Origin of the sequence: Corynebacterium sp. H130 (assembly GCF_037572395.1) — a bacterium.
GTDB lineage: Bacteria > Actinomycetota > Actinomycetes > Mycobacteriales > Mycobacteriaceae > Corynebacterium.
The window spans coordinates 171444-229114 of the sequence record NZ_JBBHLA010000002.1 but is presented as its reverse complement, the minus strand read 5'-3'; the positions used below and the strand labels follow the sequence as shown (position 1 = coordinate 229114).

General features: G+C 58.9%; 54 protein-coding genes (2 of these 54 cut by a window edge). 36 read left to right on the top strand and 18 right to left on the bottom strand.

The window, feature by feature from the left end; all coding sequences use genetic code 11:
- A protein-coding gene (locus WG939_RS04640) for a hypothetical protein (protein ID WP_339983171.1) crosses the window boundary here: on the top strand, positions 1–147 show its 3' portion. 1278 nt of this gene lie to the left of the window's left edge; only the last 147 of its 1425 coding nucleotides appear in the window; its start codon lies off the left edge, out of view; the stop codon is at positions 145–147.
- Complete coding sequence (locus tag WG939_RS04635) at positions 141–377, top strand: hypothetical protein (protein WP_339983169.1); 237 nt, start codon at positions 141–143, stop codon at positions 375–377. The genes WG939_RS04640 and WG939_RS04635 overlap by 7 nt, the downstream gene beginning before the upstream one ends.
- Here WG939_RS04635 and WG939_RS04630 read toward each other — a convergent pair.
- On the bottom strand, positions 374–1213 hold the full coding sequence (locus WG939_RS04630; protein ID WP_339983167.1) for a dienelactone hydrolase family protein: 840 nt from the start codon (positions 1211–1213) through the stop codon (positions 374–376). The genes WG939_RS04635 and WG939_RS04630 overlap by 4 nt on opposite strands.
- A gap of 121 nt (positions 1214–1334) precedes the next feature.
- On the opposite strand from WG939_RS04630, the gene glmS reads away from it, so the two are divergent.
- The 10 genes from glmS (at position 1335) to groL (ending at position 11005) form a co-directional block, all read left to right on the top strand.
- Positions 1335–3200, top strand: a complete 1866-nt coding sequence (glmS, locus tag WG939_RS04625) for a glutamine--fructose-6-phosphate transaminase (isomerizing) (protein WP_339983164.1) — start codon at positions 1335–1337, stop codon at positions 3198–3200.
- A gap of 117 nt (positions 3201–3317) precedes the next feature.
- Entirely contained in the window at positions 3318–4679 is a 1362-nt protein-coding gene (locus WG939_RS04620) for an NAD(P)H-hydrate epimerase (RefSeq protein ID WP_339983161.1), read from the top strand.
- Positions 4654–5730, top strand: a complete 1077-nt coding sequence (gene alr / locus WG939_RS04615) for an alanine racemase (protein WP_339983158.1) — start codon at positions 4654–4656, stop codon at positions 5728–5730. The genes WG939_RS04620 and alr overlap by 26 nt, the downstream gene beginning before the upstream one ends.
- On the top strand, positions 5730–6221 hold the full coding sequence (gene tsaE / locus WG939_RS04610) for a tRNA (adenosine(37)-N6)-threonylcarbamoyltransferase complex ATPase subunit type 1 TsaE (RefSeq protein ID WP_339983155.1): 492 nt from the start codon (positions 5730–5732) through the stop codon (positions 6219–6221). The genes alr and tsaE overlap by 1 nt, the downstream gene beginning before the upstream one ends.
- Before the next feature lie 31 nt (positions 6222–6252).
- The gene (gene tsaB, locus WG939_RS04605; RefSeq protein WP_339983152.1) at positions 6253–6885 is read left to right on the top strand and encodes a tRNA (adenosine(37)-N6)-threonylcarbamoyltransferase complex dimerization subunit type 1 TsaB; all 633 of its coding nucleotides are present in this window, start codon (positions 6253–6255) and stop codon (positions 6883–6885) included.
- On the top strand, positions 6882–7334 hold the full coding sequence (gene rimI, locus WG939_RS04600; protein WP_339983150.1) for a ribosomal protein S18-alanine N-acetyltransferase: 453 nt from the start codon (positions 6882–6884) through the stop codon (positions 7332–7334). Before tsaB ends, rimI begins: the two co-directional genes overlap by 4 nt.
- Complete coding sequence (gene tsaD, locus WG939_RS04595; RefSeq protein WP_339983147.1) at positions 7331–8344, top strand: tRNA (adenosine(37)-N6)-threonylcarbamoyltransferase complex transferase subunit TsaD; 1014 nt, start codon at positions 7331–7333, stop codon at positions 8342–8344. The genes rimI and tsaD overlap by 4 nt, the downstream gene beginning before the upstream one ends.
- A 93-nt stretch (positions 8345–8437) precedes the next feature.
- Entirely contained in the window at positions 8438–8857 is a 420-nt protein-coding gene (locus WG939_RS04590; protein WP_339983144.1) for a hypothetical protein, read from the top strand.
- Between the two features lie 227 nt (positions 8858–9084).
- Positions 9085–9381: a co-chaperone GroES gene (gene groES / locus WG939_RS04585; RefSeq protein WP_339983744.1), complete on the top strand. Its 297-nt coding sequence runs from the start codon at positions 9085–9087 to the stop codon at positions 9379–9381.
- Between the two features lie 7 nt (positions 9382–9388).
- Entirely contained in the window at positions 9389–11005 is a 1617-nt protein-coding gene (gene groL / locus WG939_RS04580) for a chaperonin GroEL (RefSeq protein WP_339983141.1), read from the top strand.
- A gap of 63 nt (positions 11006–11068) precedes the next feature.
- Here groL and WG939_RS04575 read toward each other — a convergent pair whose 3' ends face one another.
- Complete coding sequence (locus WG939_RS04575) at positions 11069–11506, bottom strand: hypothetical protein (RefSeq protein ID WP_339983139.1); 438 nt, start codon at positions 11504–11506, stop codon at positions 11069–11071.
- Positions 11507–11868: 362 nt separating this feature from the next.
- On the bottom strand, positions 11869–12168 hold the full coding sequence (locus WG939_RS04570) for a WhiB family transcriptional regulator (RefSeq protein WP_156193158.1): 300 nt from the start codon (positions 12166–12168) through the stop codon (positions 11869–11871).
- Between the two features lie 290 nt (positions 12169–12458).
- Between WG939_RS04570 and WG939_RS04565 the strand changes: the two genes are divergently transcribed.
- Entirely contained in the window at positions 12459–13022 is a 564-nt protein-coding gene (locus WG939_RS04565; protein ID WP_339983132.1) for a sigma-70 family RNA polymerase sigma factor, read from the top strand.
- Positions 13023–13829, top strand: coding sequence for a hypothetical protein (locus WG939_RS04560; protein WP_339983129.1), 807 nt, complete (start codon positions 13023–13025; stop codon positions 13827–13829).
- 58 nt (positions 13830–13887) lie between these two features.
- On the opposite strand, the gene WG939_RS04555 is transcribed toward WG939_RS04560, so the two are convergent.
- Positions 13888–14256: a DUF5319 domain-containing protein gene (locus WG939_RS04555; RefSeq protein ID WP_339983126.1), complete on the bottom strand. Its 369-nt coding sequence runs from the start codon at positions 14254–14256 to the stop codon at positions 13888–13890.
- A gap of 83 nt (positions 14257–14339) precedes the next feature.
- On the opposite strand from WG939_RS04555, the gene guaB reads away from it, so the two are divergent.
- From guaB to WG939_RS04520, 7 genes are all read left to right on the top strand, one after another.
- Positions 14340–15866 (top strand): IMP dehydrogenase, encoded by a 1527-nt coding sequence (gene guaB, locus WG939_RS04550; RefSeq protein ID WP_339983123.1) that lies wholly within the window; start codon positions 14340–14342, stop codon positions 15864–15866.
- Between the two features lie 11 nt (positions 15867–15877).
- A complete protein-coding gene (locus WG939_RS04545; RefSeq protein WP_339983121.1) occupies positions 15878–17020 on the top strand; it encodes a GuaB3 family IMP dehydrogenase-related protein in 1143 nt (380 codons plus the stop codon).
- A 135-nt stretch (positions 17021–17155) separates the two neighbouring features.
- On the top strand, positions 17156–18301 hold the full coding sequence (locus WG939_RS04540) for a hypothetical protein (protein WP_339983118.1): 1146 nt from the start codon (positions 17156–17158) through the stop codon (positions 18299–18301).
- A 106-nt stretch (positions 18302–18407) separates the two neighbouring features.
- Positions 18408–20204 carry an amino acid transporter gene (locus WG939_RS04535; RefSeq protein WP_339983742.1) on the top strand — a complete coding sequence of 599 codons (1797 nt, stop codon included), beginning with the start codon at positions 18408–18410 and terminating at the stop codon, positions 20202–20204.
- A 9-nt stretch (positions 20205–20213) separates the two neighbouring features.
- Positions 20214–21761: a glutamine-hydrolyzing GMP synthase gene (guaA, locus tag WG939_RS04530; RefSeq protein ID WP_339983115.1), complete on the top strand. Its 1548-nt coding sequence runs from the start codon at positions 20214–20216 to the stop codon at positions 21759–21761.
- 99 nt (positions 21762–21860) lie between these two features.
- On the top strand, positions 21861–22931 hold the full coding sequence (locus tag WG939_RS04525) for a hypothetical protein (protein WP_339983112.1): 1071 nt from the start codon (positions 21861–21863) through the stop codon (positions 22929–22931).
- A gap of 89 nt (positions 22932–23020) precedes the next feature.
- A complete protein-coding gene (locus WG939_RS04520) occupies positions 23021–23815 on the top strand; it encodes an oxidoreductase (protein WP_339983109.1) in 795 nt (264 codons plus the stop codon).
- Here WG939_RS04520 and WG939_RS04515 read toward each other — a convergent pair.
- Positions 23812–24789 carry a PspC domain-containing protein gene (locus WG939_RS04515; protein ID WP_339983106.1) on the bottom strand — a complete coding sequence of 326 codons (978 nt, stop codon included), beginning with the start codon at positions 24787–24789 and terminating at the stop codon, positions 23812–23814. The genes WG939_RS04520 and WG939_RS04515 overlap by 4 nt on opposite strands.
- An 85-nt stretch (positions 24790–24874) precedes the next feature.
- Between WG939_RS04515 and WG939_RS04510 the strand changes: the two genes are divergently transcribed.
- From WG939_RS04510 to WG939_RS04495, 4 genes are read left to right on the top strand one after another with little or no spacing between them, the layout of a single operon-like run.
- On the top strand, positions 24875–26035 hold the full coding sequence (locus WG939_RS04510) for a PspC domain-containing protein (protein ID WP_339983103.1): 1161 nt from the start codon (positions 24875–24877) through the stop codon (positions 26033–26035).
- The gene (locus WG939_RS04505; RefSeq protein WP_339983740.1) at positions 26035–26685 is read left to right on the top strand and encodes a response regulator transcription factor; all 651 of its coding nucleotides are present in this window, start codon (positions 26035–26037) and stop codon (positions 26683–26685) included. Before WG939_RS04510 ends, WG939_RS04505 begins: the two co-directional genes overlap by 1 nt.
- A 47-nt stretch (positions 26686–26732) precedes the next feature.
- Complete coding sequence (locus WG939_RS04500) at positions 26733–27404, top strand: hypothetical protein (RefSeq protein WP_339983101.1); 672 nt, start codon at positions 26733–26735, stop codon at positions 27402–27404.
- A gap of 9 nt (positions 27405–27413) precedes the next feature.
- On the top strand, positions 27414–28910 hold the full coding sequence (locus WG939_RS04495; protein WP_339983099.1) for a Y-family DNA polymerase: 1497 nt from the start codon (positions 27414–27416) through the stop codon (positions 28908–28910).
- Here WG939_RS04495 and WG939_RS04490 read toward each other — a convergent pair.
- Positions 28907–29512 (bottom strand): AMIN-like domain-containing (lipo)protein, encoded by a 606-nt coding sequence (locus WG939_RS04490; protein ID WP_339983097.1) that lies wholly within the window; start codon positions 29510–29512, stop codon positions 28907–28909. The genes WG939_RS04495 and WG939_RS04490 overlap by 4 nt on opposite strands.
- A gap of 125 nt (positions 29513–29637) precedes the next feature.
- On the opposite strand from WG939_RS04490, the gene WG939_RS04485 reads away from it, so the two are divergent.
- Positions 29638–30537 (top strand): sucrase ferredoxin, encoded by a 900-nt coding sequence (locus tag WG939_RS04485; RefSeq protein ID WP_339983095.1) that lies wholly within the window; start codon positions 29638–29640, stop codon positions 30535–30537.
- On the opposite strand, the gene WG939_RS04480 is transcribed toward WG939_RS04485, so the two are convergent.
- Complete coding sequence (locus WG939_RS04480; RefSeq protein WP_339983092.1) at positions 30476–31456, bottom strand: alpha/beta hydrolase; 981 nt, start codon at positions 31454–31456, stop codon at positions 30476–30478. The two genes, WG939_RS04485 and WG939_RS04480, sit on opposite strands and share 62 nt — an antisense overlap.
- Before the next feature lie 115 nt (positions 31457–31571).
- On the opposite strand from WG939_RS04480, the gene WG939_RS04475 reads away from it, so the two are divergent.
- Together WG939_RS04475 and WG939_RS04470 are read left to right on the top strand one after the other, a co-directional pair.
- Positions 31572–33065, top strand: coding sequence for an ATP-binding protein (locus WG939_RS04475; protein WP_339983089.1), 1494 nt, complete (start codon positions 31572–31574; stop codon positions 33063–33065).
- A 99-nt stretch (positions 33066–33164) separates the two neighbouring features.
- On the top strand, positions 33165–33371 hold the full coding sequence (locus WG939_RS04470) for a hypothetical protein (protein WP_339983087.1): 207 nt from the start codon (positions 33165–33167) through the stop codon (positions 33369–33371).
- On the opposite strand, the gene WG939_RS04465 is transcribed toward WG939_RS04470, so the two are convergent.
- Genes WG939_RS04465 through WG939_RS04450 form a run of 4 tightly spaced genes read right to left on the bottom strand, consistent with a single transcriptional unit; the run spans position 33358 to position 36925 of the window.
- Entirely contained in the window at positions 33358–35118 is a 1761-nt protein-coding gene (locus WG939_RS04465; RefSeq protein WP_339983085.1) for a radical SAM protein, read from the bottom strand. The genes WG939_RS04470 and WG939_RS04465 overlap by 14 nt on opposite strands.
- Complete coding sequence (locus WG939_RS04460; protein WP_339983083.1) at positions 35111–35335, bottom strand: hypothetical protein; 225 nt, start codon at positions 35333–35335, stop codon at positions 35111–35113. The genes WG939_RS04465 and WG939_RS04460 overlap by 8 nt, the downstream gene beginning before the upstream one ends.
- A gap of 27 nt (positions 35336–35362) precedes the next feature.
- Positions 35363–36148, bottom strand: a complete 786-nt coding sequence (locus tag WG939_RS04455) for a hypothetical protein (RefSeq protein ID WP_339983080.1) — start codon at positions 36146–36148, stop codon at positions 35363–35365.
- A gap of 6 nt (positions 36149–36154) precedes the next feature.
- Positions 36155–36925 carry a hypothetical protein gene (locus WG939_RS04450; RefSeq protein ID WP_339983079.1) on the bottom strand — a complete coding sequence of 257 codons (771 nt, stop codon included), beginning with the start codon at positions 36923–36925 and terminating at the stop codon, positions 36155–36157.
- A 36-nt stretch (positions 36926–36961) separates the two neighbouring features.
- Between WG939_RS04450 and WG939_RS04445 the strand changes: the two genes are divergently transcribed.
- The gene (locus WG939_RS04445; protein WP_339983076.1) at positions 36962–38119 is read left to right on the top strand and encodes a protein adenylyltransferase SelO family protein; all 1158 of its coding nucleotides are present in this window, start codon (positions 36962–36964) and stop codon (positions 38117–38119) included.
- 9 nt (positions 38120–38128) lie between these two features.
- On the opposite strand, the gene WG939_RS04440 is transcribed toward WG939_RS04445, so the two are convergent.
- From WG939_RS04440 to WG939_RS04420, 5 genes are all read right to left on the bottom strand, one after another.
- A complete protein-coding gene (locus tag WG939_RS04440) occupies positions 38129–38806 on the bottom strand; it encodes a methionine ABC transporter permease (protein WP_339983073.1) in 678 nt (225 codons plus the stop codon).
- Positions 38803–39840 (bottom strand): methionine ABC transporter ATP-binding protein, encoded by a 1038-nt coding sequence (locus tag WG939_RS04435; RefSeq protein ID WP_339983071.1) that lies wholly within the window; start codon positions 39838–39840, stop codon positions 38803–38805. Before WG939_RS04435 ends, WG939_RS04440 begins: the two co-directional genes overlap by 4 nt.
- Positions 39841–39853: 13 nt before the next feature.
- Complete coding sequence (locus tag WG939_RS04430; protein WP_339983068.1) at positions 39854–40717, bottom strand: MetQ/NlpA family ABC transporter substrate-binding protein; 864 nt, start codon at positions 40715–40717, stop codon at positions 39854–39856.
- Positions 40718–41343: 626 nt separating this feature from the next.
- A complete protein-coding gene (locus WG939_RS04425) occupies positions 41344–43968 on the bottom strand; it encodes a S8 family peptidase (protein WP_339983066.1) in 2625 nt (874 codons plus the stop codon).
- Positions 43969–44022: 54 nt separating this feature from the next.
- Positions 44023–46587, bottom strand: coding sequence for a S8 family serine peptidase (locus WG939_RS04420; protein ID WP_339983064.1), 2565 nt, complete (start codon positions 46585–46587; stop codon positions 44023–44025).
- A gap of 318 nt (positions 46588–46905) precedes the next feature.
- Between WG939_RS04420 and WG939_RS04415 the strand changes: the two genes are divergently transcribed.
- Positions 46906–50049, top strand: a complete 3144-nt coding sequence (locus WG939_RS04415) for an error-prone DNA polymerase (RefSeq protein WP_445227878.1) — start codon at positions 46906–46908, stop codon at positions 50047–50049.
- A 60-nt stretch (positions 50050–50109) separates the two neighbouring features.
- Here the strand turns inward: WG939_RS04415 and WG939_RS04410 are convergent, their stop codons facing one another.
- Both WG939_RS04410 and WG939_RS04405 read right to left on the bottom strand, forming a co-directional pair.
- On the bottom strand, positions 50110–51180 hold the full coding sequence (locus WG939_RS04410; protein WP_339983060.1) for an MFS transporter: 1071 nt from the start codon (positions 51178–51180) through the stop codon (positions 50110–50112).
- Between the two features lie 53 nt (positions 51181–51233).
- Complete coding sequence (locus tag WG939_RS04405) at positions 51234–51854, bottom strand: trimeric intracellular cation channel family protein (RefSeq protein ID WP_339983058.1); 621 nt, start codon at positions 51852–51854, stop codon at positions 51234–51236.
- Positions 51855–52085: 231 nt separating this feature from the next.
- Between WG939_RS04405 and WG939_RS04400 the strand changes: the two genes are divergently transcribed.
- From WG939_RS04400 to WG939_RS04375, 6 genes are all read left to right on the top strand, one after another.
- Positions 52086–53468: an anaerobic C4-dicarboxylate transporter gene (locus WG939_RS04400; RefSeq protein ID WP_339983738.1), complete on the top strand. Its 1383-nt coding sequence runs from the start codon at positions 52086–52088 to the stop codon at positions 53466–53468.
- Between the two features lie 79 nt (positions 53469–53547).
- Positions 53548–53997, top strand: a complete 450-nt coding sequence (locus tag WG939_RS04395; RefSeq protein WP_339983055.1) for a PH domain-containing protein — start codon at positions 53548–53550, stop codon at positions 53995–53997.
- Entirely contained in the window at positions 53994–55298 is a 1305-nt protein-coding gene (locus WG939_RS04390) for a PH domain-containing protein (protein ID WP_339983052.1), read from the top strand. The genes WG939_RS04395 and WG939_RS04390 overlap by 4 nt, the downstream gene beginning before the upstream one ends.
- A 91-nt stretch (positions 55299–55389) precedes the next feature.
- A complete protein-coding gene (locus tag WG939_RS04385) occupies positions 55390–56490 on the top strand; it encodes a metal ABC transporter substrate-binding protein (protein ID WP_339983050.1) in 1101 nt (366 codons plus the stop codon).
- Entirely contained in the window at positions 56487–57170 is a 684-nt protein-coding gene (locus WG939_RS04380) for a metal ABC transporter ATP-binding protein (RefSeq protein ID WP_339983048.1), read from the top strand. Before WG939_RS04385 ends, WG939_RS04380 begins: the two co-directional genes overlap by 4 nt.
- A protein-coding gene (locus tag WG939_RS04375; protein WP_339983045.1) for a metal ABC transporter permease crosses the window boundary here: on the top strand, positions 57158–57671 show its 5' portion. 314 nt of this gene lie beyond the right edge of the window; 514 of the gene's 828 nt are visible here — the first part of the coding sequence; its start codon is at positions 57158–57160; the stop codon falls past the right edge of the window. Before WG939_RS04380 ends, WG939_RS04375 begins: the two co-directional genes overlap by 13 nt.

The window sequence follows — 57671 nt, the reverse complement described above, 5'->3', positions numbered from 1 at the left end:
AAGCAAGGAATTGCTGCAGCCGCGCCAGTGGAAGCACCTGTGGCTCAACCGGTGGTAGACACTGCGCCTGTTGAAGAAGCTCCTTTGGAGGAGCCCCCTGCGGAACCAGTGGGTAGTGGCGTCGCTCGAAAGGCCGGAGCATGGTGAACGGCATGGTGAAACCCGACTTTGACACCGTGATGCAGCGCTTCCGGCAGCGCGCCCGGGAACGCATGGAGGCTTTTGAAGCCGAACTGGAACGGGCAAACAACGTGGCTAAGGAGGTGCGGGAAGTGACGTCGACAAGCGTGCCAAACCGAAAAGAACCGCAACGTTTGCGACCGAGAAGAAGTCGGAAAGCTGCGGTTCGGGGCGTGCTGAGAGATCAGCGGGCTTAAAGCGCCTTGAGGCTGGTTTCGTCGAGGCGGAGACGGACACCGGTGGCGTTGTAACTGGTGACCTTCTTCGCCGTGGCGGTAGCGTCAGAGAATGCTGCGTACTTGTTCTCGCCGGCCACGCGGTGCAGGAGGAAACCGGTCAGCAGACCACGGGTGAGTTCCTGGACTGCAGTTTGTGGGCGACCGATGCCCGCAGCGACGCGCGCGAGGGAGAATTCAGTGAAACCAGACTGCTTTGCGCCGTCGATTTCGCGGTAGGTGCAAGCGCCAGCCCAGTTTGCTGCGACCTTCACTGGGTGTCCGGAATTAACAAAATCGCGCTCGGTTTCGCCGATCACTAGGCCAGGTGCCTGAACAGACCGCGCAGCATCTTCGCATGATGGCGAGGTTGCAGAAGGGTAGAGGGCTGCCACAGCCTTCACATGCTCGCGGCCAGCAGCAGCAAGGATGGCGCAGCCAGCGCCCATGCCGTGCCCCACGAGGCCGATCTTTCCTGGCGCCACCGTCACGTTACCTGCGCCGAGCTTGACGCCGGTGAGGATCTGCAAGGAGGTCTCCAGATCGGCGGCGAAGCCACGGTGATTCGGAACGAATCCGGTGACAGTGTTCGGTGCTGCGACAACGATGCCCCAAGAGGCAAGGTGACGGAGGGTAGCGTGGTAGCGCTTGATGTCCGTCATCCAGTCATGACCAAAAGCGACAGCAGGAAGGCCTTTTCCTTCGGCAGGTGTGTACACCTTGCCTGAAATGCCGGCGTATTCGAGGTCGCCGACGAGGACCCGGTGCGGGCCGCGCTTGGACAGTTTGCTCAGTTGTTTCGTTAGGTTCTCAGCCACAATTCACCAGGATAGTGGAAAGCGCAACCGGCGCGCCGAATCTGTCTGTTTTGCCAAAAGTTTGGGAATTTTCTGGCAGTCGATAGTAATCATCTTCAGATTTGCAATTAGAATTGCTGCCATGTGTGGAATCGTAGGATACGTAGGTAAGCAGCAAGGCCTAAATGTTGCAGTTGAGGCGCTGCGGCGCATGGAATACCGAGGATACGATTCCTCTGGTGTTGCCGTGGCTGACGGCGCGGGCGTGATCAGTGTGGTCAAGCGAGCAGGCAAGCTCGCGAACCTGGAGGATCGCATCACTGAAGTTGGCGCCGAGAACCTCTCCGGCACCACTGCAATCGGTCACACCCGTTGGGCAACCCACGGCCGTCCAACCGATCAGAACGCACACCCTCACGTCTCTTTCGACGGCAAGGTAGCTATCGTTCACAACGGCATCATCGAAAACTTCGCGCCACTGCGCGCCGAGCTGGAAGCACAGGGCATCGAGCTCAAGTCCGAGACCGACTCTGAGGTTGCTACCCACCTGCTTGCACTGGCATACAACGAGGGCGAGACCGCAGGTGACTTCAAGGCATCGGCAATGAAGGTTCTCAACCGCCTCGAGGGCGCTTTCACCCTGCTGTTCACTCACGCCGATCACGCAGGAACCGTGATCGCTGCACGTCGCTCCACCCCGCTGATCGTCGGCGTGGGCGAGGGCGAAATGTTCCTCGGTTCCGACGTTGCTGCCTTCATCGAGCACACCAAGAACGCTATCGAGCTCGGCCAGGACAGCGTTGTGATCATCACCGCTGATTCTCACGAGATCATGAACTTTGATGGCACCCCTGCTGAGGGCAAGGCCTTTACCATCGACTGGGACCTCGCAGCAGCTGAAAAGGGCGGCTACGACTCCTTCATGATGAAGGAAATCTTCGAGCAGCCTGACGCTGTCCGCGACACCCTCGTTGGCCACTTCGTGGACGGCCGCATCGTGCTGGACGAGGACAACATCTCCGAGCAGGAACTCAAGGCCATCAACAAGGTCTTCGTTGTTGCTTGTGGTTCTGCCTACCACTCCGGTCTGCTGGCTAAGTACGCCATCGAGCACTGGGTACGTATTCCAGTCGAGATCGAGGTTGCTTCCGAGTTCCGCTACCGCGACCCAGTTCTGGACTCCAACACCCTCGTGGTTGCCGTCTCCCAGTCCGGCGAGACCGCCGACACCCTTGAGGCTGTTCGTCACGCAAAGACCCAGGGCGCAAAGGTCCTGGCAGTGTGCAACACCAACGGCTCCCAGATCCCTCGCGAATCCGACGCCGTGCTGTACACCCACGCTGGCCCTGAGATCGGTGTTGCTTCCACCAAGGCATTCCTGGCGCAGGTTGCTGCAAACTACATCGTTGGCCTCGCCCTGGCTCAGGCTAAGGGCACCAAGTACCCGGATGAGATCAAGGAGATCTGGGACGCGCTGGAGGAGATCCCAGCCAAGATCGCTGAGGTACTGGAGTCCGGCGAGCAGGTCACTGAGATCGCACGCGTTCTTGGTGCCATCAAGACCATGCTGTTCCTCGGCCGAGGTGTTGGCTTCCCAGTCGCCCTGGAAGGCGCACTGAAGCTCAAGGAGCTGGCCTACATCCACGCTGAGGGCTTCGCCGCCGGCGAGCTCAAGCACGGCCCAATCGCCCTCATCGAGGACGATCTGCCTGTCGTCGTGGTTGTTCCTTCCCCTCGTGGCGTGAAGGTGCTGCACTCCAAGATCGTTTCCAACATCCAGGAGATCCGCGCTCGTGGCGCCAAGACCATCGTCATCGCGGAAGAAGGCGACGATGCAGTGGAGCCATTCGCAAACTGGCTGATCCGTATCCCGCAGTCCTCCACGATCATGCAGCCACTGCTGGCCACCGTGCCACTGCAGTTCCTGGCGGCTGAGATCGCCCGCCAGTGTGGCAACGAGGACATCGACAAGCCACGTAACCTGGCCAAGTCCGTCACCGTGGAGTAAACCCACCCCGCGAATTGCGCCCCCTTGTGGGGCGCTTTTTGCTTTTCGACGCCCACCTGCAGCGCCGCCATTTGGACTACGGCCCCCGCAGCTTGCTTGAACAATTAGATTGGGGTCATGCACAACCCGATCTACACCCCGGATCAGATCCGCGAGGCCGAGCAGCCCCTCATCCAAAAGCTAGGGGAGGGGCTAATGCGTCGCGCCGCATTCGCCGTGGCCGTAGAGGCGTGGCAGCTGCTCCCACCTGGGCACCGCCGGGTCTTGGTGTTGGCAGGTTCCGGTAACAACGGTGGGGACGCACTCTATGCGGCTGCTGAGCTGGAAAAGCGTGGCGCAGTTATCGAGGTGTGGCAGCTTGGTGAACGGATTCACCCGGCGATCACTGCGATCAAATATCCCCGCATGGTGACTGGGGTGAACGACCCCGACCTGATCATCGACGGCATCGTGGGGATCGGGGCGCGGGGACCACTCACGGGAGCTGCCAAAGAAGCTGCTGAGCAGTCTCATGGGCACGCCGTTGTGTCGGTCGACATTCCTAGCGGGGTGGATCCGCTGACGGGGATGGCGGAAGGGGCGTCGATAAGCGCGGACGTCACGGTGACTTTCGGCGGTTTGAAGCCCGCGCACATCCTGGGGTGGGAGCGTTGCGGTCGGGTCGTGCTCAAGGACATCGGCATCACGATGGGGAAGGCCTGGGGGTATGCGGCGGGGATCGGGTCGTGGCCGGAGCCTGGGCCGAATGACCACAAATACACCCACGGTGTGGTGGGGATTCATGCTGGTAGTAGCCAGTATCCGGGAGCTGCCGTGCTGTGCGTGCAGGCAGCAGTGCGCGCAACCTCCTCGATGGTGCGGTACATCGGTCCGTGCGTCCAGCAGGTGCTGGCTGCGCAGCCGGAGGTGGTCGCCGCGCCGGGGCGCTGCGATGCTTGGGTGATCGGCCCGGGTGTGGGCGAAACAGACATGCTCGGGCAGCTCATTGACCAAGACATTCCGCTGGTGATTGATGCGGATTCTCTTACGCAATTGGCCAACCAGCCAGGGCTGAAAGACAAGATTAGGCAGCGCAAGGCACTTACGGTTCTCACGCCTCATGACGGCGAATTTGAACGGTTGACCGGGCGCAAGCCCTTTGATCGGGTCCGTGACGCCCAAGCGCTCGCCGAAGACCTGGGCTGCGTGGTGCTGCTGAAAGGCCGCGTCACCGTGATCACCGACGGGACGGAGATTTACCTGGTGGAGGCGGGCTCGTCGTGGGCGGCAACGCCCGGTTCGGGGGACGTGTTGGCCGGAATCATCGGCAAGGCGGTGGCGTGGGAGGCGTCGATAAGCGCGGTGGCGTCGGCAGCGCGACTGCACGCGCTGGCGGCAGGTTGGGGGAACACCCCGAAAATTGCGGGGGACATTGTCCGTGCGATCCCCAAGGTGAGGACTACGATGTTTACCCATGGACTTGCTCACCACCACAATTGATCTTGACGCCATCGCACACAACATCCGTTTGATTAAGGATCGTGTGGCGCCCGCGCAGCTCATGGCGGTGGTGAAGGCCGACGCGTACAACCACGGCGCAGCTGAGGTCGCGCGCGTGATGGCTGACAACGGCGCTGACCGCTTCGGCGTGGCAACCCTGGCTGAGGCGCACAAGCTTCGCGACGCCGGCATCAGCACGCCAATCCTGGCGTGGATTTGGTCCCTGTCCCAGGACTACCAAGCAGCGATTGACCGTGACATTTCCCTTGGTGTGCACAGCCTCGCGGAGGCGCGCGTCCTGGCAGGCATCGACTGCGAGGTCGCGATCATGGTGGACTCAGGTCTGCGTCGCTCCGGCGTGCCGGAATGCGATTGGGAAGAGGTCTTTGAACTTTTTGCACATGGCAAGGCGCGAGTAAGTGGCGTGTTCAGTCACCTGGCCTGCGCAGATGTGGTGGATGATCCGACGACGAACTGGCAGTCCGTGAACTTCGAGCAGGCCGTCGCGCTCGCGAAGCGCCACGGGCTTGAGGTGCCGCTGAATCACCTCGCGAATTCCCCGGCCGTTCTCACTCGGCCAGATCTGCACTGGGAGGTCGTGCGTCCCGGTCTCATTTGCTACGGCCTGGAGCCGATTCCTGGCCAGGACAATGGGCTAAAGCCCGCCATGACTTGGTCAGGCCGCGTCACGGTAGTGAAGCGGATTGCGCAGGGAGAGGGCACGTCGTACAACCACACTTGGCGCGCTCCGGAGGACGGCAATTACGCCATCGTCCCCGTTGGCTACGCCGATGGTCTGCCGCGCCTGGTGCAGGGGCACCTGGATGTAACCATCAACGGCAAGCGTTACCCGCAGGTCGGGCGTGTGTGCATGGACCAGATCGTGGTGTGGCTGGGCCAGGATACTGTCCAGCCGGGCGACAACGCGATCATCTTTGGTGAGGGCGGAATGTCCGCGACCGAACTGGCTGCGGCCGTGGGAACCATCAACTATGAGGTTGTTTGCTGGCCGAAGGGTCGCACGGTGCGCACCTTCGTGGGAGGAAACTAATGAAGCCCGATTTTCCACGCTCTGGAACGCTGCGCTGCGAAACACCAGCGGAAACCCAGGAATGGGGACTGGCCCTGGGGAAGAGCCTAGAAGCCGGCGATGTCGTCATCTTGGACGGCCCACTCGGTGCCGGCAAAACCACCCTCACGCAGGGCATCGCCCGCGGCATGAACGTGAAGGGGCGCGTCACCTCCCCAACCTTCGTGATCGCGCGTGAGCACCGCCCGCTTGCCGACGGCCCAGCCCTCGTCCACGTGGACGCCTACCGGCTCCTCGATTCCGGAGTCGACCCCTCCGGAGCATTGGACTCCCTCGACCTGGACACCGATCTGCTCGATGCCGTGGTCATCGCCGAGTGGGGCGGGGGACTGGTAGAGCAGATCGCTGACCGCTACCTGTTCATTTCCCTCGACCGCACCACCGCGTTCGAGGAAGACCCGGATTCTGAGGCGCGCATTATTTCCTGGGAGATCAAGGGAGAGCAATTCTGATCGTCAAGCGCGCCGGGCTACCATGGAGCCCGTGTTAGTGCTTGCGATTGATACCTCCACCTCCACCGTTGTCACGGGCGTCGTTGAAGACGGCCACAGTGTCGGCGAAACCATTCTGCTCCAGTGCCGCGACCATAATGAGCAGCTCGTTGTGGCAACGCAGCGCGCCCTGCAACAGGCGGGAAAGACCTTCCAAGACCTGGACGCGGTTGTGGTTGGTGCAGGCCCGGGGCCTTTCACCGGCTTGCGTGTTGGCATGGCCACCGGTGCAGCGTTTGCCGATGCGCTCGGGATTCCGGTGTACGGAGTGTGTTCGCTCGATGCCATGGCCACGCAGCTGCCCGGCAAGGCGCTGGTGACCAGCGATGCGCGTCGTCGCGAGGTGTACTGGGCAACCTATGAGGATGGAAAGCGGACGTCGGGACCGGAAGTGAACGCCTACGCAGACGTGCCAACAGATGGTTTCGATTCTGTCAACGTGCCGAGCAACTTAAGCGCTCATCTCAGCGGCACTCATGACGTGTACCCCACGCCAGAGTCCCTGGTATCGCTGGTGGATTTCAGCAGCCCGGAAAAGCTCACTCCGCTTTATCTGCGCCGTCCTGATGCAAAGGAGCCTGCAGCTAAGCCGAAAAGTTCAGCTATCCCGGATGTTCAGCTGTGATCCGCAAGCTAGAACCAAAGGACGCCGCTCGCTGCGCGGAGCTTGAACAATTGCTTTTTCCCGGTGATGATCCGTGGTCTGAGCAGGCCTTTCTGACGGAGTTCGCGCAACCAGCCAATCACTACATCGGATTTGAGGAAGCAGGAACTTTGGTCGGCTACGCCGGGCTCGCACTGCTCGGTTCGCTGCACGATCCGGAATTCGAAATTCACACGATCGGCGTGGATCCGTCATTTCAAGGCCGAGGCATCGCCTCGCAGCTCATGGACCAGCTCACGGCCATTGCCGATGATTACAACGGGCCAATTTTCCTCGAGGTTCGCACTGACAATATTCCGGCCATCAAGATGTATGAAAAGTACGGCTTCGAGCAGCTAGGGATCCGAAAGAACTACTATCAGCCATCAGGGGCAGACGCCTACACCATGAAACGGGAGCCACGGAAATGATTGTTCTTGGAATTGAGTCCTCCTGCGACGAAACCGGCGTGGGCATCATCAAGCTGGAAGACGGCAAGATGGAAATCCTTGCCGACCAGGTCGCTTCCTCCATGGAGCAGCACGCCCGCTTTGGTGGCGTCGTTCCCGAGATCGCGTCCCGTGCTCACCTGGAGGCGATGCAGCCGGTGATGCGCGCAGCGCTTGCGGAAGCTGGCGTCGAGAAGCCAGATGTGGTGGCCGCGACGGTTGGCCCTGGTCTGGCAGGTGCGCTGCTCGTCGGTGCGAGCGCGGCTAAGGCGTACGCGGCGGCCTGGGACGTGCCGTTTTATGGCGTGAACCACCTGGGTGGGCACGTGGCCGTAGCGAACCTGGAGGGTGAGCCGCTGCCGCACGCGATCGCGCTGTTGGTCTCCGGCGGGCACACCCAAATCCTGGAGGTTTCCAGCGTCGGGGCGCCGATGAAGGAGCTTGGGGCCACGCTTGACGACGCCGCTGGTGAAGCCTACGACAAGGTGGCTCGTCTCCTGGGGCTCGGATACCCAGGCGGTCCGGTCATTGATCGCTTGGCAGCGAAGGGAACGCCTTCCATCAAGTTCCCGCGCGCCATCCCGAATTCTCTGGACTTTTCTTTCTCCGGCCTCAAGACCGCTGTCGCGCGCTATGTGGAGGCTGCGGAAAAGGCAGGGGAGCAGATCGTGGTGGAGGACGTGTGCGCGTCTTTCCAGGAAGCGGTCTGTGACTCGTTGACTAAGAAGGCGGTGCAGGCCTGCAAGGACACCGGAGCTTCGGTTCTGCTGCTTGGTGGAGGTGTGGCTGCAAACTCGCGGCTTCGTTCCCTGGCAGAGCGACGATGCGCATCTGCCGGTATCGAACTGCGGGTGCCACGATTCAAGCTGTGCACGGACAACGGCGTCATGATCGCAGCTTTGGCATGCTCCCTCATTTCGGAAGGAGCGGAGCCATCATCACTTATTGTGGGCTGTGATCCTTCGCTGGAAGTTGAAGTGCCACAGGTGTAGATGAAATGTTGATTAACCAGGGGAAAACATTGAATTAACCCATGTATCATTAAAGATCGTAAATACTTCCCCCCTAGTTTCTGGGAGCTTTTCATGACCATCGGTTACCTGGTTAATCCTGACCTGACGAGCCGCAAGATCGAATTTGAACTCGACCATGCAGCTCAATTCCTGGGCCGCCTTGACAGTGATCGAGTCTCGGTCGCCTTCCAGGAAGACGGCACCACCCTGGCCGCCCTGTACTCACAGGACGCCCGCGCTGAGGGCGCGGAGCCTAACCCAGTTGCTTCCATGGCCAAGAACGAGGCTGCAACCGGCAACTCCGCCTTCTACACCGACCCAACCTCCGCCATCTGTGGCCCAGTGATCTTCGTCGGCGCTGACGGCACCGATGTCACCGACGCTGACATTGAGCGCGTCGAAGATGGTATCCGGGCAGCCCGCAACTACCGTGAGGACGGTCCTGAGGACTTCAAGCTCTGGCGCGACGCGGTGATTAACCTGCATAAGTAGGATTTCACCAAACCCCAGGTCGGTGGGAAATCTTTCCCGCCAATGGTTTCGGCCACCTGGGGTTTTGTTATTTTCCCGGTCCAAAGACGGGAAACTTTTCCCCTTGTTGAGAGCTGGCACTCGGAAGGGTAGAGTGCCAGTAGGTTGTTTGGAACACAGTTGTTCACCCGCGACGACGGCTGTGCAGGCATCGCAACCGGCACATCTAACACTCACAAGGAGCTTTAATCGTGGTAAACATCAAGCCGTTGGAAGACAAGATCCTCGTCCAGATCAACGAGGCTGAGACCACCACCGCATCCGGCCTGGTCATCCCTGACTCCGCTAAGGAGAAGCCACAGGAGGCAACCGTTATCGCCGTGGGCGCTGGCCGCTTCGACGAAGATGGCGACCGCATCCCTATGGATGTCAAGGAAGGCGACATCGTGATCTTCTCCAAGTACGGCGGAACTGAGATCAAGTACCAGGGCCAGGAGTACCTCATCCTGTCCCAGCGCGACGTGCTCGCTGTCATCGAAAAGTAGGCCTTGAATGCCAAAACTTATTGCATTTGACGAGGAAGCACGCAAGGGCATCCAGGCTGGTGTCGACGCGCTTGCCGACGCTGTCAAGGTCACCCTCGGCCCACGTGGTCGCAACGTGGTTCTGGACAAGCCTTTCGGTGGCCCAACCGTCACCAACGACGGCGTAACCATCGCCCGCGAAATCGACCTTGATCAGCCGTTCGAGAACCTTGGCGCACAGCTGGTTAAGTCCGTGGCAGTCAAGACTAACGACATCGCTGGCGACGGCACCACCACCGCAACCCTGCTGGCTCAGGCAATGATCCAGGAAGGCCTGCGCAACGTTGCCGCTGGCGCTAACCCAATCGAGCTCAACCGTGGCATCGCTGCGGGCGCCGAGAAGGTTGTTGAGCTGCTGCAGCAGCGCGCCACCGAGGTCTCCTCCGCAGCTGAAATCGCCAACGTAGCTACCGTTTCCTCCCGTGACACCGAGATCGGTGACATGGTCGCTGGCGCAATGGAAAAGGTGGGCAAGGACGGCGTTGTCACCGTGGAAGAGTCCCAGTCTGTTGAGACTGTCCTGGACGTCACCGAAGGCGTGTCCTTTGAAAAGGGCTTCCTGTCTCCGTACTTCATCACCGATGTTGATGCGCAGCAGGCAGTGCTCGACGACGCCCTGGTTCTTCTCGTTCGCAACAAGATCTCCTCTCTCCCTGACTTCCTGCCAGTGCTGGAGAAGATCGTTGAGTCCGGCAAGCAGGTCCTGATTATCGCCGAGGACATCGAGGGTGAGCCACTTCAGATGTTGGTGGTCAACTCCATCCGCAAGACCCTCAAGGTCGTTGCAGTGAAGTCCCCTTACTTCGGTGATCGCCGCAAGGCGTTCATGGATGACCTTGCAGTTGTCACCAAGGCAACCGTCATTGACCCTGAGGTTGGCATCAATCTGAGCGATGCGGATCTGTCCATGTTCGGTGCTGCCCGTCGCATCACCGTCACCAAGGATCAGACCATCATCGTTGACGGCGCCGGCACTGCTGAGGCTGTCGAGGCTCGTCGCGAGCAGATCCGACGCGAAATCGAAACCACCGATTCCACCTGGGATAAGGAAAAGGCTGAAGAGCGCCTTGCCAAGCTGTCCGGTGGTATCGCCGTCATCAAGGTTGGCGCAGCCACCGAGACTGAGGTCAACGAGCGCAAGCTGCGCGTCGAGGACGCCATCAACGCAGCTCGTGCAGCTGCTCAGGAAGGCGTTATCGCAGGCGGTGGCTCTGCCCTCGTGCAGATCGCTTCCGAGCTCAAGGAATACGCCGAGCAGTTCGAAGGCGACGCCAAGGTCGGTGTTCTCGCACTGTCCCGAGCACTGGTGAAGCCTGCCTACTGGATCGCAACCAACGCTGGTATCGACGGCTCTGTGGTCGTCGCAAAGACCGCAGAACTGCCTAATGGCCAGGGATTCAATGCCGCTACCCTCGAGTACGGCAACCTGCTAGAAATGGGCATCATCGACCCAGTGAAGGTCACCCACTCCGCAGTGGTGAACGCTACCTCCGTAGCGCGCATGGTCTTGACGACGGAAGCCTCTGTCGTCGAAAAGCCTGCAGAGGAGCAGCCAGAAGCTGCTCACCACCACCATCATCACTAGGTTGGTGTTCTAAACAGGTAAGGCCTGCTGGCGAGTTGAGATCGCGAGCAGGCCTTATCTTCGTTAAAACCAACCTTTCTTGAACGTCTCGTGGCACTTTTTGAATTCCTCGTAATTGGAAATCTCGTGTTTTCCAATTATCAATTCGTCGTCTTTCAGGCCTAGGATTTCATCCCGCGTGGCATAAACTCCAAAACTTCTCGTGTCTTCCCCTCGAGCTACGGTGAAAATGTTTATCTCACCAAGATCCCGAGTAAATATTTCGAGACTTTCAGGGGAATTAGGGTCGAGTGAAAAGGTCAATTCGAATTCCTCGGACTTGGGAGATTCGAATCGGATGCCTTTTCCGAACTTTTCGCTCGGCCGAGGTGTTGGCGGTTCAGGGATGACATTGTCATTGAACACGTCAGTCATTGGCGCGCCACATGGATTGACCATCACTTTTATAGTAGTGTCGTCTACCTTTTCTATTGCGGTTTGTCCAATAAACTTGGTGTCCATAGCGTTCCCACATCCCGCGACGGACAAAGGTATCGTGAACAAAAGCAATGCGGTGGAAATGCGCCTGATCAATTATCCACCCACAATTCCGAAATAATTCTTATGATGCCTTGCCACGACGCCACCCCAATAAGTCCTCGCGACGTCGCGACATTGTGGCGCTGCCCATCGAGAAGTAAACGCTCCACGGGTAGCCTACGACATTTAGGACTGCTTGTCTCGATTATTGACAATGATTTTTGGCCACGGGTGCTTCGGGAATTGTGCCTGGTTTAGCCGTGTATCGACTTGGCTTTGGGATTGCGTCGACTGTATCGGATTGCCGCAGTGCTTCCAGGACAGGAAAAGTTGCTATGGGAGTGTTAGACGACCATGCGGCGGTTGTTGCGACGAGGGCGCAGGAGAAGATCACGCTCGGATTCGGAGAGGCCACCCCAAATGCCGTATGGCTCGGCTACCTCAAGGGCGTGGCGACGGCACTGGGTGAGTACTGGGCACTCGCGACAGATAGCCTTAGCGCGGTTTTCGCGCTGGGTGCGAGCGCGACCACGCTCTCCGTCTGGATGGAAGAAAACTGCTGAGTCTTCGCCTCGGCAAGCGCCGTGAAGCTGCCAATCCCAAAAGTCTGCATTTGGGCCCGGGAGCTGGCTAGGCTGCGGCATGTGAGTTCCTCCTGTTTATGGATTGATAACTACGCCAGAGATCTTTAAGCCTCTTGGTAAACAAATGGTGTCCTGATAAATGAATTCGAGTTGACCTAGGTCTCGTTTGGGTTACATAACCTGCCGTTACCTGGGGAAATGTGGCAAGATTAACTGTTGGTGAACTTTTTGCGCAGGTGTGGTTTATTACAATTTGGTCTAATGCCGGTCATAGAATTCAATATTTTTCGTGCCATGGGTAAGAATGGGTTGTTGGCCCAATTGCCAAAAATGCCGGGAAGGTAGACAACGTGAACGAGTTTGAAGCGGAACTAGCGGAACTTGTGCCGCTAGCCGCTGAGGGAGATCGCAAGGCGCTCCAGCGCATCATTGCGATCATTCACCCACCCGTTTTGCGTTATGCCCGCGCCCGCATTGGTGGCGGCAAACACCCAACTGCCGACGATGTCACCCAGGAAATTCTGCTCGCTGTGGCAACCTCGGTCAGCAACTACGTTGATCGCGGACGTCCATTCATGGCATTCGTGTACGGCATCGCATCCAACAAGGTTGCCGATGCCCATCGCGCCTTTGCCAAAGATTTATCTAACCCGACAGATGAAGTGCCAGATTCTGCGGTAGAACACGAATCACCCGAGTCATATGCGCTGGTCAGCGACGCAAGTAACAGAGTTCGTGATCTTCTCGATTCATTAAATGAGAAGGCACGCGAAATCGTGACATTGCGCGTTTTTGTGGGTCTTTCAGCGGAGGAAACCGCTGAGATTGTTGGTAGCACCCCTGGCGCTGTTCGAGTTGCTCAACACCGAGCACTCGCTAGCCTAAGGAAGCAATTGGATGGACAGGATTTTTAAATGACCGATCGTCGTGAAGGGAAAGGCGGGTTCGAGCAGTTCGATGAACTGTTCGCTACCGACGCATTTCTTGATGACCTTTCGCGCGGCGTAGACCCGTCAAACGGCGCTGACCCGTTGGCGGAGCTGATGCTTTCGCTGCATCACGAGGTCAATGCACCAATTCCTGCGCCGCCATCCGTCGATGAGCTGCTGCCAGAGGTTGCGTCCTTGGATGAGCGTCGTGAACGCCGTCGCCGTGGCATCTCGCCATTTATGTCTGGCCTCGTTGGCGCAGCTGCAGCCACCCTGCTGATCGCAGGCACCGGCGGAGCCGTGTACAACGCAAACCCAGAGTCCCCACTGTGGGGCGCAAAGGTTGCGATGTTCGGCGAGCATGCCGCTGTCGTGGACCTGGCAAGCGCACTGGATGAAGTGGACAAGCGCCACGCCCAGGGTGACGTTGAAGGCGCGATGCAGGTGCTCGAGCGCGCCCGCGTGCTTGCCGACGCAGTCAACGCCAAGGACCGCGAGTCCACCCAGCGTGCGATCGAAGAGCTGGAAGCACGCATCGTCGAGGTGCCTACCACCGTGACGCAGTCCGTCTCCACCACTGCTACTTCCGTGGAGACCTCGGTAGCCACGACGACGTCTCGCGAGCCAGCCGAGCCACAGACTCCAATCATCCTGACCGAGGTGGAGACCGTAACGGTGACCGTCGTTAAGCCAACCACCGTGGTGGCGGTACCATCGCAGACCGCAGCGCCTACCTCGTCGGCAGTAACCGAAACTCCGTCGCAGTCGGCTGACCCAACTCCTTCCTCTTAACAGCCTCCTGGAAACCAAAAATCTCGGCCCCTAGCAAAATGGGGGCCGAGATTTTTGGTTAGCGGTGGTTCATGCCATCGAGGTAACCCAGGCAGTAGTCCCACGGCACATACGCGTTGATATCCGGGTTGATGCTCGGCTCATGCACAGGACCCTGCTGGCCTCCAAGTAGGGACCGCATGTTGTCCTTCATGATCTCCCAGTTGTAATAGTGCGGTTCCTCGCAGTCCTCACAAAAGAAGAAGATGCCCTGGATTCCGCGCGGTTCCAGTACGGCTTGGAACTTTTCCAACAGGGTGAGGTCTTCCAGGATATGAGCGCGCTCGTCGATAGTCAGCGGTGGGAACTCGTCGTCGGGCTCAAGAAAGGACGCGGGATCGTTGGGATCGTCCGCGAAGGGGTCAAGAGGCATGCCGTCAAAATTCACAGTCCAAACCTTACCTTGATTTAACCTAAATGCTGGGAAAGCACTAGTCTAGGTATCAATTGACTGCTTGCAAGGAGGACTAGATGACTGACAACCGCGTGGCAACTGGTGGGGACGATCCAAACAAGGTCGCTTTGGTAGGCCTGACCTTCGATGATGTCCTGCTCATTCCGGACGAGTCCAACGTTATCCCGTCCGACGTTGACACCTCCAGCCAGCTTACCCGCGAAATTCGCTTGAAGACCCCAATCGTGTCCGCAGCCATGGACACCGTCACCGAGGCACGCATGGCCATCGCCATGGCCCGCCAGGGTGGCATGGGCGTCCTGCACCGCAACCTGTCCACCGAGGACCAGGCTGAGCAGGTCGAGATCGTCAAGCGTTCCGAATCCGGCATGGTGACCAACCCGATCACCTGCTCCCCAGACATGAGCATCGGCGAGGTTGACGCACTGTGCGCCCGCTACCGCATCTCTGGCCTCCCAGTGGTTGACGGCGAAGGCAAGCTCGTCGGTATCTGCACCAACCGCGACATGCGCTTCGAACAGGACATGACCCGCAAGGTCGCTGAAGTCATGACCCCAATGCCACTCGTTGTCGCAGAAGAGGGCGTTTCCAAGGAAGAAGCCCTCTCGTTGCTTTCCTCCAACAAGGTGGAGAAGCTCCCGATCGTCGATAAGCAGGGCAAGCTCGTTGGCCTGATCACCGTCAAGGACTTCGTCAAGACGGAAATGTACCCAGATTCCTCCAAGGACGCCTCCGGTCGTCTGCTGGTCGGCGCGGGCATCGGCACCGGCGAGGACAGCTGGGCACGTGCGGGCGCGCTTGTCGACGCCGGCGTGGACGTCCTCATTGTCGATACCGCACACGCTCACAACCGTGGCGTGCTCGACATGGTGGCCCGCGTGAAGAAGGGCTTCGGAGATAAGGTTCAGATCATCGGCGGCAACCTCGCTACCCGTGGCGCTGCCCAGGCCATGATCGACGCTGGCGCTGACGCCATCAAGGTTGGCATTGGCCCAGGCTCCATCTGCACCACCCGCGTTGTTGCAGGTGTCGGCGCACCTCAGATCACCGCCATCATGGAAGCCGCAGCTGCAGCTCAGAAGGCTGGCGTGCCAATCATCGCTGACGGTGGCATGCAATTCTCCGGTGACATCGCTAAGGCACTGGCTGCCGGCGCTTCCACCGTCATGCTTGGCTCCATGCTCGCTGGTACCGCTGAAGCTCCAGGCGAGATCACCGTCGTGAACGGCAAGCAGTACAAGATGTACCGTGGCATGGGCTCCCTGGGCGCTATGCAGGGCCGAGGACTTACCGGCGAGAAGCGCTCTTACTCCAAGGACCGTTACTTCCAGGCAGATGTCAAGAGCGAAGAGAAGCTCGTTCCGGAAGGCATCGAAGGTCGCGTACCATTCCGTGGCAACATCGACACCATCATCCACCAGCTGGTTGGTGGCCTGCGCGCCGCCATGGGTTACACCGGTTCTGCAACGGTGGAGGAGCTGCAGAAGGCTCGCTTCGTCCAGATCACCGCAGCTGGTCTGCGCGAATCTCACCCACACGACATTCAGATGACTGTCGAAGCTCCTAACTACTACATGCGCTAAGGGAAGCAGACATGCGAGACATCGTTGAAATTGGCATCGGACGTGAGGCACGCCGTTCCTACGGACTGGCCGACATTTCCATCATCCCGGCCCGCCGCACCCGTTCCTCCAAGGACGTTGACACCACCTGGAACATCGATGCCTACACCTTCGACATCCCAGTGATGTCCCATCCAACCGACGCTCTGGCAACCCCAGAGTTCGTTATTGAGATGGACAAGCAGGGCGGCATGGGCGTCATTAACGCCGAAGGCCTGTGGGGACGCCACGCTGACCTCGAGGGCGCAATTGCACAGGTGGTTGAGGCTGCCCGTGAAGAGCTGCTCTCCACTGACATCCTGAACTCCAAGGCAATCGCCCTGCTCCAAAAGCTGCACGCAGCACCACTGGACACTGATCTGCTCTCCGAGCGCATTGCTCAGGTCCGCGCTTCCGGCGCTACCGTCGCCGTTCGTGTCTCGCCACAGCGCGCCCGCGAACTCGCCCCAGTAGTGATCAAGGCTGGCGCGGAGCTGCTCATCATCCAGGGCACCCTGATTTCTGCGGAGCACGTGCAGGAAGGCGGGGAGCCACTGAACCTCAAGGAGTTCATCGGCAACCTCGACGTTCCTGTCATCGCAGGTGGCGTGGGCGATTACACCACCGCCATGCACCTCATGCGTGCCGGTGCTGCTGGCATCATCGTTGGTGGTGGCGACAACACGAACGCCGCCGCACTGGGCATTGAAACCCCAATGGCAACCGCCATTGCCGACGCCGCTGCCGCACGTCGCGAGTACCTGGACGAGACCGGTGGTCGCTACGTTCACATCATCGCCGATGGCGAGATCGAAACCTCTGGCGACGCTGTCAAGGCAATCGCCTGTGGCGCCGATGCAGTTGTCCTCGGAGCGCCTTTGGCACAGGCTGCGGAAGCTGCTGGCAAGGGCTACTACTGGCCAGCAGTGGCTGCACACCCACGTTTCCCACGTGGCTTCGTGACCGCTGAAAACCTCGAGGACGGCCCAGCTCCTTCCCTCGAAGTTGTCCTGCACGGCCCATCGACCGAGGCCTTCGGACACCTCAACTTTGTTGGAGGCCTGCGTCGCGCACTCGCCAAGTGCGGATACACCGACCTGAAGAGCTTCCAGAAGGTATCTCTGTCGCTGCGGTAGTTCTCGTAGCAGTTATCGCCCAAGCCACACTCTGGCTTGGGCGATTTTTGCATGAAAAGTCCTGTTCAAATGGTCGTTACGTAGGAGAAGCCTTACCCTGGATGTATCGTCTAAGACCTGTATCTGAGGGATCCATTGAACAAATATGTCCACGCTGCAGTCAACGGAGTGCTCACCGCCTTTGTGGCATTCCTGGCTCAGTATTACTCGCATCGGCCCAAATTCGACACGAGCCAGCTACTAAACATTTCGGTCGCAGATCCGATCGCAAAATTGGTCACCTCAGTAGATCCCAAGTTTCAGCTCGTCTCTCCGCCGGATCACTACGACGGCGTTTACCTGTGGGCGATGGCCCACGATCCATTTGCTACGGGGCAAGCGCACGATCTGATCGACCTCGCAGCGTATCGCTATGGCCACCCGATGTACTCGTGGATCGCAGCTATTTTGAGTATTGGAAACCCATCAGTGATTGACGAAGTATTCTTCCTTCTCAGCCTGGCTTCGATGGCTGGGGCAGCGGCTCTGATGACCTTGCTAACGGACCGCTTTGGGGTCAGTCGCTGGTGGGGACTGCTCGTCATGTTCAGCCCCGGCCTGATGTATGCAGCTACGACCGCACTCACAGAGCCATTCCAACTCTTTCTCGTGGCTCTCGTGCTGTTGCTTTGGTTTGAAAAACGACAAAGCCCGTTGCTCGCATTAGCCGTCGTTGCGTTGTCCCTAGCCAAGGAACAAATGGTGCTGGTACCTGCCTGCCTTGGGCTGTTGCTTGTGGTAGAGACTGTACGTACCCGAAAGATTGAATGGAGAACCTACCTCAATCTCGCAGCCGGTCCGATCGCGTTTCTCGCATGGCGCCAGTACCTAACAGTGCAGTTCACGCCAGAGCAGCGTCAATATGAGTCAGGGAACGTTGGAACTCCAATCAAGGGCTGGTTGGAAACATTCGATTACGCAGGTGCCATGCGCTCCCAAAACTTGCTGGCGAATGAAATCAGTTCCACTGCAACCCCTGTGTTGTTCGCATTTGCTGCGCTCATGGTGGCTGCGGTGATCATTGGACTTCGTCGCTTCGATGCGCTCGGCGTCATTGTGGTCGGTCAGGTCGCCATGATGACGATGCTTGGATGGCGCTTGCTGCTGTACCCGCATGCCATGTATCGCATCCCTGCAGTGACGCTCGTGCTGTGTTTGTTCCTCGTTATTGTTCATTTGCAAGGTAATCAAAAACAGCCGGCTAGCTCGTCCGATAGCGCATCCCCAAGTAAGTACGAATAAAAGCAGTAGCCTGAAATTGTAGCTGGGGTGCCCCAGGAGTAGAACTGCTCTGGTGACTGTTAAGTCGTCTAAAAAGGCTGAAGAGCGCCACCCATGGTGGAAGGTCATGTGTTTGACCGGGCTCGATTATTACTCCACGCTGGGCTACGCGCCCGGAATTGCCCTGGTAGCCGCCGGGGCTCTCGCTCCACTCGCAACGATCATCCTGGTTGCCATCACCATGTTCGGTGCGGTGCCTGTCTACCGTCGTATCGCGCGCGAATCGCCTAACGGCCAGGGATCCATCACTGTTCTGCAGCGGTTCATCCCTGGCTGGAAGGGCAAGTTCGCTGTTCTTATTCTGTTGGGCTTCGCTGCTACAGACTTCATGATCACTATGACGCTGTCGGCCGCTGACGCATCCGCGCACCTGCTTCGCACGACGGAATCGCCATGGATGCTGCCCTTGACCCTGGGTATGCTCGCGGCCCTCGCGGGCGTGTTCTATAAGGGCTTCAGCGAGGCGATTCGCATCGCCGTCATCCTGGTCACCACGTATCTTGCTTTGAACGCAGTGGTCATCGGTAGGGGATTGTGGGAAATTCTCCAGCATCCCGAGCTAATTTCTCAATGGAAGAATGCGCTGGTCACGCAGTACCCGAACCCTTGGGGCATGGCGCTGCTTGCTGTGATCATCTTCCCGAAGCTCGCACTCGGCATGTCCGGTTTTGAAACCGGCGTCGCCGTCATCCCGCAGATCGCTTCCAAGGATGGTGTCAAAGGACGCATCAAGGCAGACCGAAAACTGCTGCTCGTCGCAGCGAGCATCATGAGCGTTTACCTGATGGCTTCGTCCATCGTGACCACCGTCCTGATCCCCGCAGAGGCCGCCACGCAAGGTGGCGAAGCGGATGGCCGCGCCCTCGCGTACCTCTCACACATGTACCTCGGCGAAGTATTCTCCACCGGATATGACCTCGTCACCGTAGCGATTCTGTGGTTCGCGGGCGCGTCAGCAATGGCGGGTATCTTGAACCTCATTCCGCGCTGGCTGCCTCGCTATGGCATGGCGCCAGCATGGGTATCGCGCAACCGTCCAATGGTGCTGATCGTCGCCGCGCTCGCGTTCTTCATCACGATTGTGTTCAAGGCGAGCGTCGAAAAGCAGGCGGGTGCGTACGCGACTGGCGTGCTGGTCCTGCTGACCTCCGGCGCCGTCGCCGTGACCTTGTCCGCGCGTTGGGACATGAGGCATAACGACGGCAAACGCTGGAAGTTCCTGGCTTACGGCACAATCGCGCTGGTGTTTATCTACACGATGATCACCAACATGATCGAAAGGCCTGAGGGCCTACATGTGGCGATGTGGTTCATCGTGGGCATCGTGGTGACGTCCATGGCCTCGCGCGCTCACCGAGCATTCGAAATCCGCACCACCACGTTCCACTACGACCGCGCCGCGAACAACATGATCAATGCGGCTGGCTGTGGACGTCGCATGGCGATCGTCGCGCACCGGGCAGGCGATTTCACGGTGGAGGATTACGAATACAAGGAGCACAAGATCCGCTCCCGTAACCTCATTCCGCCTCATCAGCCGGTGATTTTCCTGGAGGTTGGTCTGCGCGACGCCTCCGAATTCGCCACGCCGCTGAAGATTAAAGGCCACTCGGTCGGCGAGGTCAGCGTGCTTCGCACCGAAGCCACCGCGATCCCGAACGCCATCGCTGCGATTGCATTGGACATTTTCGAGCATCACGACGTGGAGATGGACCTTTACTTCGAATGGTCGCCGGGATCCCCATTCCGCGACATGGTTCGATTCCTCTTCGTGGGACGTGGCCAAAACGCAGCGCTTGTGCACGAAATCATTCGCCGGAAGTACCCAGCAGGCAAATCGCGTCCACACGTCCACGTGGGCTAAACTGCAGGTGTGACTCAACATCGCCCAGTTCTCGTCGTCGATTTCGGCGCTCAGTATGCACAGCTCATTGCGCGGCGTGTGCGTGAGGCTCGGATGTACTCCGAGGTCATCCCGCACACCGCCAGCATTGAGGAAATCAAGGCCAAGAACCCAGCCGCACTGATCCTTTCTGGTGGCCCTTCGTCCGTGTACGAAGACGGCGCGCCGAAGATCGATCCGGCAGTCTTCGAGCTCGGCTTGCCAGTGTTCGGCATTTGCTACGGCTTCCAGACCATGACCCACGCGATGGGTGGCAAGGTCGCGAACACCGGCAACCGCGAATACGGCCGCACCGACATGGAATCCCTCGGTGGCATCCTGCACGACGGCCTGGGCACCCACAAGGTGTGGATGTCCCATGGTGATGCCGTCCATGAGGCTCCGGAAGGATTTACCGTTACCGCGAAGTCCGCTGGTGCTCCGGTGGCTGCATTCGAATGCGTCGAAAAGCGCATGGCTGGCGTGCAGTACCACCCTGAGGTCATGCACTCGCCACACGGCCAGGAAGTGCTCGTGCGCTTCCTCACCGAGATCGCAGGCCTGCCACAGGACTGGACCCCTGCGAACATTGCGGAAGAGCTGATCGAGAAGGTTAAGCAGCAGGTCGGACCAGAAGGCCGTGCGATCTGTGGTCTGTCCGGTGGCGTTGACTCCGCTGTTGCTGCTGCTCTCGTGCAGCGTGCCATCGGTGACCGCCTGACTTGTGTGTTCGTTGACCACGGTCTGCTGCGCGCTGGCGAGCGTGAGCAGGTCGAGAACGACTTCGTCGCTGCTACCGGCGCCCGCCTTGTCACCGTAGACGAGCGTGCTGCGTTCCTGTCAAAGCTGGCCGGCGTGACCGAGCCAGAGGCCAAGCGTAAGGCCATCGGCGCGGAGTTCATCCGCTCCTTCGAGCGCGCTGTGGCTTCTGTGCTGGAAGGCCAGGAGGTTGGCTACCTGGTGCAGGGTACCCTTTACCCAGACGTGGTCGAGTCCGGTGGCGGCGCTGGCACCGCAAACATCAAGTCCCACCACAACGTGGGCGGCCTGCCTGACGACGTCGAATTCGAACTCGTCGAGCCACTGCGCCTGCTGTTCAAGGATGAAGTTCGCGCCGTCGGCCGCGAGCTTGGCCTGCCGGAAGAGATCGTCAACCGCCAGCCATTCCCAGGCCCAGGCCTCGGCATCCGCATCATCGGCGAAGTCACCGAAGAGCGCCTTGAGACCCTGCGCGCCGCCGACCTCATTGCCCGCACCGAGCTCACCGCAGCCGGCCTGGACAACGAGATCTGGCAGTGCCCGGTCGTCCTGCTTGCCGACGTCCGCTCCGTGGGCGTCCAGGGCGACGGTCGCACCTACGGCCACCCAATCGTGCTGCGCCCAGTGTCCTCCGAGGACGCTATGACCGCCGACTGGACCCGCCTGCCTTACGACGTCCTGGAGAAGATCTCCACCCGCATCACCAACGAAGTTCCTGACGTGAACCGCGTCGTGCTCGACTGCACGTCCAAGCCACCGGGAACCATCGAGTGGGAGTAAGCCTCCTAAAGCTAAAGGCCTACTTTAACTGTCATTTATCGAGTACTCTGACAGTTAAGTGGGCCTTTTGGTCTTTATTCCTATAACTTGGAGGTTTTGATGAAGCATCTTGCTGCGGCGGTGGCGATCGCGGGTCTAATTCTGGCAGGTTGTGCGCAGCAGCAAGAGACTTCAAGTAAGCCACAGGAGGTCTGTAAGAATCCGCAGCTGGATCTCAAGGAAACCGATCTGGGGGTTCACTTGGCATCCGGGCAGCGAGTACCGCTGATCAAGGACGGACAGAAGACCCAAGAGCTGTACTACTTCGTGGACGTCAAGGAAAACAAGTTCGACCCTTGTGCGCCACTGAGTTACGTGAAATTCCAAGGTGGTAGGGGAGACCTCAACAATGCCAACATGGGGATCGGGCCTACGGAAACCGTCATCTTCTTCCGCTACGGCAAGATGATTCCGAATCAGGAGCCGAGGTTCTACTACGAAGTTTCGGACGTCAATCTGGCCGATAAAACCATTAAGATTGGCGCAGAGCGGAAACATGACTCTTTCGAGATAGCTCGTTATGAGCAGCTCCCTCTCGAGATTTCGCCTGAAGCCGTCACGCATCCCGTGATCCACACAAGTCACGGGGACTACAAGCTTGATCTAAAGCGCAGCAACCCGCCAAGCGATATGGGCAGCGACCTGCCAATGGGCAACGCTAACTTCAAGCCGTGGGATGAGAAGCTGGAGCCACAGACCTACTTGTTCACGGTCCCGATGGATAAGAAGACGACCCTCAAATGTCACATCTCCCGGCAACGGACAATTGGGTTCATCTGTGATACCAGCTTGAGCCCGAGTTCGTCCCTCCCGGCAGTGGATACGGGTCCGGTCAAACAGAATCAGCCGTTGGACCCACAAGGCCGAGCGAACCAAGTAGCGATCAACTTCGCCAGCCCGTCATCTGCTGTCTCCGCGTACTACTCGCCAGGAAAGATGCAACACAAATACGAGGTGGCGGACGAGAAGGTGACGAAGATGCGCGACTACCTAGTGGATACCCGTGGGGACAGCGTGGTGTTTTCCAATGGTTCAGTCGCCTTTAAGGTGAGCGCGGAGTCGATTGAGGAAGTCAAGGACGTGCCGACGCTAGACACTTCCCAGTGGCCTAAGCTTGAGCCTTTCTTCTAGCTGACCGTAAGTAGAATTCGATTTCAGATGGCGGTTTCGGTGCATAAAATGTCGAATTTTACTTAGGGGGTACGAGTAGCCTGGGCACCATGAAGATCCTCATCACGGGTGCCTCTAGTGGCATCGGTTTCGAAGCCGCACAGACCCTCGCTAATAAGGGGCACGAGGTGTGGGCAGTTGCTCGCTCCGTGGACAAGCTCCAGGAGCTTGCGCGTTTCGGCGTCCACACCAAGGCCATGGATGTCACTAGTGCTGAGCAGCGCCATGATGTGATTGAAACCATTGGCACTGTAGACGTGCTGATCAACAACGCCGGTTTTGGTTTCTATGGGCCGATGGAACAGGTCCCGCTCGAGGATGCCAAGTACCAATTCGAGGTCAACGTGTTTGGCCTGGCCGAAATGACAAAACTGGTGATCCCTGGCATGCGCGCGCAGCGTAAGGGTCGCATCATCAACGTCTCTTCCATGGGTGGTCGCATGACCATTCCGTTTGGTGGCTGGTACCACGCCTCCAAGTATGCGGTGGAGTCTTTGTCTGATGCCATGCGCATGGAACTGAAACCATTCGGCATCGACGTTGTTGTGATTGAGCCCGGCGGTATCAAAACTAACTGGGGCATCATCACCGCTGACAATTTGGAACAGAGTAGTGCGAACGGCCCGTACCAAGAAAAGGCAGCGCGTTTGGCAAAGACGCTGCGTAGGAGCTACTCCGGCAAATTGCTGTCGAAGCCGCAGGTTGTGGTGAACGCGCTGGTGAAGGCCGTGGAATTAGAAAAGCCTCGCACCCGCTACACAGTAGGAAGGGGTGCGAAGCTGTTCGTCGGACTGAAGGCTGTGTTGCCGGATCGGGCCTTCGACAAGCTGGTCGCGATGTCTTAGTACTCGATGTGGAGATTGCCGATTCCGTTGTCCACCTTGATGGTGAGCACGTGGCCGTTTCCAGGGTTGTGGGTGCCTGGCTGGCAGTTGGTGTCGCCGATTCCGTTGTTGCATTCGAGTCGAACCGGGACTTCTTGCGGGAGATCGATGTGGACGTTGCCGATGCCGTTATCGACCTTGATGGTGCGGTCCTGGCTTAGTGGAGCAAGCTCCCTCATGTCGAGGGTGAGGTTGCCGATGCCGTTTTCATACATCTTTTGCAGATCAGACTCCGTCCGAACGACGGCGGTGACATCGTCGATGCCCTCGACGGGATCTGTAGAGGTGATCGCAAGGTTTGCCACACCACTAAGGCCGATGACCACCACAGCAGCGGCTACCCAGACCCAACCGTAGGACTTCTTCTTCGGTGCCGGTGGCGCCATGGAGCCAGGTTCCGGCAGGTGCCAGAGTTCAGGGACGGTGCCCAGCGGATCCCACGATGGTGGGGTTGGGGTTTGAAAGCCCGGGGCTGGGGCAATGAGATCGCTGCTAATGCGCGGTGGTTCCGGCTGCTTGGTGTGCAGGAAGTACCAGGCCGCGAAGGCTAGGGCGAGGGAGATAATTGTGCTGCTACCGAACAGGTCGTCGTTGGTGCTCGTGGCGCTAAAACCGAAGACGAGGAGCGCAATAATTAGCCACCAACCGGTCTCTTTTTCCTTCTTGTACTCTTCGCCAAGGTTCTTGGACACCGCCTCAATCGGCGAGTACTGCATGGAATAACGTGGCATGATCAGCCAAGCGACGAGATAGACGCCTAAACCGCCACCGACGAGGCTGGCAGCCACAAATAGGATGCGAACCAGGGTGGGGTCGATTTGGTAACGGACACCGATGCCTTCGCAGACGCCGGCGATCTTTGCGTTGCCGCCCTGAGACGATGGGATGCGGGCGGGGCGGGTGGCCCACATGGTGTTGACTGTATTCGTGTTCATACTTTTATGTTCGCGTACCCTTCCTCCAAAAACATCAGGGTTTCCACCGATTTCAAAGGTTCAGGGTCATGCCAAGATGTAAGTCATGATGTACCCGAAGTTTTTCCGGCCCCGCAACCGCGTGGTGGGAGGTGTGGCCTCTGGCCTGGCTGTGCATTTGCAGCTGGATGTTCTCACCATCCGCCTCGTGCTGCTTGGCTCGTGCCTTTTAGGTGGCCTTGGCCTGGTCTTTTACATGGGTACCTGGATGATGACCAAGCCTGCAACCGAGGAGCAGGAAGCCTCGTGCGTGATCCCGGAGGGGACACAGACTCCTAAGGGCCTCAACCTGGCGTTTGTTATTGGTGGCATCGCGGCTGCGGTCTTGAGTTTTTCCGCCTTCACGGGTTTCCAGGGCTCAACGCTGGTGCCGGCTGTGATCGTCGGCGTGGGCGCGTTGGTGGCCTGGCAGGCCTATGACCAGGGCATTGAGGCGCTGCTGCGGCCTCGCAACATGGTGACCATCATGGTGGGCGTCGGCTTGGTGCTCGCGGGCATTTTCTTCGTCACCATCAACTGGGCCGACCCTGCGGTTTTCGGCGCGACGTTCACCGCTGTCCTGTTCACCATCGTGGGCGCCGCCGTTCTCGCTGTTCCATTGTTGCTGCAGATGTGGCGTCGTTTGACGGAAGAACGTGACCAAAAGGCGAAGGCGGAGGAGCGCGCCGAGATCGCCTCTCGCATCCACGACTCCGTCCTTCAGACCCTGGCCCTCATCCAGAAGCGCTCCGAGGACCCCGTCGAGGTTGCGCGCCTCGCCCGCGGTCAGGAGCGTGAGCTGAGGCAATGGCTTTTCGACGGTAAAACCTCCTCATCCACCACCGTTTCCCAAGCCTTGGAACTTGCCGCCGGGGAAGTCGAGGACCTGTTCGGCATTCGTATTGCCCCGGTCACGGTGGGGGATACCCCGATGACGGAGGAAACGCAGGCTGCGGTGTTCGCTGCCCGCGAGGCGATGGTGAATGCGGCGAAGCATGCGCAGGTCAGCTCCATTGACGTCTATTCGGAAGTGTTCGGTGACCTGGAGATCTTTGTGCGTGATCGCGGGGTGGGCTTCAACATGGCGGAGATCGATGAGGATCGTCATGGGGTGAAGGATTCGATTCTGGGGCGTGTGGAGCGCGCCGGGGGTACGGCTGTGGTGCGGTCGACCCCTGGTGAGGGAACAGAGGTCCACATCACGATGCCAGTAGAATCGAAGGCATGATTCGTGTTTTCCTCGTCGATGACCACTCTGTCTTCCGTTCTGGTGTGCGCGCCGAGATTTCGGGGCAGGTGGAGATCGTCGGTGAGGCTGGTGGCGTAGCCGAAGCCATTGCCGGGATCGCGGAGGCAAACCCTGACGTCGTGCTGCTGGACGTCCACATGCCGGACGGCGGTGGTCAGGCCGTCATTGCTGGCGCTCCAACCCCGCGTTACCTGGCGCTTTCGGTCTCTGACGCCGCCGAGGACGTCATCTCCGTCATCCGCGCGGGTGCCCGTGGGTACGTCACCAAGTCGATCAATGGCGCCGAGCTTGTCGACGCCATCCGCCGCATCCACGAGGGCGACGCAGTCTTCTCACCTCGTCTTGCCGGCTTTGTGCTGGATGCCTTCGCGGCTCCTGATGCCCATGCGGGCGCTGGCGTGGTGGATGAACAGCAGCATGAGCAGCCGGAATTGGTGGATGCGCTGACTCGTCGAGAGTTGGAAGTGCTGCGCTTGCTCGCTCGTGGTTACACCTACAAGGAGATCGCCTCGGAGCTGTTTATTTCCATCAAGACGGTGGAAACGCATGCGTCGAACATTTTGCGTAAGACGCAGCAGTCGAATCGTTATGCGTTGACGCGGTGGGCGCAGCGCTATGACTTGGCGTAAGTCAGTGCACTTGAATTGAGGCCCTGACTTGCGCAATACTATTCCCTGTGACGGGAACAAGTGTTCGAGAGGAAGTGGCGGTCGATCTTTCCGAGTTGAGTCGGGCGGATCGCGTTGCTGTTCTTCGCGCGCGCATGGATGCTGTCGGGGCGGCGCCCGCTCCGGATATTGTTCCTGATGAGGGGATTTCCGCCCCTGAGGGCTTGGGGATAAGTTTCCCGCGCAAGGCGGTGGTGCACTGTAGCAATACGCCAGCCTTTGTGGTTGAAATTGTTCGAACTGCTGTCCGGGATGGGAATTTCGTGGCAGTGGTGGGGTGGCCGGATTTGCTGCTCGCCGAGATTAGCCAGGGCCTGGATAAAGTGGTGACTGTTCCTGACCCGGGCCCCGACCCGCTGAATACCGTGGCCGTGCTGTGTGAAGGCATGGACGTGGTGATCTATCGCTCCGGGGTGCAGCTTGAGCTGTCTCCGGTGCGGGCGCGCCCGTTGCTCGGAAAGCTGCGCAAGGGGAAGGCTGTCTTGCTGTTGGTTAATCTCACCGCGCCGTCCCCGTACCTAGCTATGGATGCCGAGGTCTCGGGTTTTCATGGCATCGGACCAGGTACTGGCCGTATCCGTGGCTTTGATATTCAGGTTCAGCTGCGCATGAAAACGGGTGTGCAGGCGCGACGAGTGCGGGTCGGCGAAGCTGCCCGAACGCAGCTGCGAGTGGTCTAAATGCGGGTCATGGCAGTGTGGTTCCCGGATTGGCCCACGCATGCGGCATCGGCCATGGTGGTTGCGCAGCATCACCGGGTGAAGGCGTGCAATGCGCAGGCGCGCGCCAAGGGGATCAAACGTGGCATGCGGGTGCGCGAGGCCCAGGCTCTGTTTCCTGCGCTCACGCTGGCGGAATGGGATGAGGACCGGGACGCCCGCGAGTTTGAAGTGGTTGTGCTGGAGATGGAAAGCATCGCCCCCAGCGTGGAAGTGCTGAGACCAGGCCTGGTGGTGGTCGATGCCGGCGCGGCCGGGCGATTCTATGGCAGTGAGGACAAGGCAGTGCAACTACTTGCCGATGCCGCTGCTGTTCAGGGCGTGGACTGCATGATCGGGGTAGCGGACGAGATCCCCACCGCGATCATCGCCGCCCGTCAAGGTGCAGCAGTGCCACCACAAGCGAGCAAGACGTTCCTCCGAGAGCAACCCCTAGGGGTATTGCAGGCAGAGGAGGCTCTCGGCTGCGATCCGGAGACCTTGGACGCACTCAGCATGCTGGGGATCTGCACACTCGGGGAACTGGCGGATGTGCCGCCATCGGCCGTCGTCACGCGCTTTGGGCGGGCTGGCATGCGGTGTCAGCGCATCGCGCAGGGGCGGGAGGAGCGAAAGGTGGCGCCGGAGCTTCCCGTCGCTGACTTGCGGGTTTCTTTGACGCCGGAGGAGACAATCACGCGCGTGGATGAGGCGGCGTTCCTGGCGCGCATGTTGGCGGCGAAGCTGCACGAGAAGCTCAAAAGTGCTGGGGTGGTGTGCCAGCGCCTGAAGGTGGTCGCGGAAGCGGACGTGAGCATTGAGCGGATCTGGCGGACGCGGGAGCCCCTCACGGAGGCGGCGACGGCGGATCGCGTGCGGTGGCAGCTTGATGGGTGGTTGAGTGCGCGACAGATTCCGGGGATCGTGACGCTGGCGCTGGAGCCCCTGGAGGTTAGCGCCCCGGATGCGGGGGCGGGACTGTGGGGAGCGTCGGATGAGCGCGCTGAGCAGGCCAGACGCGTGGTGGCTCGGGTGCAGTCCCTGCTGGGTACGGACGCGGTGTTGCAACCGCGGCTGGCGGGTGGGCGTGGCCCCGCGGAGCGCGTTGAGCTCGTCCCGTACGGCGAGGACGCTCCGCCTGAGCGCGCGCCGGGGCCGTGGCTTGGGGCATTGCCGTCGCCCTTGCCGACGCGCGCAGCCAGCCACCCCGCCGCCAAACTGCAGCTTCTCGACGCCCACAGCCACCCCATCCACGTCACCGCGGACGCCATACTGAGCGAAACACCTGCGTGGCTACTGCGCGGGAAAAGGCGCTGGGAAGTCCTGGCGTGGGCCGGTCCCTGGCCAGTGGATGAGCGGTGGTGGGATCCGGATGAGGCGAGAAAGTATGCGCGGCTGCAGCTCGTCGTGCAGGACAACAGTGCCCCGCAAGCCTTCTTGGTGCTGTGGCTTGCGGGGCAGTGGCGCTTGGAGGCGTCGTGGGACTAGTTCTGGTTGAAGTCGATGACCAGGCGCTTCGGGTCTTCGATGAAGGAGACGGCGTACGGGCGACGTTCGCCACGCAGGCCCACGATGAACTGGGAGCGGCCCTCGAACGTGCCTCCAGAAATCACTTCGGCGACGGCTGGGCCTTCGCCGGCTACGGGAGTGAGGTCGTTGGCTTGGAGGCCTAGCTCGAAGGGGTAGGTGGTGCCGTCGATGCTGACGTTGAGGAAGGTGTCACCGTTGACCTTCATCTCCTGGCCGCTGCCCTGTTGGGTAGGCAGTGGGGTGTAGTCCACGTGCCAGCCCGGGGTTCCTTCGCCGGTGAGCTCGATGACAACGCGATCGAAGCCCTCGTGGGTGCCCGCGCGCATAGCCACCGGGACGAGCTTGGCTGGGGCCTCAACGGACTTCGTCTTCATGGTCGGATTGGCCTCGCCAAGTGGGGCGATATCGGATGGGCTGGCAATGCCCTGTTGCTGAATTGAGGAGCCGCCCTGTGAGCCTGTCGCCGACTTTTCATCGTCGCACGCGGAAAGGGCCGTGGCGCTAATGCTCAAAGCGGTCAGCACAGCAGCAAATTGAAGGGTGCGAGAAAAGGCAGTCATACCTTCACCGTAGCGAGTGCGCTTGTCAAAAGGCAGTTTTCAAGGAAAACGTTGCAAAACAGTGATAACACCCGTAACACAGGTAACAGTTAGGCTTACCTTAGTGATTGCGCTACCCTGGGGGCATGAACCCTGAGGTACTGTGCTCTGATCAGCGAGTGGAACCGCTGCCGGGAACCGCGAAAACCGGAACCCTGTTCATCGCGCTCGAGCACGCCCTCGGCTGGAGCCACGACATCATGGACGGCGGAGTCTTCGGGCCAGAACTGACCGCAGAGCTAGCCGACTACCTCAAGACATACGGCGCGAGCCTGCAGCTCATCCGAAAGCCCGGCCGGGAGGGACAACAGCGCGACCGCAGAGTCGTATTCATCGCCGACGTTCGCGCAGGTACTGCCCGTAAACACGTCATCGATCATCCGCGCGAGTTGTTAGGAATAGATCCTCTTGACGGCTCCGGGGAACCCGTCGAGCACCCAGTGATTCTGGTGTGCACCCACGGCAAACGCGACCGGTGCTGCGCCCTCAAAGGCCGACCGCTGGCTGCGCACCTAGAGGAGCAGTTCCCTGGCAACATGGTGTGGGAATCTTCCCACACGAAGGGGCACCGCTTTGCGCCGTCGATAATCGCGTTGCCCTGGGGTTATTCCTTCGGGCGCCTCAACGAGCTCGCGGCGACCGACATGGTCCGCTTCTTCGCCCAAGGGCAGCTGTTCCTGGCCGGCAATCGTGGCCGCAGTTGCTATTCCCGGCCTGAACAGGTCGCTGAGCTGGCCGTGGCGAACAAGCTGGCGGAAGCGGGGGAGCGGGTTGAGCTGGCTTCTTTGAGGATTTCTGGCGGCGAGGTCACGCATGTCGACGGCCGCTGTTGGCAGGTAGATCTTGAAGAACGCGAGGTCGACGGGGTGATTTCCTCGTGCGGGGACGCCCCTAAGCGCGGGAAAGCCCTGGTTGCTGTTGGTGTTAGGGAGCTGGATGCCACTCGCTTAGCTTCTCCAGCAGAATCCGATCGGAATCCTGCTTAGCTGCGCGGTTGCCGTCGATCGTGCCGCCGAGCATCTTTTCCCAGGATGGGCCGAAGCTGGTGATGTCTTCAGCAAATAGGTGGCCGGCGCCGGGGTAGACGTGGGATTCCAGGTTGGGGTTGCGTTCGGAAAGTTTGTGCGCGGCGATATCGCCTGGCCACATGGCGTCTTGGTCTCCGGCAAAAAGTAGGCCATTGCCCTTGAAATTCTCGATTGGGATGCGGGCTTCATCCTTCGGCGGGATGGATTCGTAGATTCCACGGTATCGAACCGGGAGTCCGAGGATCATGCTTCCGAACATTTTCATCGACGGACCAGGTGCCGAATTGCGGAACGATAGGTAAGGAAGTGGCTGGCCACTTTGGGTGAAGGATGACGTTTCTTTCTGCCCAAAGGCAAGGCCCTGATAGGTGTATTCACTCGGCGTGAACAGCACGATATTGTCTATCTTCGCTCCCCGCGCAGCGAGGTTTGCGGTGAGTTCCGCTCCCTTTGAAGATCCGATCACGGTCACTGGTCCCTCCGGAATGAGGGCGCTCACTTCGTCGAAGAACTCCAACGGTACCTCGGCTAGTTCTTGCTGCTGATTCGACTGTCCGAAGAAGAACAGCGCGTACACCTCAAAGCCCTGCTCAGAGAGTTGTTTGGCCCTGCTGTAGTCCGGCGAGCCTTCCGATCCGCCGAAGGTGACAATTGTGCCTTTGTGACGCTTTTCTGCCGGCTGGAAGTGAAAACCGTTGAGGTATTCACCTTCGATGCTGGTGACCTGGGCGTTCGTCTCGTAGGTGGTCTTGTCCCGCGGATTGTCGCCCGGGATGGCGTAGCGTTTGACGTTCACAACGTGAACAACCGCGATCATTGCTACGACAAGGACTATTACGGCCACGATGGATGCTAAAACGGTGAGCAACTTCTTCATGACTCCACACCTTGCAAGGTTGACGTGAGTGGAAAGCAACTACTGTCCAGCATACTTTCAAATGTTCCAAGTTTCACCTTGAAACTTGGAAAGTTTCTGAGTTATGTTTGGAAGTATGAAGCTGAACTCGGGGGATATCACCGCACTTATTGCTGAGCTGCGTGCTCGACGTGGCGATTCCGCGAGCATCGAGGTGAAATCGGCGCAAGGGGGTCTGCCTGAAGACATCGGAGCTACGGTATGTGCATTCGCGAATATGCCTGATGGTGGCACAATTTTACTGGGGATTTCCGAAAACCAAGACTTTGAAATTTTAGGGGTTAAAGAAGCCGCGCAACTCGAAGCAGGGCTAATTTCCGCTGCCAGAATGAGCGTGGAGCCCTGTCCTCACATTGATGCATACGTCGTGCACGTGCGACGGAGGTCCGTCGTGGTTGCCGAGGTTCAAGGGCTTGATCTCTATCGGCGCCCAGCGCGCTACCGCGGAAAAGCATATCTCCGCCAGTCGGATGGAAACTATGAAATTAGTAGCGGTGAACTGGGAATGCTGGAGGCAGCGAAGCTTCATGCCGATGCTTCTGCCAACTTGGATCAGCGTTCGGTAGGAGATACCTCTATCGAAGATCTGGACCCAAATCTCGTTTCCCAATTTCTTTCTGCTGCGCGAACACACATTTCGCGACTCTCAGCCATCACGGATGACGATAAGGTGCTGCGCACGCTGGGGGTTCTCACAGCCCAAGGTGAGGTGACGCTCGCCGGTCTTTATGGCCTCGGCATTCTGCCACAAGGACCACTCCCTTCGCTGGCGGTGACCTGTGCGGTTCGCATGCCGCACGGAAATGACACCAGACTGCGCAATCTTGAAACTTTTCATGGTCCTGTCCCTGATCTGATCCACAACGTCATGCAATGGGTCTTGCGAAACCTAGACGCCGTAGAGCAATACCAGCCGAATGGGCACATGAAGACCATCTATGAGCTGCCTCTTCCGGCTATTCGAGAAGCCGTGGCCAACGCTTTGGTCCACCGGGACCTTGGGCCACTCACCGTCGAAGCTGGCAAAGCTATTGACATTCGGCTCGAACCAAACAAGCTCGTCATCTCCTCACCCGGCGGGCTAAAGACACTGTCCATTGATCAATTGCTGAGCGAGGAACTCACCCGAGCTGAGGTCAACCAACGCCTGTACCGCATTGCCAAACTGGTGACCGATTCCGATGGGAACTCCATCATCGAAGGCGAGGGAGGGGGAATACAGGAAATCCTGCGCCAATGTGAGTCACACGGTGTCCCGGCACCCACCTTTGTGGATTCCGGCGTGAAATTCACGACCATTTTCTGGCGCAAACGCCACGCACACGAACGACCTTCCGTCAGCGCTCACCGCGATCCGATGGACATAGTTCGGCTCGGGAAAAACGCTCCCCTCATCTATGAAGTTGCCAGGAACAAGCGACAAGGATTCTCCTTCCATGACCTGGAGGAAGAACTATCCCTCACGGAATCCCAGATTCGCTACGCCCTGGCGCCACTTCTTAAAGAGGGAATCATCCACCGAGAAGGGGGCCAGGGCAAGCGGAATACCATGTATCGACTATCACCGTAGCATCCCAAAACGCGGCTCTCCTTGCGAATCGTTACCTGCAGGCTATCGACACCAAAGCCAAAAAACGATAACTTTGGAGGTAAGAGAAAGGACTGTCGCATGCACAAATGGAGACTCTGGCTCAGCATCGCAACAGCCATGGTGCTGTTTGTCGCCACAATCACCATCAACTACCTCGCAGGACTCAGCGCAGACGAATCCTACTTCGGTGCCCGCACCTGGCACTACCTAGCCTGGCTCCTACTTCCAGCTTTCCTGCTTTCGCTGGTATGGGTGTGGGTCGAACGGAAAACTAACTCCAGCTAAACCGAAACTCCGGGAACGGCAAGTTAATCGTCTCCAGGTGGTAGAACGCATTCTTGCCGTGCTTGGAGTAGTGATACTCGCGGGCACGCAGCGTCGTCACCGAGATCAAATTGCCAAAGTCCGGCAGAAAGCCCGGCGCGTGGAGCTGTATAAACGGAGTGAGATCGAGGATCCAGGCGTCGCTAAGCTCCTGCAGCTGCGCCGGGTACGCATCCATCGTGGCCACATGCGACATCTTCGTCCGCTGCTCATCGCCGTACACCACCGGCGCGTCCGATAGCAGCTGCACCTTGATAGCGTTGCCGAGGTCGCCACCGTTCAGCGCCCAATACGCCTTATCGACGGCCACAAACACCCGATCACTCGGCCGCAGGCTCACCTGGGTCATCCGCCCAAAAAGATGCGAGGAGAAGAGGCCTGTCGCCTGGCCGTTAACCACCAGTTTGATCGCGCCGGGGCGGAACATCTCCTGCAACGTAGCGTCCCGCTGAATGAGGGACGCAAGGGAATTTGAGGGGTCGAGCAGTTCCGGATTGAAGTTCATTAGACGGGGAACGCTGAGGTCATCGAGCACGTGTGGCTGGTTCTGGCGCAGGAACGCATCCACTTGGCGACGGCTGAACTCAGGCTTCGGCGGGAAGCGGTTCGGCTGCGCCTTGTACAGCTCCTTCTGCAGCGAGCAGGTGTATGACTTATTGCCGCGGGTGTTGTTGCGTTCGATGGGGCAACCGGCGAAGCACAGGTAAAACCAGGGGCATTCTCGGCATTCCTGCGAAAGTGGCTCGTTCGCGGCCTCGTAAAGCTGAATCGTCTTCTCTCCGGAAGCGACAAGTTCCGGCATCCCGAGCTGGGTAATGTTGCCGAACTTCAGATCAGGCTCGGCCTGGCCACGGTGGCACGGGTAGACGTCGCCGTCCTTCTGTGCGAGGAAGTTGTTGGTGCCGCAGTTGATCTGGTTGGTGCAGTAGTCATGGGTGAATTCCTTGAACCACTCGTAGTAGATCGCGCGCTCGAACTTTGTGCCCTTAAAGTGTTCGCGCAGCCTATTCAGGAATTCGACCATTTCTTCCTGTGTGAGCTGCGACTTGTAGTGCGCGTTCGCGCTGTCGTAGGCGAACATGATGTAGAAGTCAGTGCACATGTCAAAGCCCTGCGCGTCGAGCCATTCGATGTTTTCAATGAACTCGTCAATGCGCAGCAAGTGTGGCTTGCCCACCACGCAAGAAATTCCCTTGGGGAAGGGGTAGTCCTTCAGCAACAGGACGTTATCCAATGTGCGCTTGAGCGTGGATTTGCCCTGCTTGGTGGTGCGCAGCTCCTCGTGGAGTGAAAATGGCAGGTCAAAGCTACCGGAGATGGAGACTTGGAATTCCTCGTAGAGCGGGCGTAGGACGTGGAAGTTGTACAGATTCGTCTTGATGTGGATTGGGCTGTGCGTGCGCCGACCTAAGGCTTTGAGCTCGGACTTGAAGCGTTCGCGGTAGTCGAAGTAGGCCTGGAAAAGTTCGCGGAGCACTGGCTGGGGGAGGAGGGAAATCTCGGCGCCGTGGAGGAGGAGCGCGTCGATGAGGATGCCCTGGTGCTCGAGGTGGCCAGCAATAGCGTGGAACTGGGAGATAACGTCGTCGTAGGTGTCGCGGTTTTCTGTAAGGTCACCGAGGTAGCAGTAGCTGCAACCCAAGTTGCAGTACTGGTTGGGGACGAACGTGAGCTTGATTGCCTGATGAAATAACTGCAGGTCAGCCATTATTATTGTTGTTATTGTTGTTATTGTTGTTGTTATTGTTGGAGCCGCCGAAGGAATCTGCAGTGCCACCGCCGCCGGTCCAGCCACGGGTGCGCAGCTCATTGCCGACGATATCGGTCCAACCATCGTTGAAGCCAAGAGCTTCCTGGAACAACGTGTCGTTCGTCAGCGCCTGATCCAGCCGATTCTGAGCAAGCCAACCTTCAAAATTGTTCATCGTCTTTCCTCCCTGACACTTCGCACCTTAACCCACCTTTGGGGCTTTCGGAATACGAAGAGCCACTCTTTCCGGTGCCTCAGGCAAATACTTTGCCTCCACGTACCGCGCCTTGTGGAGAAGCCCCTTTTCGTACTTATCTGCCAGCAACGTTGCTTCCGCAGGAAACTGACGCCCATCAGGCGTAAACACGTTCACGGTGAAATGCAGACGCTCCTTCCCCGGAAACACCAGCCCATCAGACATTTCCTGCACTATCACCGCCCGGGCTGGCTGTCCAAAATAGCCAGCGTTGAGCGTGTGCTGGTCGACACGGCCGTCCCGCACATCCAAGAAGTCATAAAACAACTGTGCGCGCTGAGTAAAAGGCCCATGCGGGACAAACAGCTTGGCGGGCTTCTTCTCCCGATAGATCACCGGTAAGCGCAGCCCTTGGTGCAGGGCGCCGAGGCGCCGCCTACCGACGGGGACGACCAAGGTGCCGTCGAAAAGCGCGCCATCCTCGCCCTCTACCTGCATCTTTAACTCGTAGCTGCGCACGTTTTTCTTCAGCCCCAAGCGCTGGTAGGAACGCACCGTACCGACGCCCACCCGGCCGTCCTTCCAGTACCGGGCGACATTCGTGGGATAAAAGCGCCCGAGGACAGACAACGTGCAAATTAAGAGTACGAAGCCAACGGTAAAGAGGAAAGATGGCTCGGCATCATGAAAGAAGCTGCCCGGCTTAGCGTCGACGGTGAAGACGAACCTCGTCCACCACAGGAATGCCACCACGGCCACAAGCTGCAGGAATGCGATGACGTAGCGACTCATGGAAAGTTACTTCGCTGGCGTTGGAATCTTCACCGCGACTTCGCTGGTGTCATGAGACAGGTATTTTGCTTCCACATAGTTTGCGCTGCGCAGCAGGTCATATTGGGCCTTGTTTAGCAGGACTTTCGCGGTGCTCGGGAACTGTTGCCCATCCGGGGTGAAGACCTGCAAATCCAGAATCCATTGCACGGCTGATCCCTCTCGGTACCCACCTTGGCGCACCCCCTGCACCGTAGCTCGGCACGGCTGACCGCGGTATTTCGCATCAATCGCCACTTGGCTGATGACGCCATCGCGCTGCTGAATGTACTCGAAAAACAGCTGCGCGCGAGCCTTCAACGGGCCGTGCGGAACGAAAAGTTGGGTCGCTTTGGCGGCGCTGAAACACACCGGGATCTTTGTGCCTGGCGCGAGATCGGGGAGGTGTCGCCGTCCCACCTGCGGGTTCATGTTGCCAACAAAAGTGTGGCCGTCTTCGCTTTCAACCTGCATCGTGAGGCTGTAAGTGCGCACGTTGTTGTAGCGGCCACTGTGTGAATAGCGCTGGATGGTGCCCACTCCGACGCGGCCATCGGTCCACTTCTTCGCTTCGTTTTTCCGCCTCATGAACCGGTTAACGACGTAGATAACACCAAGAATGGCCAGAAAGAAGCCCCAGGTGGAGAGGAAACTGCTGATGTGCTCCAGCATGATCGGGTACCCAAGCAACGCCATCACGATGGACACGATGAATGCAGCAGCGAGCGCCGCCACAATGAAAGGAAAGACCTTTTTCATACCTAGACGATAAGACAATTCCTATACTGGGGCACCATGAAACCTGAGTTTCCTATCGTCGAGGCCCTGCCCGAGCTCGCCTACCCCGCAGCCGGCGAGGCCACCCCGGACCCGACGCTGCTCATCCTCAACGAGCCCCTCGCCCGCGACCTCGGCCTCGACCCCAACTGGCTCCGCAGCCCCGACGGCATCGCCTTCCTCCTCGGGCAGCGCGGCGGGTACGCGCTCGCCTATGCCGGACACCAGTTCGGCCAGTACAACCCGCTGCTTGGCGACGGCAGAGCTCTCCTCCTCGGCACCTTTGCGGGTTACGAAGTCCAAGCCAAGGGGACTGGGCGTACCCCGTTTTCCCGTGGTGGCGACGGCCGCGGACCACTGGATGCGATGCTCCGCGAGTACCTGATCTCGGAATACATGCACGCCGTGGGCATCCCCACCACGCGTGCCCTCGCAGTGCTGACAACTGGCCGAAAAGTTCAGCGCCAGCTGGTGGTGCCGGGTGGAGTAGTGGTGCGCGTAGCGCGCTCTCACCTGCGGGTGGGCACTTTTGAATTGGTGCGCAATAACGGCACGGCGGACATGCAATCCCGGTTGGAAGACTATGCCTGGTCGCTCTTCCCCGGTGGAGTGGATGCTGTTGCCCAGCGTCAATGTGACACCGTGGCCGAATGGATGGGCATCGGCTTCGTGCATGGCGTCATGAACACTGACAACACCTCGATTTCCGGGGAAACCCTGGACTATGGACCCTGTGCCTTCTTAGATGCGCACGATCCAGCTGCCTGCTTTTCCTCAATCGACACCCAGGGGAGGTACGCCTATGGTCGCCAACCTGCGATCTTGCAGTGGAACCTCGCCCAACTAGGCTTTGACGGTGACTTTGTTGGGCTCTTCTCCGACGCACTGCAAAAGGTGTTCGCTCGCAAGATCGGAACGTCAGATCCGGCAAAGATCAATGAGTGGTTCGCATCCCTCCCTGGTAAGGATCACACGCTGGCTCACGCCTCCTTAGAAGGGAAGAACCCACAGGTTATCCCACGCAACTTTGTGGTGCAGCGAGCCCTGGACGCTGCCAATGAGGGGGACCTGTCTTTGTTCGAGGCATTGCATGAAGTACTGCAGCGGCCATACGAAAAGCCGCCTGCTGAGTATCAGCAGACGGCCTCAAGCTACGTGACTTTTTGCGGGACCTAAGACCCGGGGCTATCGACGCATGATCTTCTTGGACAGGTAGTTGCCTGCCAGCTGCGCGATCTGGACGATCACGATGATCACTGCGGTTGCTGCCAGGGTCACTTCGGTATCGAAGGAGCGGTAGCCGTAGACGATCGCGAAGTCGCCCAGGCCGCCACCACCGATGTAACCGGCCATCGCAGACATGTCGACGACCGCGATGAACACGAAGGTGTAGCCGAGAATCAGCGGGCCAAGGGCCTCAGGAATGATCACGGTGCGGATGATGCGCCACGGGGAAGCACCCATGGAACGTGCCGCCTCAATCATGCCTGGGTCGATGGAGACGAGGTTCTGCTCGACGATGCGGGCAATGCCGAAGGTGGCTGCCACGGACATGACGAAGGTGGCTGCGTCAATACCGATGGTGGTGCCGATTGCGAGCTTGGTCAGCGGTCCGATGAAGGCGATCAAGATGATGAACGGGATCGGGCGCACGAAGTTCACGATCACGTTCAGCACGGTGTACAGCGCCTTGTTCTGCAGGATTCCGCCGGTGCGGGAGGAGTAGAGCAAGATGCCAATGGCCAGGCCAAGAATGCCGGCGACCACCATGGTGATCGAGACCATGTAAAGGGTATCGATGATGGCGGTGACGAACGAATCGCCGAGGCGATCCCAATCTGCTGCGAGTACGGTCTGGTTCATCGAATGATCTCCTGTACATCAGCGTTGGTCGAAACTGCCTGGTAGAACTGCTCAATAGCCTCGGCAGGGCCGGTCAGCTGAACAGTGACCTTGCCAAAGGAATGATGCTGCAGCGTCGTAATACCGCCGTGAACGATGTTGATGTTCACGCCTGCCTTCGTAGCGTCCGCGGAGGCAGCGAAGAAGCCGGTTTCCTCGGTCAGGTCGATGGTGAAGATGCGACCGTCGCGAAGCTTAAGCTCATCCGATTCCACCATGTCCGGGGTGTTGCGCAGGGAGGTGGCGACGAAGCGGGAGGCGACGTCGGTCTGCGGGGTGGAGAAGACGTCGTAGACGGAACCGAATTCGACGACCTTGCCGGCCTCCATCACGGCGACCTTGTCGGCGATGGAGCGCACAACTTCCATTTCGTGAGTAATCACGACGATGGTGATGCCGAACTTCTTGTTCACCTCGCGGAGCAGGTGCAGCACGTCCTGCGTGGTCTCTGGGTCGAGTGCGGAGGTGGCTTCGTCGGCAAGCAGCAGGCGCGGGTTGGTCGCAAGCGCACGGGCGATGCCGACGCGCTGCTTCTGGCCACCGGAGAGCTGCTCGGGGTAGTGCTTGGCTTTGTCGCCAAGACCGACGAACTCAAGCAGCTCAGCGACGCGCTTTTCTCGCTCAGCCTTCGGAACTCCAGCGAGTTCCAGTGGGTAAGCGACGTTGCCAGCGGCAGTTCGGGAGGAAAACAGGTTGAACTGCTGGAAGATCATGCCGATGTCGCGGCGAACGGTGCGCAGCTGGCGCTCGGAGAGACCGACGACGTTTAGGTCGTCGAGAAGCAGCTCGCCAGAAGTAGCCTTTTCGAGGCCGTTGATGAGGCGCACGAGGGTCGACTTGCCGGCGCCGGAGTAACCGATGATGCCGATGATGTCGCCGGATTCGACGGTGAGGTTGACGTCGTCGAGGGCGGTCAGGGTCTTCTTCCCGGTGTGGAAGGTCTTGGTAATGCCCCGAAACTCGATGCGAGTTCCGGGGCGTTCAGGCTGAGTCACGAGGATCCTTGTGTTACTTCTGGTTGTTCTGGAGACGCTCGAGGATCTTGTTCAGGTCCTCCTTGGAGCGCTTAACTTCCACCGACGTGCCCTTGGAGTCCTCTGCGAGGGCCTTCTGGACAGGCTCGGAGTGGTAGACCTCAACAAGCTTAGCGATCTTCTCGTTGTTCACATCTTCCTGGCGAACCGCGATGACGTTGATGTAAGGCTCGGCCTCAGGAGAGTTCGGGTCATCCTTGAAGATGGCGGTCTTGGCGTCGATGTTCGCGCGCTCGAGGAAGGTGTTGTTCACGATCGCAGGCTTGCCCTCCTTGTACACGGTGGCGGTCTGCGCAGAGTCGACCGGCACAATCTTCACCTTGGAGGCTGCCGTATCGACGTCAGCTGGGGTAGGGGTAATCAGGCCCTCGGTCTTCAGGGTGACCAGACCGGCCTGCTTGAGAACGTTAATTGCGCGGCCCTGATTAGAAGGGTCGTTTGGAAGGGCGACTTCCTGGCCCTCAATGCCATCGAGGGACGTGTGGTCCTTCCAGTACAGCGCCAGTGGCACGATCTGGGTAGAGCCAATGGCTACCAGGTTGTTGCCGGAACCAGCGTTGTGCTGGGCCAGGAACTTAAGGTGCTGGAAGAGGTTAGCGTCCACTTCCTTGTCGTTCAGGGCGCGGTTAGGGGTCTGGTAATCCGCGAACTGCTTGGTCTGGATCTTAACGCCAGCCTTCTCGGCCTCCTGCTCGAAGACCTTCCAGTAACCCATGTCAGCTTCGGTGGTGCCGAGCTGGATAGCGTCCTTATCTGCAGCGCCACGGCCACAGGAGGTAAGAGAGGTAGCTGCCAGGATTGCGGCCAGCCCGAGGGCGGCAGTACGGCGGAGTTTCATTTTCGTTTTGCCTTTCTAGACAGAGCTTTCTATGTAGTGGTGTTTAACTTAGTGTTTCGGGCATGTTTTGTACAGCTTGGTCTAGAAAGCTTGGTCTGTTTTTGGGGCATCGGGTGATGTTTGAGGCGGATAGCCTGCATGTTTAGGGGATGTGTGTCCTTGGTCACAGTGTCGTCTTATTGTTGAACTCGGGGTTTGTGCCGGGCGTTTGGTGTTTGACGAGTTTGTTTGGACGAGGTTTCGAGGTTGCTTCTTCCATGGCTGTCACGGTTCCTGCAATCTTCGTCTAAACAGCTTCGTCAAAGTCGTCGGTGGGGCTGGGTGAGAGGGTGTTTGACGAGTTTGTTTGGACGAGGTTTCGAGGTCGCTTCTTCCATGGCTGTCACGGTTCCTGCAATCTTCGTCTAAACAGCTTCGTCAAAGTCGTCCGTGGGGCCGGGTGAGAGGGTGTTTGACGAGTTTGTTTGGACGAGGTTTCGAGGTCGCTTCTTCCATAGCTGTCACGGTTCCTGCAATCTTCGTCTAAACAGCTTCGTCAAAGTCAAACGCGACCGCCGAAAGCACATCACCCAGACAAGCAAAAGTCCGGCCGACGATACGCCGACCGGACGATTGATTGAGCGGGATTACTGGAACATGCCTCGGAACCAGGAGGTCAGGGCAATCCAAGGGTTGCTGCTGGAGCCACCGATGAATGGGATGTGGCCGAAGAACTGGAAGATTGCTGCCAGTGCCGGGATGAACAGCCACAGGGAGCTGAAGCTGAAGGTCTTGCCGGTTTCGTTGTCGGTCCAGGAGGAGCCGATTGGGCCGATGTCCAGCGTGTAGTCCGTGTCCTTTGGAGCCAGGGTGGTGGTGATCGTTTCGGTCACCACTGGTACTGGGACTCCGCCTTCGTCGACCACAGAGGTCTGGGTCGTGGTGGCCACTGCGGTGGTCTCAACGATCTCGGTCTCGGTGACGACGCTGGTTGGAGTCACGGTGGTGGTGGAATCCTCGGCAGGTGCCGTGCTGGTCACAACGACCACGCCAGGGGTTTCGGTCACGGTCTGATTTGGCTCGGAAACGATCTGGGTCTGTGTCACAGGGGCCTGTGGGACGGTCACCTTGGTGGTCTTGGTGACGGTCACAGGAGCAGGAGCGTCGGTGACAGTCACTGGAACCAGGGTCTGGGTGACAGCGTCCTGAGTCTCAGTCACGGTGACAACTGGTGCCGGCTGCGTCTCAGTAACCACGACGTTTGGCTCGGTGGTCGTTTCAACAGCGGTGGTCGTCGCGCTGACGGTGGTCACTACCGTGCCGCCATCTTCGATCACGGTGGAGGTCTCTGGAGCTGCAGTTTCAGTCACGGTGGAAGGTACGACAGTTGGCTCACCAATGGCGGTCTCGGTCACGGTGACTGGGGCACCAGTGGAGGTAACCGACTCGGTGGTTGCCGGTGCCGTGATGGTTTCCGTAGCGGTCACGGTGATCGGCGCGACCACAGAGGTCGAAGTCTCGGTCAGGGTGACGGTTGCAGCAGGAGCCGTGGTCTTCGTCGTGGAGGTAACTACCTCGGTGACAGGCTGCACGCTGGTCTTGGTGACGGTCTGAGTCGAGGTCACTACCTGAGTTGGGGCAGTCACGGTGACAGCCGGTGGGGTGGTGGTGACGGTCTTGGTGGTCGTGGAACCTGGGGCAGTGGTGCCCGGGGCCGTAGTGGCTGGCGTGGAGGTTGCCGGTGCGGAGGTGGTTGGGACGGTGGTGCCGAGCACCTTGGCGACGGCTGCGCCCACATTCAAGATGCCCGCGCCAATTGGCTTGGCAGAGGTATCCTCAGCGAACGGCATGGACGTACCCTGCAGAACCTGCATGATCTCGTCGTTGGTGATGCCAGGCTTTGCCTGCTTCAGCATTGCGACTGCGCCTGCCACCATTGGGGTGGCCTGCGAGGTGCCATTCTGAGAACCGTAGGTTGGGTTACCTGGGGTGGTCGTGCTGTCGGACACGGCAGACCACACACCGAAGTCGTGGATGCGATACGTGGAGTTCTCTGCGAAGTGGTCGCCACCTTGTGCAGCGATGTCGACCTCTGGGCCGTAGCTGGAGTACCAGGCGCGCTTACCGTTAGGGCCCACAGCACCGACGGTGATGACGCCTTCACAGCTGGCTGGCTTGTACCACAGGGCCTCATCATCGGAATTGCCTGCAGCGGCCAGAACCGTTGCACCCTTGCTGTTTGCAAAGGCGATGGCGTCGATAAAGGCCTGGTCGCGGATGCACTTGCCCTGCGCCCCCATGGACAGGTTGATAACAGAAGCTGGGTTGTTGTTCTTAGGCAGACCAGCGACGTCGCCACCAGCAGCCCAAACCATGGCGTCGGTCATGTCGGAGCCAAGACCGCCACAGCGTCCCATGACGCGCAGAGGAAGAATCTTGGCATCTGGAGCCATGCCTGCAACGCCCTGACCATTGTTGGTGACTGCAGCGGCGACACCAGCGACGTGGGAGCCGTGCCAGGAGGAATCGGAAGCAAGACCGTTGCCACATTCGGTGGCACCGTTCCAGTTGCCTTCGTCCTGTGGATTGTTGTCGCGGCCGTCGCCATCACGGGAAATGGTGGCGTCAGAGATCATGTCGTAGCCCGGCAGCACCTTGGAGTCGAGATCTGGGTGCTTGGTGATGCCGGTGTCGATGACGGCGATCGTCTGCCCCTGGCCGGTGACACCGAGGTCCCAGGCCTTATCTGCGTCTGCGCTGTACTCGCCAGGAATGACGATATTTTCCTGGTCGGAACGCACTTCAGCGTCGTGAAGGTTCCACTGCTTGGCGTACATTGGGTCGTTTGGAGCAGCCATCGGGAAGACCCACGAGTCCTGCTGGGCGTATTCGACGCGAGGGTCGGCAGCCAAGCTGTCGAGGAAAGCATCTGCTTCTTCGACGGACAGGTTGTGATCCATCTTGATGGCGCGGGCGCCGTCGTGGAGAACCTTGACGGTTTCAGCGCTAGCGGAAGCCTCGGAGGCAGCCTTCTGCAGGCTGTCTTCCTGCTGCTCGGCGCTGATGTGCATCATGCCATTGTCGCGGTACTTCACAATGAAGCGTTGCAGACCGGCTGGGTTATTTGGGTTGAGTTCGTGCTCAACGTGGCCTGGGGTGAGCTCCTGCGCCACAGCAGTTGGCATAACCAACATGGAAGCAGGTACCGCAATCACCGAGGCCAGCGTCAGGAGTTGACGATGGAATGTCGTCCGTGAGTTTCCGATCAACATGATGGTTGGCACGGATCCTTTCTTGAAATGAAGCATGGAGAGTTTTTCAGATGATTAGCGGAACAGGCCGCGGAGGTTGTTCAGAACTGCAGCCCAAGGGTTAGCGGAGGAGCCCTCTGCAGAACCGGTCTGGCCACCGAAAGTGCCAAGGAAGATGAACAGTGCCGGGATCAGGAGGAAGAGGGACTTCCAGCTAAAGAAGCCGTTCGAGGAACCACCGTCGCCAATGACGACGCCTGGGTCCGGATCGCCGATCTGCTCGATCACGGTCGTGGTGGTCACTGGTACCTCGCCACCGTTGTCATCAACAACAGTGGTTTCGGTGACAGTGGTGTGCAGCGTCGAGGTGACCTCGGTGACTGAAGTTTCGGTTACTGGAGCTGCAGTAACGGTGACGTCTGTGCCGCCAGGGGTGGTGACAGCAGTGCTGGTCTCCGGTGCAGCAGTGACGGTCTCGGTTGCACCTGGAACCGTGGTCTTTTCGACGACAGTTCCTGGAACGCCAGTCACCGTGGAGGTGACAACTTCCGTGATGGTCTGCTGAACAGGAGTGGTAGTCACGGTGGATGGCGTGATGGTCACGGTGCTTGGAGCAACAGTGGTGGTGACGGTCTCGGCAGGCTCAGTGGTCTTCACCGTGGAGGTCTGGCCAGGAACAGTGTTGGTGCTGGTCACAGTCTCAGTCTCGTGAACGGTGGAGGTAACTGGGTCCTTCGTCTCAACAACAGTTGCGACAGGAGCAGTCATGGTCACGGTGGTTGGCTCCACGATGGTTGGGCCAGCAGCCGTGGTGGTCTCCGTCAAGGTCTGGCCAGGAGCAACCTCGGTCGTCGTGAAGCTATCGCCCGGAACCGTGGTGGTGACCGTCTTAGTGACAGTGGTTGGGCGGGCGTCGATGACGGTGGTCTTGGTGACCGTGACAGGGGCAGGCTCGTTGGTTTGGGTGACCACGGAGGTAGCCGTGGTGGTCTCGGCGACGGTCTCGGTGGTCAGCTTCGTGGAAGTCACGGTCACTGGAGCTGGGGTCACGGTGGTGCGAGGCGCAGGAGCCGTGGACACGGTGGTTACGGTTGTGCCAGGAGCAGGAGTGCCAGGCTGAGTGGTTGCAGGAGGGTTCTGCATGACGTACTCGATGGCAGGCTTGGCATTGATGATGCCGGCGCCCATACCGAAGGTCTCCACCTTCTTGGCAGTCTTCTGGATGGCTTCAGTAGCCAAGGTGACGTCCAGGTCGGGGCGGGCTTCCTTCATCAGGGCAACGATGCCCGCGACCAGTGGAGCGGCCATGGAGGTGCCGTCGTAGAACTGGTAGCTCGCATTCGCAGGATCCTGCGTACCGTCATTCAGAGTGGACAGGAAGCCACGCTTCGGGTCCTTCTTTTGGGTCATGTCGGAGTAGTCGATGTAGTTCTGGTCGCCGCCAGGAGCGGAGATTTCGACAACGTTGCCACGGTTGGAGTAGGACGCCTTGCTGCCGTCTGGGCCGGTAGCAGCAACGGTGATGACGCCGTCGCAGCTAGCAGGGGAGTAGTTGGCGGCATCGAGGTTGTCGTTGCCAGCGGAGACCACGAGGATCTTGCCGAGGGCGTTGAGCTCATCGATCGTGTCCTGGTAAGCAGGGTTTGCGTAGCAGGCGTTCGGGGTGCCAAGAGACATGTTGATCACGTCTGCAGGCTTAGCGTTTACAGGTGCTCCCGGAACGGAAAGGCCGCCGGCCCATGCCATGCCGTCGATAATGTCGGAGGTTGGGCCACCACACTTGGACAGGGAACGAACCGGAATGATGCGCGCGTTTTCTGCAACACCGGTCACGCCCTGGTTGTTGTTAGCGGTAGCTCCGACGATGCCGGCAACGTGAGTGCCGTGCCAGGTGGAAGGCTTGAATTCCTTTGGCTTGCCGGTGCCACATTCGTTGGCGTTTGCCCAGTCACCCATATCGTGTGAATCAGCGTCGCGACCGCTGCCGTCGCGGGCCTTGGTGGCATCGGTGACGAAGTCGTAGCCACCGGAGATGTCGACATTCTTGGCGAGATCGGGGTGATCGGTGATGCCGGTGTCCACGACGGCGACGGTCACGCCGTTACCGGTGTAGCCAAGATCCCACGCAGGCTCAACGCTGGCGCTGGCAGGCTTGTCATGCATTGGCCACTGATCTGGGTACTGCGAATCGTTACGGGTGGCGTGTGGGTAGTTCCAGGTATCTACCTGCACGTATGCCACGTCAGGGCGCTGGTTCAACGTGTCCAGGAATGCTGCGGCTTCCTGTGGGGTGAGGTTCTTGTCCGTTGCAACGACGGAAGCGCCATTGTGCATGCGTCGCACTTCTGTTGCTCGGGTTCCGGCCTTCTCAGCAGCTGCGGTCAGGATGGACTCGCGCTCTTCGGAGGCGATGCGTGCCATTCCTTCATCAGGGTTCTTGTAGCCGATGATGAACTGCTGAGCCATGCCGTCCACATCCATCTGGAGGTTGTCGGCGGTGATGCGCATCTTTGGGGTTTCGATGCTTTCTGCTGGGGCTTCTTGGGCCTGTGCAGGAACTGTTAGGTAGCTAAATGGGATAAGCGTTGCGCATAGCACCGCTGTCAGCCGACGGCGTCGGCCCGAGTGGATGTGAGACATGATCTGACGACCAAGTTCCTTTCAATGTGAACACACGTGGGGACGCCTTGAGAAAAGTGGTGTGATGCGGTGCCTGCCTAGCGGGCTACCTAAGAAATACAGCGTCTAAAAGGAATAGTAACTAAGAAATCACAAGTTGGAAACTTATCAGAGCATAAATTAGATACTCTTGAAAGCTAAGTGGTAATCACATTGAGCTCAGGTGTTCTAATTGATAATAATTAATTGTTGCTAACTTGTGCTGATGGGTGCCTGGCTAGCGCTATTGGGTGATTATGTTCCCTTGTGAAATATATCCATGTCGAACAGGTGTGCTAAATTGGTTTTGTGGAGTGGGACGGAGGCGGATTCAACGGGCGACCGCTCAGCTGGTCGAAGCTCGAGCGAATTCTCAGCGGTAAACCGACTACGACCCCGGTGTCGGTCGCTCATCTGGGATCGGAGTCTGTGGCGTCGACAAGCCCGCTGGGACACTTTGCTGAACTGCACGCACGCAGCTCCTATAACTTTCTCGTTGGAGCGTCCGAGCCGGAGGCATTGGTGGCGCGGGCGGCGCAGCTGGGCATGCCAGCGCTGGGGATCGTCGACCGTGACGGTTTCTATGGCGCGGTCAAATTTGCTGAGGCGGCTGCGCAGGTCGGGATCGGTACGGTGTTTGGCGCCGAGCTTTCGCTTATCGACGCCCCATTGACCGTCCTTGCTAGATCCCCGGAGGGGTACCGCAGACTGTCTCGCGTTATATCTGAGGCGCGAATGGCTGGTGGTGAGAAGGATGCTTGCGTGTATCCGCCGCTGGAACTTCTGGCGGAGCATGCGGAGCACTGGGTCGTTCTTGCCGATCATCGTTGGTGGCCCGCTCTCGACTCTCTCATTGAGGTGTTCGGATCGGGCAATGTAGTGCTCGAGCATCAGGCGTTGATGGTGCCGGAAGACGCGGATCGGATCGCACAACTGCGCGAAGCGCAAACCGAATACGGACTCCGTGGAATTCTGAGTGGTGTCCCCACTGCCGCTACTTTTGCCGAGGCTCGGCTGGCTGCAGCAAAGGCTGCGCTGAAGCTTCGGCTCGATGTGGGGCGGGCAGAATCGTATGCGCATCCGGTGGGCGGAACATGGCTCCGTCCTGAGGAAATTCTTAAGAAAGCGGTGCCAGGTGCCGACGATCTCATTGACTACACCGCAGAGCTCGCTCAGCAGTGCGCGTTCACGCTCGACCTCGTTGCCCCCAATCTGCCGCTGTGGGACGTCCCAGCAGGGCACACCGAAATGACCTGGCTGCGCCGGATGGTGGAGGAGCGTTTCAATGATCGCTACGCTTCCCGCTCAGCGGAGATCCACGACCGGGCGCGCCAGCAAGTCGAGTACGAGCTGTCCGTAATTGAAACGCTCGGTTTTCCGGGCTATTTCCTCATCGTGACCGATCTGGTCGATTTTTGCAGGCAAAGCAACATTTTGTGCCAGGGGCGAGGATCGGCGGCGAACTCCGCAGTGTGCTTCGTACTGGGCATCACCGCAGTGGAACCGATCCAGTCCAAGCTGCTCTTCGAGCGTTTTCTCTCCCCGGATCGTGACGGCCCGCCGGACATCGATATCGACATCGAATCCGGGCGTCGCGAGGAAGTCATCCAATATGTTTATGAGAAGTATGGCCGAGAGAACGCGGCGCAAGTGGCGAACGTGATTACGTACCGTCGCAAAGGCGCGATCCGCGACGCCGGCCGCGCCCTCGGTTACCCGCAGGGCAGTTGCGACGCCTGGTCGCGCGGGGTCGCGGAACCCCCTGCGCGCGTGCTGGAATTGGCCACGCAGTTCGAGGGGCAGCCCCGACACCTCGGCATTCACTCCGGTGGCATGGTGATCTGCGACCGCCCCATTGCGGACGTGGTACCCGTGGAATGGGCCCGCATGGAAAAGCGCTCAGTGGTGCAGTGGGACAAGGACGACTGTGCCTCCGCGGGCCTGGTCAAGTTCGATCTCCTGGGCCTTGGCATGCTGGAGGCGCTGCACCATATGACCGACTTGGTGCTGACGCACCAAGGGGTGACCGTCAACCTCTGGGACCTCGACCTTGCCGACCCGCACGTCTACGCCATGCTCTCCCGCGCCGACTCCGTGGGCGTGTTCCAGGTGGAATCCCGCGCCCAAATGTCCACCCTCCCGCGCCTGAAACCCCGCGAGTTCTTCGATCTCGTGGTGGAGGTTGCCCTCATCCGTCCCGGCCCCATCCAAGGCGGATCCGTGCACCCCTACATCCGCCGTCGCAACGGTCAGGAACCGGTTACCTACGACCATCCCTGCCTGGAGAATTCGCTGGCCAAGACCCTCGGCATCCCGCTCTTCCAGGAACAACTCATGCAGATGGCCCGCGACGCCGCCGGGTTCTCCGGCGCCGAAGCCGACGCTTTACGACGCGCCATGGGATCAAAGCGTTCCCCAGCGAAGATGGCGGCCCTGAAGGAGCGCTTCTACACCGGCTTGCGTGAATGCAACGGGATCGCAGGCGAGGTGGCCGATAACCTCTGGAACAAAATGGTCGCCTTCGCTGCCTACGGCTTTCCGGAATCCCACTCCCAGTCCTTTGCAGGACTCGTATATTTCTCCGCCTGGTTCAAGTACTACTACCCGGCGGAATTCTGCGTCGGGCTACTGCGCGCCCAACCGATGGGCTTCTACTCGCCACAGTCCCTGATCCAGGATGCCCGCAGGCATGGGGTGAAGATCCTGCCTATTGACGTGAACGAGTCCGGGGTGGAGGCCGATTGCCCAGGTGGTGCCATCAGATTGGGGCTCAACCTGGTGCACGGGCTTGGCTCCGACGCTGCCACCCGCGTGGCCGAGCACGCACCCTACACAGGAGTAGCGGACCTGGCTCGCCGGGCCTCGCTTTCAGTAGCGCACACCGAAGCTCTGGCGCGCGCCGGGGCTCTTGACTGCTTTGGGCTGACCCGCAGGCAAGCGCTGTGGGAGGCAGGTGTGGCCGCGACCGAGAACGAGGGGATGCTGCCGGGGCTGTCTGCGATCCAGGCGCCTTCGCTACCTGGCATGAATGCCTTTGAGCTGCTCGTAGCAGATATTTCGTCCACTGGTGTCACACATGACAAACAGCCGATGGAGATGCTGCGGGCATCGCTCGCTGCGCAGGGGGTAGTGACCGCGAATCAGCTGCTTGAGGTGGCAGACGGTACTCGAATCAAGATCGCGGGCGTCGTCACGCATCGGCAGCGACCCCAGACCGCTGGGGGAGTGACCTTCATGGGGCTGGAGGATGAGACCGGCCTGATGAACGTGATGATCTCGCCCGGCTTGTGGGCAAAAGACAAGCTGGTGGCGCGAACCTCGAAGGCGCTGCTTATTCGCGGGATTATCCAGAACGCGACTGGAGCGCCGACCCTGGTGGCGGACCGTCTAGAGCCGTTGCCGATCGGGGAGTTCTTGAGCCGCGGATCCAGGGATTTCAGATGAGCTAGATGCGCCAGAAAGCGCGGGCGAGTCCTAAGCTCATCACGGATAGAGTTCCCACGATCAGCACTGTAGAAAGCATCCCCATTGCGCGTAAGCGGCCTGAGGCAAAATAGCCCCTAAGGTACCACCGAAATAGTAAGAGAATGTGTACAGGCCGACCGCAGCCGAAGTGTTGCGGACGGCGTGAGCGCCCACAAATCCGGTTCCGCACGATTGCCCCATGAACACCGCAACGCAAGAAAATGCCAACCCAGCCACAACCGCGGTTGTGAGCGGAATGAGAGAAAGCGATAGTCCGCCAAGTGTAAGCACAGTGACCACAGCAAATGCGGCGTAGCGCCCCTTTGTAGAAATGAGTTTGCCGCTCAGCGGAGTGAGAACGGTTGGCAACAGGAACACTACGAAAACGAATCCGATCGCGGTAGCTGAAAGTGAAAATAGTGGCGTCATCAAGTGCAATGATCCAAAAGTGAAGGTGGAGACCTGTTGGAACAACAAGGCAGCGGCGATGAAACACGACGCCAGGATCGCTGGATCCTTCATATGTTGGCTGAGACCCGAGACGGATGCTCTCACTGATGTTGCGGGGGAGAAGTTGCGTTCGATAGGCAGGAAAGCGATAGTGACAACTAGTGTCATGAGTATCAGCGAGGCGTTCGCAAGAAACGATAGTCGCCAAGACCCCGTCGCATCGGTGATAAGCCCGGAAAGTAGTCGACCTGCAAAGCCACCAAAGGCCGTTCCCGCGACGTAGATGCTGTTAACGCGGGCTCGTTCAAAGCATTCTTCTGCAATGTAGGCAACGGCCACGGTGAAAACGAACGGGGTCGCCATGCCTTGAAACAGTCTCAATGTCAGGAGAACCCAAAAATTTGGAGCAAAAATGCAGCACAAAGTGCTCATCGCCATCGTGGAGAGCGCCAAGATCATGAGCTTTTTGCGGCCAAAGACATCAGAGATTGCGCCGGCAAACGGGGCACACAGGGCTACACCAAACGTGGTGGCGCTAATGGTCCACGCGGAATGTTCTGGTGATTGACCACTCCACTGTGCCAACTGGGAGAGCACTGGTTGAGTGGAATAGAGGTTGAGTAAGGAGCACATGCCGAGCAGGAATAGTGTTACTCTCATGCATCTGAAATAGCTGGTCAAGGCATGCTGTGTCGCATGATGAAATCGAATGACTAAGCGCGTTCCTGGTGATCAAACACCGGGAGGGCCCAACCGCGCCAGATCGCGAGCAGGCGAACAATCATTGAAACGGCAACGGCGACTGCGGCGGTTACCGACTCATGCACTCCCAGAGCGAGCAACGCGAAGTAGATCACAGTGGCAAGAACTGCGATCGATGCGTACAGCTCCTTCTGGAATACGAGTGGAATGCGGCCACACAAAATATCGCGAAGCACACCTCCGAAAACACCGGTGATGACCGAGGCAACCAAGGCGATGATGAAACCATGCCCGAGTCGCAGCGCAACCTCGGTTCCAATGACGGCAAAAGCGGACAACCCGATGGCATCCAGGACCAAAAATGCGATGCGGAAATTCTCCAAGAGGAATGGCATGGCCACGGTAACAAGGGCTGCAATCCAGACCAAAACCAAATACTGCGGCTCCGCTACCCACGAGAGGGGATAGTGCCCAAGCACGATGTCGCGGATAGTGCCACCCCCGATAGCGGTCACGGATGCGATAACTGCCACACCAAACAAATCCATCTTGAGTCGGCCGGCGGCCAGCGCCCCAGTCATGCCCTCGGCAGTAATGCCAATGATCCACAAAATCTTGAGAAAAGAAATCAAGGTCTGACCTGCTTGGATAGGGGATTGATAAGTGCTTCCAACAGGGTACTCCAGGCGACGGAAAACTACGAATGTTCAACGAAACATAAAGACGCGTTAAGAGTCAACTGCTGCAAGTGTGGGAAATGTCAACAAGTGCCAACTAGTCCCACATTTCGATGCAAGTTTAGAGTTAAAGCGATACATTTACCGAATTGATTTTTATTCACTTTCGAAAGAAAGGTGCGATCTGTGCTAGCCACGATCCTCGACCCAGCCTCAGGTGTAGCCATTGTGCTGCAGATCCTGGTGGTGCTGTTCTGCCTCCTTCTCGGTACCCGTTATGGCGGCATCGGACTGGGCCTCATCTCTGGCTTTGGCCTTCTGCTCATGGTGTTCCTGTTTGGTATCGAACCAGGCAAGCCACCAGTAGACGTCATGCTCACTATCATCGCCGTCATCGGCTGTGCGTCCACCCTCCAACAAGCAGGTGGTCTGGACGTGATGATGCAATACGCGGAGAAATTGCTGCGCAAGAAGCCGGAAATGATTACCATCCTGGCACCACTGACCACCTGGTTCCTTACCGTTCTCTGCGGTACTGGCCACGTGGTGTACACCATGTTCCCAATCATTGAGGACATCGCCATCAAGAAGGGCATCCGCCCAGAACGTCCGATGGCTGTGGCGTCGACAAGCTCCCAGATGGGTATCACCGCATCCCCAGTTTCCGTCGCAACGGTCTCGCTCGCTTCGATCCTTGCTAAGGATGCCGGCGTTATCGAGAAGGCTTACTCCATCCCTCAGATCCTGATGGTCGCCATCCCAGCTTCCCTCGCAGGTGTGCTGCTGGCAGCCCTGTGGTCCCTGCGCCGTGGCAAGGATCTGGACAAGGATGAGGCATTCCAGGAGCGCATGAAGGACCCAGAGTTCGAGAAGATGGTCTACTCTTCTTCCGAGACCCTGCTGGGCAAGGTCTTCCCTAAGGAATCCTTCCGGGCAATGTGGGCATTCTTCATCGCCATCGCCGTCGTGGTTATCCTCGGTGCGTTTGAAAACCTCCGCCCAGCCTTCGAAGGCAAGAAGGGCATGGAGCCACTGTCCATGAACCTGGTCATCCAGATGGTCATGCTCGTCACCGGTGCATTCATCCTCATCTTCTGCAAGACCGAAGCTGGCAAGATCGCCAACACCGCAGTGTTCAAGGCTGGTATGACCGCCGTGTTCTCCGTGTTCGGTGTTGCATGGATGGCGGACACCTTCTTCCAGGTTCACATCGACGCCCTGAAGGGTTCCCTCGGTGGCGTGGTCGAGTCCGCTCCTTGGGCATACGCCATTGTTTTGCTCGTGGTTTCCAAGCTGGTTAACTCCCAGGCAGCCGCACTGGTTGCTATTGCGCCAATTGGTCTGCAGCTCGGTGTTGCCCCAGAACTCATCGTTGGTTTCTACGGCGCAGCATACGGCTACTTCATCCTGCCTACCTACCCATCCGACCTGGCGTGCATCGGCTTCGATAAGACCGGCACCACGCGCATCGGTAAGTACGTGCTGAACCACTCCTTCATCATTCCGGGCTTCATCTCGGTTATTACCTCCTGTGTGGTTGGTTCCCTCCTCGCTACAGTCCTGCTGTAGTTCAACTACCAGTCCGGCCCTGGCAACATTCGTTGCTGGGGCCGTTTCCTTTTGTTAAAGCAGTGGTAAAGATAGTGCTATGAACCCCGCCTCCCCGAAACTCGCCACGGTTCGCTACCTGGCTCTCTTGCCCTGGCCACTGCTTGCACTTGCCCTGTGCATCGGATTCGGTCTCTTGATGAACCCCTATTTCTTTGCGGGGGCTGCAATCACCGGCGTATTCGTGGCCTGGCTGCTATGGCTCATACCAGCGCAGGTAAAGAAGCTCGGCTGGCAGGAAACCGAAGACGAATTGCTGCTCACCAAAGGAAAACTCTGGCATACCTTCACCGTGATTCCATATGGGCGCATCCAATTCGTAGACGTTAAAGCCGGCCCCATTGAACGAGCATTTGGCCTGAAACACGTGGAACTGCACACGGCGTCGTCGACAAGCGATGCGACGGTACGTGGCCTGCTCGCCGCGGACGCCGACGCCCTCCGTGACCGGCTGGCAGAACGGGCGCGCGAGAGGATGAGCGGGCTGTGAACGACTTCCGGCGCGTGCACCGAGCGACGCCGCTGCTGCGCTTTTGGACCACGATTCTCGCACTATTCACAGTGTTATTGCTGAACATGAACGCCTCGGCTTTCAGCAGCGTGGCGAAGTTCCTCGAAGGGGATTCCTCGCACCTGTTGTGGCTGGTCGGAGCCGTAGCAGTCTTTGCTGTGATGTGCGTCTTCGTGTGGTGGGGTTCGGGGATCTGGTGGCGGGCCATGGGGTTTCGACTCTCCGAGGAGGAAGTAGCGATCCGTAGTGGCGTAGTCTCCACTCGGCTGCGCACTGCCCGCTATGACCGCATTCAGGCCGTCGATGTGGTGGAACCCGTGATCGCCCGCATCTTCGGAGTAGCCAAGGTGCGCATCGAAACCGCCGGAGGCATTGACTCCGCCCTGGAAATTCTCTACTTGACCCGCCCGGAAGCGGAGCAGGTGCGGGCGGAGGTGCTGGCACATCTCAATGGAGTGAATGTAGCAGCTCCCGCGGATGAGAGCCTCGAATTCATCCCGCCGATCCCCATCGAAAGATCGCTCGTGGCCGCGATCCTGCACCCCGCGGCACTGATCACCGCTGGCGGCATCGCCCTCGGGATTGTGCTGCCCGGTGGCTTAGGAATCATCCTGCCGGTCGTCGTCGGCTTTGGCCCCTGGATCTGGGGCATCATCGACCGGAGCTGGCAGTTCACCGCGACGCTGCATGACGACGCCCTCAACATCTCCTATGGCCTCGCGGATCGGCGTCGCCAAACCATCCCGCTGCAGCGCATCCACGCCGTGAAAATCTCTCAGCCGCTGCTGTGGCGGCTGACCGGCTGGTGGCAGGTCCAGGTCTCCGTCGCCGGATATGGGCTCGGGGATAAGCAGGGCGGCACGACGACGTTGCTACCGGTAGGGACGAAGGTCCAGGCGGTGGACATGGTAGCGGCACTGAGCCCCCTGGATCAGGCTGAGGTGTCTCCAGAGCAGGCGACAGATCCAACCTTTGTGACGCCTTCTCGTGCCTGGTGGCTCACTCCAATTGATTGCTCTCGGCAAACCGTGACGATTTTAGGGGAGCGGGCAGTGGTAGTGCATTCTGGTCGGTTTGGCCGCCGGATGAGTGTGATTGCTCCGCCCCACATTCAAGAAATAACGCTGGTGCGAGGGCCGATTGCGCGACTGCTCCACGTGTCGAATGTCCGCCTCGACCTTGTTCGTGGGCCAGTTGGGATGACAGTTCGGCAGCTCGATGATGGTGATGTGGAGCAATTGATGAAGATGCTCAGAAAGAGGCAATTGCCAAAACTTTAAAGTTCAATGAGTTGAACTATGAACTTCAATGTCGTTATGGTGTGGGGGTGGGGTCACAATCGAGTGACCCATTCCCGGAAGGAAAACGACAGTGAGAAGAATTGCTGGCCTTGCAGTAGTCGCTGCAAGTAGCCTCCTCGTAGCCTGCACACCAGACGCCACAGACCTCGGTACAGACGCGGTCAGCGTTGTGGCAACCACTACGCAAATTTGTGACTATGTGACCGAACTTGCCGCCAACCAGCCAGATTCAGACATCCGGTTGGAAAAGACCGACTCGCAGGGGGCCGTCCATTCGCCACAAGATGGAAAACCGAATCTCCGGCTCACGTGTCTGTTAGCCCCTAACGCTTCGGCTCACGACCACGAAATGACTCCGCAGCAAATGAAGGCGCTCTCTTCCGCTGACCTGCTGCTCACCAATGGTGTTGACCTTGAACACTTCCTGGATGACGCGATCGAAACATCGGCATTCAAGGGATCCCTCGTCGTCACCTCAGGAGTTGCAAACACCAATGCGGGGACCGGTGCTTTTCACACGATCGCCGGCCCTGCCAAGGCTGACGTAGCACCGTGGCCATTTGCTCCAGAGCCCGGTGAAGAAGCGGAATTCTCCCACGACCCGCACATTTGGACCAGCCCAGCCGGCGCTACGGTTCAGGTTAAGAATATTGGCGCAGCGCTAGAGAAAGCCGATGACAAGCACGCAGCTGACTGGCAGGCGCGCACCGCAGGATACGTCGATAAGCTTGCAGCCCTGGACCGTTGGGCGCGGGCGAGTTTTGAGACGGTCCCAAAGCAGGACCGCATCCTATTCACCTCCCACGACGCCTTCGGCTACCTCGCACGCGACTACGGCATCAATTTCATCGGTGCGGCACTGTCAGATTTCAATGCACAGCAAGACGCGACAAACAGCCATATTCAACAAGCTGTTGAACAGGTGAAAGAGTCCAAAACCAAGGTGATCTTCGCGGAAAACTCGAACAACTCAAAGTCAATCGAGGCCGTTGGAAGGGCGACGGGCGTGCGGGTCATCAGCAATGACGACGCCCTTTACGGCGATTCTCTCGGCCCGGAGGGTACTGAGGGGGATACCTACATAGGATCCATCGTGCACAACGTCCAAACACTGGTCACCGCATGGGGTGGCACGGTGGCGCCAATGCCACACGAATTGGGCCACGCATGATCCAACTCACTGGCGCGTGCTTCGGATATGGAAAGTCTCCAGTAATCAGCGGGTTGGACTTCTCCCTATGCGCAGGTGAAGCACTCGCTGTCATCGGACCGAACGGCGCTGGCAAGACCACCATGCTCGCCGGATTGTTGGGCCAAGCGGATCTGCTCAGTGGGCACATGCAGCTCGACGAACTCCGTATCGGATACGTGCCTCAGACCACGAACTTTGATCCCTCGTTTCCTATCTCTGCCAGCAACGTGGTGGAGATGGGATGCTATGCCGCTGAAGGCAAGAGACCCTGGCGATTACCGGCCACTGCGCGACGAGCAGTGCAGAAGGCACTGGAAAAAGTCGGACTCGCTGATCGTGCCGGGGTCCAGTTTGGGCAGCTCTCTGGTGGCCAGCGCCAGCGCGTGCTGATTGCCCGGGCACTTGTCACCCAACCAGGATTGTTGCTGCTCGATGAACCATTCAACGGCCTTGACCCTGAAAACCGAGATGTTCTGGTCCAACTTATCAGTGAGCTGAAAGCAGACGGGGTTGCCGTCATCGCCACTACCCACGATCTGTCGCTCGCGCGCCGCGTTTGCGACCTCACACTCGTCATTGCGGGACAGCAGAGAGCCTTTGGTCCCACTGCGGAAGTGCTGGACGCCATGGCGGTAGAGGACGTGCTGTGCAGCAGCTAAGCCTTGTATTGAGCACGCCTTACCTGGTGCGCCCACTTGTCGTGCTGCTGTTTTTGAGTGTGAGCGCAGGCATCGTTGGCACCATCGTCAACCTCCGCACCGAGGAATTTCGGGCTGAGGCTATGGTTCACTCCGTTTTCCCCGGAATTGTCATTGGTTTTGTGATCGGGGGAACGGATTCGATCATTGCCGGGGCGTGCATTGCGGCGGGGGCCACAGTGATTGCACTGACCACCGGCGGTCGGGGCCACAACGACATTGGCACCGCTGTAGTCCTGACCTCGTTCTACTCCTTGGGGATCGTCATTTCCCTGTACTTTGCGGACAGGTCGGGGCAGTTGGAAGCTTTGATGTTTGGCCGTGTGCTGGAAATGAATCCAATGCGCCTCGGGCAGTCGGTGGCGGCGTGCTTGGTCGGTACCGCGGTCGTGGTTGGGACCTGGAGAGCGCAGGTCATGATGGCTTTCGACAGCAGAATGTCACGGATTTTGGGCGTACACA

Bases quoted from the DNA above. Each gene is read 5' to 3' on its own strand.
- WG939_RS04475 (WP_339983089.1), top strand. From the start codon at position 31,572: ATGAAGCTGAACTCGGGGGATATCACCGCACTTATTGCTGAGCTGCGT.
- WG939_RS04465 (WP_339983085.1), bottom strand. From the start codon at position 35,118: ATGGCTGACCTGCAGTTATTTCATCAGGCAATCAAGCTCACGTTCGTC.
- WG939_RS04410 (WP_339983060.1), bottom strand. From the start codon at position 51,180: ATGAGAGTAACACTATTCCTGCTCGGCATGTGCTCCTTACTCAACCTC.
- WG939_RS04430 (WP_339983068.1), bottom strand. From the start codon at position 40,717: ATGAAACTCCGCCGTACTGCCGCCCTCGGGCTGGCCGCAATCCTGGCA.
- WG939_RS04545 (WP_339983121.1), top strand. From the start codon at position 15,878: ATGCGAGACATCGTTGAAATTGGCATCGGACGTGAGGCACGCCGTTCC.
- WG939_RS04380 (WP_339983048.1), top strand. From the start codon at position 56,487: ATGATCCAACTCACTGGCGCGTGCTTCGGATATGGAAAGTCTCCAGTA.
- WG939_RS04470 (WP_339983087.1), top strand. From the start codon at position 33,165: ATGCACAAATGGAGACTCTGGCTCAGCATCGCAACAGCCATGGTGCTG.
- WG939_RS04445 (WP_339983076.1), top strand. From the start codon at position 36,962: ATGAAACCTGAGTTTCCTATCGTCGAGGCCCTGCCCGAGCTCGCCTAC.
- WG939_RS04480 (WP_339983092.1), bottom strand. From the start codon at position 31,456: ATGAAGAAGTTGCTCACCGTTTTAGCATCCATCGTGGCCGTAATAGTC.
- WG939_RS04590 (WP_339983144.1), top strand. From the start codon at position 8,438: ATGACCATCGGTTACCTGGTTAATCCTGACCTGACGAGCCGCAAGATC.
- WG939_RS04440 (WP_339983073.1), bottom strand. From the start codon at position 38,806: ATGAACCAGACCGTACTCGCAGCAGATTGGGATCGCCTCGGCGATTCG.
- WG939_RS04510 (WP_339983103.1), top strand. From the start codon at position 24,875: ATGATGTACCCGAAGTTTTTCCGGCCCCGCAACCGCGTGGTGGGAGGT.
- WG939_RS04460 (WP_339983083.1), bottom strand. From the start codon at position 35,335: ATGAACAATTTTGAAGGTTGGCTTGCTCAGAATCGGCTGGATCAGGCG.
- WG939_RS04575 (WP_339983139.1), bottom strand. From the start codon at position 11,506: ATGGACACCAAGTTTATTGGACAAACCGCAATAGAAAAGGTAGACGAC.
- WG939_RS04535 (WP_339983742.1), top strand. From the start codon at position 18,408: ATGTGTTTGACCGGGCTCGATTATTACTCCACGCTGGGCTACGCGCCC.
- WG939_RS04425 (WP_339983066.1), bottom strand. From the start codon at position 43,968: ATGTTGATCGGAAACTCACGGACGACATTCCATCGTCAACTCCTGACG.
- WG939_RS04395 (WP_339983055.1), top strand. From the start codon at position 53,548: ATGAACCCCGCCTCCCCGAAACTCGCCACGGTTCGCTACCTGGCTCTC.
- guaB (WP_339983123.1), top strand. From the start codon at position 14,340: ATGACTGACAACCGCGTGGCAACTGGTGGGGACGATCCAAACAAGGTC.
- WG939_RS04490 (WP_339983097.1), bottom strand. From the start codon at position 29,512: ATGACTGCCTTTTCTCGCACCCTTCAATTTGCTGCTGTGCTGACCGCT.
- WG939_RS04420 (WP_339983064.1), bottom strand. From the start codon at position 46,587: ATGTCTCACATCCACTCGGGCCGACGCCGTCGGCTGACAGCGGTGCTA.
- WG939_RS04620 (WP_339983161.1), top strand. From the start codon at position 3,318: ATGCACAACCCGATCTACACCCCGGATCAGATCCGCGAGGCCGAGCAG.
- WG939_RS04520 (WP_339983109.1), top strand. From the start codon at position 23,021: ATGAAGATCCTCATCACGGGTGCCTCTAGTGGCATCGGTTTCGAAGCC.
- WG939_RS04635 (WP_339983169.1), top strand. From the start codon at position 141: ATGGTGAACGGCATGGTGAAACCCGACTTTGACACCGTGATGCAGCGC.
- WG939_RS04485 (WP_339983095.1), top strand. From the start codon at position 29,638: ATGAACCCTGAGGTACTGTGCTCTGATCAGCGAGTGGAACCGCTGCCG.
- glmS (WP_339983164.1), top strand. From the start codon at position 1,335: ATGTGTGGAATCGTAGGATACGTAGGTAAGCAGCAAGGCCTAAATGTT.
- WG939_RS04570 (WP_156193158.1), bottom strand. From the start codon at position 12,168: ATGCCGCAGCCTAGCCAGCTCCCGGGCCCAAATGCAGACTTTTGGGAT.
- WG939_RS04560 (WP_339983129.1), top strand. From the start codon at position 13,023: ATGACCGATCGTCGTGAAGGGAAAGGCGGGTTCGAGCAGTTCGATGAA.
- WG939_RS04525 (WP_339983112.1), top strand. From the start codon at position 21,861: ATGAAGCATCTTGCTGCGGCGGTGGCGATCGCGGGTCTAATTCTGGCA.
- tsaD (WP_339983147.1), top strand. From the start codon at position 7,331: ATGATTGTTCTTGGAATTGAGTCCTCCTGCGACGAAACCGGCGTGGGC.
- tsaE (WP_339983155.1), top strand. From the start codon at position 5,730: ATGAAGCCCGATTTTCCACGCTCTGGAACGCTGCGCTGCGAAACACCA.
- WG939_RS04495 (WP_339983099.1), top strand. From the start codon at position 27,414: ATGGCAGTGTGGTTCCCGGATTGGCCCACGCATGCGGCATCGGCCATG.
- groL (WP_339983141.1), top strand. From the start codon at position 9,389: ATGCCAAAACTTATTGCATTTGACGAGGAAGCACGCAAGGGCATCCAG.
- WG939_RS04455 (WP_339983080.1), bottom strand. From the start codon at position 36,148: ATGAGTCGCTACGTCATCGCATTCCTGCAGCTTGTGGCCGTGGTGGCA.
- alr (WP_339983158.1), top strand. From the start codon at position 4,654: ATGGACTTGCTCACCACCACAATTGATCTTGACGCCATCGCACACAAC.
- WG939_RS04450 (WP_339983079.1), bottom strand. From the start codon at position 36,925: ATGAAAAAGGTCTTTCCTTTCATTGTGGCGGCGCTCGCTGCTGCATTC.
- WG939_RS04515 (WP_339983106.1), bottom strand. From the start codon at position 24,789: ATGAACACGAATACAGTCAACACCATGTGGGCCACCCGCCCCGCCCGC.